Origin of the sequence: Thiothrix subterranea (assembly GCF_016772315.1) — a bacterium.
GTDB lineage: Bacteria > Pseudomonadota > Gammaproteobacteria > Thiotrichales > Thiotrichaceae > Thiothrix > Thiothrix subterranea.
This window is the reverse complement of record NZ_CP053482.1, coordinates 3,078,187-3,135,857: the sequence shown is the minus strand read 5'-3', so window position 1 is coordinate 3,135,857 and position 57,671 is coordinate 3,078,187. Positions and strand designations below refer to the sequence as shown.

Below are 57,671 nucleotides of genomic sequence, written 5' to 3'. Positions count from 1 at the left end.
AATAAAAAACTTTTGAGTAAAAAAAGAAAAAGTGTGTTCGCTATCACATTCTAGCGGCGGTTTTTTACCTATTCTGCACCTACAGGAAACGACACGACGGGAGCTAACACGATGTTTAAAGTCTATATTAACGGGAGTTTTGACTCCACACACGAGACACTCAGCAGTGCTTGCCGCTATGCACGGACGCAAGCCATTCTTGATCAACGCGCCTACGTCACGGTATTTGCAGCAGGTAAAACCACCAAGCCAGGGCTGGATACTGAAAAAGCCATGATGAAAGGTGTACCGGCCTACATTATCACCCCTCATGCGCGTGCTATCACCGAGAACCGTGAAGAACAGCGCAGTGCAGGCATCGGTAATTTGGTCGCGGCCGCCGCCCGCCATTCAGTCGGGATCGCCAGGGGCTTCTAAAAACAACTCAATAAAAATAGGGCTAAACGAGCAGTAGGTTGTTCGTTAAACAGTCTTTGCGTATTCAGCAGATGGGGCTACCTGCTGAATACACAAAGCATCTTCAAGCGGGGCATGTCCCCGCTTTTTCTTTGGGTACGCTTCACCGCTGCAAAACCTCAAACATCATAAATAAAAACAAAAATAAACAAAAAATATTTGATCAACGTTTTTCCTATTGTGTGTTTGCTGTCACATATCGACGCAAACAATTCCCCTATTCTTCATCTCATAGCAACATGAATGGCAGACAGGAGTTTTCACATGTTCAAGGTTTTTCTTGATGGCACTTATCACTCAACACATAAGACTTTTGCGGAAGCCTGTCGTAACGCACGCATCCAAGCTGAGCGCTACCAGAACGCTTACTTCACGGTGTTTGAAGCAGGCAATGATATTGATCGGGCATACCATGCCAGTAGCGACACATTGTGCGGCGTACCGGATTACATTATCTCCCCTAACGATAGCGTAGCGCACGGGGCGATTTCGTTGGCAACGGCGTCATCCCTGTTGCGGATTCGCTTGCCATCACATACCTTTGGGACTTATGAACACCCATTGATATAAGCTTATTTACTCGGTCAAAAAAAACCTTGGGATGATGATCTACCTATTTAAAGGGCTGGTAGTTAGGTCATCAGGAACAATCACGTTCGGGCTTTCTTGGTTGTTCGTTTCAAGGCATAAAAAGAAAAGCGGGGCTTAGCCCCGCTTTTCAATTCCTCCTCACTCAAATCTCATTCAACTTATGACTTAAAAATCGAACGTGTACATAACTTGGAGATTGGTCTGTGAATGCGTAGCGGTAATGTTGGTATTCGTGTTTGTCTGCTCCACTTCCGGCGCATAAACTAATGAAGCAGATACTTTACTCATTTTACCGACACCGTATGTCAAACCACCCGTAACGTGATTTTCAACAATCGCCGGGAATAAGGGATTCAAGTAAGCATCCGGTACGGGGTTATTCGCTAAATTAACGCCACCGCGTACAGTCAAATTCTCATCGACATCATGAGCAACCCCCAGTTTGACCACTGTTTGATCATCCCAGTTCTGCTTCATGGAAATATCGGCGGAAGCACCATCAGCCGTTGTAAAATTTAAATTGAAATCTTTCATGGTATCCGACCAACCAATGCGACTGACATCGGCAGCCACCGTGGTTTTATCGGTCATTTTATAAGCCGCACCAACGGTAGTGGTCGCAGGGAACTGGAAATCCTTGATGGTATATTTACCGGGGATGCTGACATCGGTTGCACCTGTAGCCAGATTAACTAACTTCATACTGCCATCACCGGTAAAATCTTCCATATTGGTCTTAGCCCGATAACTCCCGCCTACCGTAAGTTTTGGATTTACTTTATAAGTAGCACCAAGCTTACCACTGATACCAGCGCCATTGGTTTGACCACTAAAATCATTATCATTGGAAAAATCAAACGCGGCAGCGGTACTTGTCATTGCCGCAGGATCAACCATGGATCCTAAACCTTGCACTAAAGTACCGCTGGCAGAACCCAGAATTTGTTGACCTTGTGAAAAATCAGCGAAGGTTCCCGCTGCGGCGGGGTTAGCGCCCGGCGCGGCGATGGGCATCCCCATCTTCATGTCTAAGCCACCCCAGACATAATCAACCGTCCCACCGACAGACAATTTATCATTCACTTCATACGCGACAGGAAAAATGACAGCACCAACGCCCAGTTCAGAACGTGCTCCACCACCAGCCGCCGCACCTAACGGGGTATCCGCAGCGTATTCAGTACCCATGCCACCCTGTGATAACACCCCGATACCGTAGCTAACTTTACCTTGTTTACGCACATAACCAGCCGCTGGCATTAAGTAGGAATCACCGTCTGACGTACTGGAAACAACCCCACCTGATGTTGGCACTTTCACGCCAACATCGGGACGTAAGTTACCAATGGATACTTCAGCTTTCTGGTCGCCATCTTGCATCATGGTCAATGTAGCAGGATTATTCGCCATCCCAGACGTTCCAACGTCTAATGCAGACGCCGCGCCACCCATACCGGTTGAGATGGGCCCGTACCCCTCCATGACCATACCGTTGGTTGCGAATGCTGATTGAGCGCCTAATGCCAATAACACCGACACGGCAAGGGTAGTTTTTCTGAACATAAATAATCACTCCTCCATTATACTTTTGCGATTTCTCAACTTTTGTTGCGAAATAGTGACAGAGGAGTATTAAGCTGTCAAATGCTTATTATTAAGCAAAACAATAGCTTATTATAATATAATAATATTCAACTTTATAAATGGACACTTATCAATCACCGAGGATAGCGGCAACTCTCAGCGCGTCGTCTTCGGTATCCACCCCCGCCCCCGGAATTTCCGCTGCAATATCAACGTGAATCCGATAGCCATGCGCCAATGCACGCAACTGTTCCAGCTTTTCCAACTGCTCGATTTGCGCGGGCTGCATCCCTGCAAACGCTCTCAAGAAGCCCGCACGGTAGGCGTACATCCCGATATGCCGCAACGCATAATCCTCTAATGCAACGCCTGTATCGCGCTGCAACGGGATCGGCGCACGGCTGAAATACAATGCCATGCCCTGCGCATCGCGCACAACTTTCACAACATTAGGGTTAAGAAATTCCGTTTCGCTGAAAATCGGCGTCGCCAAGGTTGCCATGCTAGCTTGCGGGTATTGCGCCAAATTACGCGCCAATTGATGCAAATTTGCCACAGGCGTGAGCGGCTCATCACCCTGCAAATTCACCACAATAGTGTCATCTGCCCAACCTTGTTGTTGCACCACTTCGGCAAGGCGGTCGCTGCCGGTTTCGTGCGTGCTGGCAGTCATGGCAACTTGTGCCCCAAACGCGCTGCACACGCGCCGGATACGCTCATCATCCGTCGCCACCAACACCGTAGCAAAACCGGCTGCCATTGCCCGCTCGTGTACATGCTGAATCAAAGGCTTACCCGCCAATTCGCGCAACGGTTTGCCCGGCAAGCGAGACGAGGCATACCGCGCCGGAATCACCAACACTGTATTCATTCGTGTAACGCCTCCACTTCTTCTTGGGTCAACGGGCGAGCTTCTTCTTCCAGCATCACCGGAATGCCATCCCGAATCGGGTAAGCCAACCGCGCCGATTTCGACACCAGCTCTTGTTTAGCCTTGTCATAAATCAGCGGCCCTTTGGTGACGGGGCAAGCTAAAATTTCCAGCAATTTCTTATCCATGTTTGAATCCTTGTAAACGGGTGAGCAAAGCGTGAGCAAGCGTCGCATCCAGTACCGCCTCAATCGGCAGATACCATGCGTTTTGCCCAGCGAACTGACGGCATTTTACCGCATCTTTTTCCGTCATGATGATGGGATGTGTGTCGTCAAAGCATAATTCGGTGCCAGTAAAAGCGTGATGGTCGGGGTAAAGGTGGGGAATGACCAGCAATCCCGCCTGTTCCAGCGACTGGAGGAAGCGCTGCGGATTGCCGATGCCAGTAACAACATGCACGGTTTTGCCTGCCCATGCGGTTAACAGTTGCGCCTCCGCTGTTGCCAAATTCACCAAGGTATCGCCACACATGTGCATGGTTTCACCGTTGATGACTACAAAATCGCAGGATTGCAAACGCGAGATAGATTCGCGCAAAGGGCCTGCGGGCAAGCAAAAACCGTTACCAAAGAGCCGTTGCCCATCCACCACACAGATTTCCACGTCACGCCCCATGCGGTAATGTTGCAAACCATCATCAGCGATGATGATGTCGCAAGCGTGATGTTGCAGTAAAGTGGCAATCGCTTGGTTGCGGTCGCTGCCAATCGCAATAGGAACTTGAGTACGTTGCTTAATAAGTGTTGGCTCGTCACCAAGGTCATTCCCTTGACGTTGATACCCCCGACTCACCACCCCCGGCTTAAACCCCGCTTCACGCAGTCGTTTCACCAACCAAATGACCAACGGCGTTTTCCCAGTGCCACCCACCGAAATATTGCCAACGACGATAACCGGCACGGAATGTTTCACTTGCTGGCGTTTATGTTGCCACCGCCGCCAAGCCGCTAAGACGCAAAACAGCCCCGTGAGCGGCAACAGCAGGTACTTACCCAGCCGATCATTGCCATACCAAACGTTTAGCAACCAGCGCTCAAGTTTCATCATGGAATTGCAGCGTGTGCAAACGTGCGTACTGTCCATTCAGCGCCAGCAATTCGCCATGCTTACCGGATTCGATGATTGCCCCGTCTTGCATCACCAAAATGCGGTCAGCATTCTCAATCGTCGACAAACGGTGCGCAATCATGAACGTGGTACGATTACTGAGCAAATTATCCAACGCCGCTTGAATATGGCGCTCGGATTCGGTATCCAACGCCGAAGTCGCTTCATCCAAAATCAACACTGGGGCATTCGAGAGAATCGCCCGCGCAATCGACAAACGTTGACGCTGCCCACCGGATAACATCACCCCATTATCACCAATCAGCGTATCGAAACCCTGCGGCAACTTTTCGATGAATTCCAAGGCGAACGCGGCTTCAGCGGCGGCACGAATTTGCGCATCATCCATGCCGCGCATATCGCCGTAAGCAATATTATTCCGCACGCTATCGTTAAACAGGACCACGTCCTGCCCGACATACGCAATATGACTGCGCAAGTTGTACAAACTCATCTCGGCTAAGCGCACCCCATCCAGCAAGATTTCGCCCTGTTGCACATCGTAAAAACGCGGCAATAAGTTCACCAGCGTGGTTTTTCCACTGCCTGACTTGCCTACCAAGGCAATTTTTTCACCGGGGTTGACGCGCAAATCAATGTCACGTAACACCCACTTGTCGGTGTTCGGGTAACGGAAGGAAACGTTACTAAATAGCACTTCGCCCCGGCATTGGGTGAGCGTTTGCTTGCCGGTATCGGCTTCGGTGGGGCTATCCAACAACTCAAAAATGCCCTCACCCGCCGCAATCGCGGTTTGCAATTGCGCATTCAACTGCGTCAAATTGCGGATGGGGGTGAGCATCAGAATCATCGCCATAATGAAGGAGATAAACGTACCCGGCGATAAGGTTTCCAGCGTCGATTCACGGGTCGCCATGAAGACAATCGCAGCCAGCGCCACCGCCACCATGAATTGCACCAACGGCGTACTGAGCAATTCTGTCACCATGCGTTTCATGTGCAGGTCAATATTTTGTTCATTGGCAGCACCAAAGCGGCGCTCTTCATACGGTTCACCATTGAAAATTCGCACGACTTTGTAGCCACGGATCATTTCATTGGCAATCTGGGTCACATCCCCCACCGAATCCTGCACTTTATGGCTCAAACGGCGCAAACGGCGCGTGGCATACACCACAATCAGCGCAATGACCGGCACAATCACCAAGATACCCAAGGTTAATTGCCAGCTATACACCAACATTAAGCCCAACAAGCTCAAAATAGTGACGGAATCTTGCACCAGCGTCGTCATGCCGCGAATACTGGCATTCGCCACCTGATCAATGTAATAACTGACATAAGCCAATAATTTACCCGACTGGGTATTCTCAAAAAAGCTGACCGGCATCCGCAATAACTGGTTAAACACCTGATTGCGCAAGGTTTTGGTCACTTGCCGCCCAATCATGCCAATGTAATACCCCGACAAAAACATCGCCGCGCCACGCACCAAAAACAGCCCCAGAATACCCACCGGCAACCACATAATGGTATCGGGGTCGCGTTGCATGATTGCCTTGTCCAGCAAAGGTTGCAGCCCCCACGCAAAAAATGGCTGCGTCATCGCGCTGATCACCAAGCCCACCGTTGCCAGCGCCAAATAATGCCAGTAGCCCAGCGAATAGCCAATCAGCCGTCGATAAACCTGCCAGCCCGTCGTGCGTGGTGTTGTCATCCTATTCCTGTGGTTTGCGGGTCGCTTGCGAGGTTGCCATCGAAAAATTGGTCAACCCCAAGCGCCCAGCGATGTCCATTGCCGTCACGACTGCCTGATAATTGACACTCGCATCCGCCGAAATGACCAGTGGCGGGGTATTATTACCCATTTCTTCCAAGGTCATGCTCATGGCTTGAAACAGCGTTTCAGGCTGATTATTCAACACTTCACGCCCATTAATGTAGTAACGCCCTTGCCCGTCGATCAGCAGTTCCAGCTTATCTTCCGAGGAAGCCGCCGCCACATTACTGGCAGTGGGTAACTCAATCTTGAGTTCAGCGTTCTTGTCAAAGGTAGTCGTGACCATGAAAAAAATCAACAGCATGAACACCACATCAATCAACGAGGTCAAATCGACCTTGCTTTCACTGCGTTCACGGGTACGGAATTTCATGCAGGCTTACCCCCGCGTGGCAGCGGTGCGGATGCTGGCGCTGGGCGGGCGACGGCGGGCGCAGGTGCTGGTGTTGCCGCCGCCGGTAATGTTTTGCGGCTGGAGTTAGCAATTTCAATCAAACGCAAGGCTTCACGTTCCATGATCGCCACATAACCGTCAACTTTGGCTTTGAAATAGCGCTCGAATACCAAGCTAGTAATCGCAATCAGCAATCCCACCACGGTTGTCACCAATGCCTCAGAAATCCCCCCTGCCATCTGCTGCGGATTGCCCACACCAGCGGTATTGATTGCGCTAAAAACCCCGATCATCCCCAAAACCGTTCCCAATAAGCCCATCATTGGCGCAATCGTAATGATCGTACCCAAGGCTGGCAGGTAACGTTCTAATTCTTGTACCACGTGCCGCCCGGATTCTTCGACGTTTTCTTTCATAATATGACGCGGCAATTCGCGGCTTTCCAGCCCCGTCGCCAATACGCGCCCCAACAGCGAACCGTTGCGTAGTTCATCGACTTGCACATCCGCCAGCTTAGTAATACCGGCAAGTTTGCGGGCGCGTTCAATATCACTGGAAGGCACAACTTTACTAACGCGCAACGACAAAAAACGCTCAATAATAATCGCTAATGCGATAATCGAACTCAGAATCAGGGGGAACATCATAATCCCGCCAGATTTGATTAACTCAAACATATCTAATCATGCCTCATTTTTTTATGATTCAGCCCACATGGTGTATGATCGGCGACTGTCTTACATAACTATATCAATAAAACCATTACACAGTGTACTGTCGATCATGAGAATAATAACAACTGCCCCTATCAACCTGCCGCCGTTACCGTTGCGCTATCTTTGGCGTTTGGGTGAAGATGACCATCTACGCACAGACTGTAATCAAACGGTCACATTTTGCAGCTATGGTTGCACGCCATCATCAACAATACCGGACACGGAACAGGATGTTATCATGCAGGAAAATGCTGCACCCGACCTGAATAACCCCGATTACTACCTCAATCGTGAACTCAGCCTGCTTGCCTTTAACCGCCGCGTCATGGAACTGGCACAAGACCCGCGAGTGCCGCTGTTGGAACGCCTGCGCTTTCTGTGTATTTCCAGCGCGAATATGGATGAATTTTTTGAAGTCCGGGTCGCCAGCCTCAAACAACAATTGCAATTGGATGTCGCTTCCATTGGTGCAGACGGCTTAACCCCAACGGCAGCTTTGAAGCAAATCACGACCACGGCACACGCGCTGGTTGACTCCCAATACAAACTCCTAAACGAAGCCATCATCCCCGCGCTGCGTCAGGAAGGCATTTACTTTGTGCGCCGTACCCATTGGGATGAACGTCAACTGGCGTGGCTATCGGACTATTTCGACCGCGAACTCATGCCCTTGTTGAGTCCACTGGGGCTAGACCCCGCGCACCCCTTCCCGAATGTCATTAATAAAAGCCTGAATTTCATTATCAGCTTGCAAGGCACGGATGCCTTCGGGCGTGAAATTGACACCGCCATTGTGCAAGCCCCGCGCAGCCTGCCGCGCATTATTCGCCTACCCGAAGGCATGGCTGCCAGCAACGACAGTTTCGTGTTCCTCTCCTCCATCTTGCACGCTTTTATAGATCGGCTGTTCCCCGGCATGGAAGTGTTGGGCTGCTACCAATTCCGCCTCACCCGCAATAGCAATATGTACGTGGATGAGGAAGAAATCGACGATCTGTTGCAAGCGATGCAAGGCGAATTGCCGCAACGCAATTACGGCGCGGTGGTGCGGTTGGAAGTCGCCGACCATTGCCCACCGGACAATATCGAATACCTGATGGAACATTTTCACCTGTGCGAACAGGATGTTTACAACGTCAATGGCCCGGTCAACCTGAATCGTTTAATGGCGATTGCGGATCTGGTGGATCGCCCTGCCCTGCGCTTTCCACCGTTCCGCCCTGCCCCATCGGTAGCTGAGCGCCACCCGGATTTGTTTGAACGCATCAAACACGGCGATGTCTTGGTGCATCACCCTTACCAAAGTTTCCAAACAGTGCTGGACTTCATTGGGCAAGCCGCAAAAGACCCGGATGTGCTGGCGATTAAAATGACGCTGTACCGCACTGGCAAACAATCCGAACTGGTCAAACACTTAATTCGGGCGGCGCGTTTAGGCAAAGAAGTTACGGTCGTGGTCGAACTGCGAGCGCGTTTTGATGAAGAAGCCAACATCGGCCTTGCCAATCAGCTTCAAAATGCCGGAGCGCACGTGGTGTATGGCGTGGTGGGTTACAAAACCCATGCGAAACTGTGCTTGGTGGTGCGGCGCGAAGGCCAGCAATTGCGCAGTTACGCGCACCTTGGCACGGGAAACTATCACCCCGGCACGGCACGCATTTACACCGATTTCGGCCTATTCACCTGCCAACCGGACATGACCGAAGACGTGCATAAAGTTTTCCACATGTTGACCGGCTTGGGGCGAATGCGCGACCTGAAATATTTATTGGAAGCGCCTTTCAACTTACACCAAGTCGTGATGGAAAAAATCCAGCGCGAAACTCAACACGCCTTAACGGGTAAACCGGCATTAATCCGCGCTCGCATGAATGCCTTGATTGAACCGCAAACCATCAGCGCCTTGTATCAAGCCTCGCAAGCAGGCGTGAGAGTGGAACTGGTCGTGCGTGGCGTTTGCTGTTTGCGCCCCGGCATTGCAGGCATTTCCGAAAACATTCATGTGCGCTCGGTCATGGGGCGGTTTTTGGAACACCCACGGGTATTTTATTTCCAGAATGCAGGCGCTGAGGAATTGTATTGTTCCAGTGCGGATTGGATGCCACGCAATTTCTTCCGCCGCGTCGAAGTCGCCTTCCCGATTTTAGACCAAGCCCTGCGCCAACGGATTATTCATGAAGCGTTTGAATGGCATTTACAAGACAATACGCAGGCGTGGGAATTGCAGGCTGATGGCACATACTTGCGCCAACAACCTGAAAATGACGCGGTGGAAAGCATCAATGCGCAACAACAACTGTTGAAGTTGCTGGCGAATGTTTAGTGCTTGAACAGATGCGGCGCTTTGGCTTTGGCAGCTTGCCAACCAGAGCGCCCCGGTTTTCCGGCTGGGAATACCTGCTTAGCCGGAGCGGTAGTTGCGACATTGTTGCCCTTGCGAGGGGTGGTATTGACAGCGGGTAGCGCAATCGCCTGCCCGCTCAAGCCATTGTAAACCGCTAATACTTTGCGCACGTAATGCTGGGTTTCGTTATACGGTGGAATGCCCTTGTATTTATCGACCGCGCCTTCGCCCGCATTGTACGCCGCAACCGCTTTGTATAAATCACCGTCATAACGTTTCATCAGCCAACTTAGGTAGCGCGTGCCACCGTGAATATTTTGGCTGGTATTAAACGCATCATCGACCCCGAAACGTTCGGCAGTCGCAGGGATCAATTGCATCAAACCCTGCGCCCCCTTGGGTGACAAAGCGGTGCTGTTGTAGCAGGATTCGACGGCGATCACGGCTTTCACCATATCCGCGCTAACCCCATATTTTTCCGAATATTTTTGGATAGACTCCAGATGTGCAGCGGCTCTTTGATTGACCGCACTGGCACTGGTGCCACAGCCCGATGCTTGGGCAGTTTGCAGCGCTGCAAACCCCAACAAGGTGACAAAAATAGCACTGTTTAAACGTTTCATGTGTTTTCCCCAAATCAAACCATCACCTAGTATATTAGTAAAAACTAATATTTCAAGTTTCCTTTTTAGGGCAAGGTGATAAGCAAAAGTTCCGTTAATCGCTGATGACACGCATTCTAGTGCGAAGTCTTCCCTCAGGAAGTGATGAACATCACGTATCCTGTTATAGTTTCGCCACTCTAACACGCGGCATGGAATTGGTTGTGACAGCAATAAAAAAATCTGTTTGGCATATTATTTATGGCATTTTTTGTATCATATCTACCACATTGCCAACCTACGCCGCTAACCTGCCCATCGGCATGAATACCAATGAAGTCATGCAAGTCGATTCTAGCGTGCCTTTCGTTAATGTATTCAAAATGGCACTGCCGTTTGCGGAAGCCGATGCCAAGCTTACGCATGGTAACATTGTTTACGACGCCGACGGCTGGCCGCAACAGCTTAATGGGGGGCAAGCGGGTACTAATTTGTTGCATTGGCTGCCTGTGGGTACGTTGCCTGAGGGACATTACACCGTGTTATATGACGGTGAGGGCGAATTAGTCTATGGCGATGATGCCAAGCTAATCAGACGCTTACCCGGCAAAGATATTATTCAGATTGCCGCTGGCGCGGATAAATACCTCAAAGTCACGCTCACCATTCAACAATCCAAACCCGACAATTATTTGCGCAATATCCGCGTGCTCCTGCCGGGCGGCATTTGTGCCAACAATCCATTTCAGCGCGTTAACAGCGCTCAACAGTGTGACAGTGATTACCGTGACTTTGTAACGCATTACGACGACATTGTGTTTAATCCCGATTACCTGAATTTTATGCGTGATTTCAAAACGCTGCGCTTTATGAATATGTCGGGCATTACCCGCAATCCGCTCAGCCAGTGGGAACAAATGCCACGCCTCAGCCAAGCAACCTGGGCAGGGGCAGAAGGCAAACGCGGCGCACCACTGGAAATCATGGTTGCATTAGCCAATCGCCTGAATGCCGATGCATGGTTCAATATTCCCCATGCGGCGGATGATGACCTTGTGCGCCAATACGCTGATTATGTGCAACAAAATCTGCGCCCCCACTTAAAAGCCTACGTGGAATACACCAATGAAGCGTGGAACCCGGCTTTTAGCCAAGCGCATTACACCAAGCAAATGGGGCTGCAACAAAAACTCGACACCGATCCACCGCAAGCCGGACACAAGTATTACGTCAAACGTTCGCTAGAAGTGTTCCGGCTGTGGGAACAAGCCTTCGGTAACACCAAACGCTTGGTGCGGGTGCTGGGCGGTTGGTCGGCCAATCCCCGTTTAAGTGAAATATTGCTCAGTTATAACCAAGCGCACCGCCACATTGATGCGTTTGCCATTGCACCGTATTTCTATGTTCACGAACGTCAGCAAGCCGAAGTGCGCAGTACCGAGGATGTTTTCAAGCTATTAAAAGACGACCGCAACGCTTATTCCATTCAAAACGTGCTAACGATGGTGCAAAAGCAGGCTGATCTCGCCAAACAATATGGCGTGAAATTGATTGCTTACGAGGGCGGGCAACATTTGGTGGATCGTAAGTCACGTTCCATTCGCGATTTCCCCAACCCGCAATACATCGGTGCAAATCGGGCGCAACCAATGGAAGCGTTGTACGTCGAATTTCTGGAGGGCTGGCAAAAGATTACGGGGAATAGCCTGTTTGTGGCGTTTTCAGCACCGCGCACCTATCAGGCTTACGGCAGTTGGGGCGTGAAAGAGCATATTAATCAGGCGGCTGGAGAAACGCCCAAGTATCGGGCGCTGCTCCAAATGTTGCGTTAAATGTCGCGCAACAACTCGTTGATACCCACTTTGCTGCGGGTTTTCGCGTCAACTTTCTTGACGATCACGGCGCAATACAGGCTGTACTTGCCGTCGCTGGATGGCAGGTTGCCAGAAACCACCACCGAACCCGCTGGCACGCGCCCGTACATGACTTCGCCAGTTTCGCGGTCATAAATGCGGGTGCTTTGACCGATGTAAACACCCATTGAAATCACCGCGCCCTCTTCCACAATCACGCCTTCCACCACTTCAGAACGTGCGCCGATGAAGCAGTTATCTTCAATGATCGTCGGGCCTGCTTGCACTGGCTCTAACACGCCGCCGATACCTACGCCGCCGGACAAATGCACGTTCTTGCCGATTTGTGCGCAAGAACCAACCGTTGCCCAGGTATCCACCATCGTGCCGCTATCCACATACGCGCCGATATTGACATAAGACGGCATCAGCACACAGCCGGGAGCAATGTACGAACCACGCCGTGCAATCGCATTTGGCACGACGCGCACCCCACCCGCAGCAAATTCATCCGCGCTCATGCCCGCAAATTTCGATGGCACTTTGTCGTAATAGTTGGTGCAACCGCCATCCATCACTTCGTTATCATTCAAGCGGAATGACAGCAGCACGGCTTTTTTCAGCCACTGGTTTACTTCCCAATTACCCACGCCGTGTTGGGTAGCAATGCGCAATTTACCGGCATTCAGCAATTCCAACGCCTCATTGACGGCATCACGGGTTTGCGCTTCAGCATTGCGCGGGTTGATGTCGGCGCGGCGCTCGAAGGCTTCTTCGATAATGCGTTGCAGTTGGCTTACGTCTGACATTCTTTTCTCCATATTTTTAGGAAATATTCAAAGGGTTTCAACGACGCGCCGGATACGTTCCGCCGCTTCAATACATTCATCCAACGGGGCAACCAAGGCGAGGCGCACTCGCCCCGCTCCCGGATTCATCCCGTTCGCCTCCCGTGACAAATAACTGCCGGGAACAACGTTCACATGCGCTCGTGCAAACAATTCACGGGTAAATATTTTGTCATCCACTGGCGTTTGCGGCCACAAGTAGAAACCTGCCGCTGGTTGGGAAACGTCCAGCACCGACGCGAGTATCGCCATCACCGCCGTGAATTTTTCCCGATACAACGCTCGGTTGGTTTGCACATGGGTTTCATCCGCCCATGCCGCAGCACTCGCCGCCTGAAACGGTGGCGGCATTGCACAGCCATGATAGGTGCGGTACAGCAAAAATTGTTTGAGGATTTCCGCATTGCCTGCCACAAAACCGGAGCGCATCCCCGGCGCATTGGAACGTTTCGACAAGCTATGAAATACCACACAACGCTTCCATGCCGTATTCCCCATCTGCGCAGCGGCCTGCAATAAGCCCGCTGGTGGCTGGGTTTCATCGGCATACAGTTCGGAATAGCATTCGTCCGCAGCGACAATAAAGTTATAGGTTTCCGCGAGTTGCAGCACTAATTGCAGCGTTTCCAACGGCATGACCGCCCCCGTGGGATTACCGGGGCTGCAAATGTAGAGCAATTGGCAACGCTGCCACACCGCTGCGGGTACGGCGGCAAAATCGGGGATGAAACCATTTGCAGCAGTGCAATTCAGAAACACGGCTTCTGCCCCGGCTAGTAACGCCGCACCTTCGTAAATCTGGTAGAAGGGATTGGGCATCACCACCGCTGCATCGCCAGTGCGCGTTACCACGGCTTGCGCGAATGCGAACAGTGCTTCGCGTGTACCATTCACGGGAATGACATGCTGTTCCGCATCCACCGCGCCCGCCGGAAGTTGAAAACGTTGTGTCAGCCAAGCAGCAATGCTGTCGCGCAACGCTGCCGAGCCTTTGGTGAGCGGGTAATTGGCTAAACCACCCAAATTTGCCGCAATCGCTTCATGAATGAAAGCAGGGGTTGGGTGCTTGGGTTCCCCCATTGCCAACGAAACCGCAGGCAAATCAGCGGGGCTGATGCCTTGCAGCAAGGTGCGGATGCGTTCAAACGGGTAAGCTTGCAAGCGGGCAAGATCAGGATTCATGGCGCGTGACTATCCCAAATTGGCTGAAACGCCAGAGTATACCGGAAAACCCAAAAGCGTCACAAACTCCAGCAATCGCGCTATTTTTTCTGCATCTTCGCTTTCAAATCGGCAAACGGGTTATGCGTTGCGGCGGCGGGGCCACTGGTTCCGGCAGAACCGCCACGCTCGGCTTCGATTAACTTTTGATGTTCATTATCGTGGCAATACAAGCACAACAGTTCCCAGTTGCTGCCATCCTGCGGGTTATTGTCGTGGTTGTGATCGCGATGATGCACGGTCAATTCGCGCAAATTGGCGTGCGTGAATTCCCGCGCACAACGCCCGCAAATCCACGGGTACAGCTTCAACGCTTGTTCGCGGTAGCCTTTGGCGCGTTCGTCGGCATTTTTACGTGCATTCAGTACAATTTTGGCGTGGTCGGCCTTCATGGTGGTTCCTCTTGTTAGTGGATGATTGGGCTATTGTATACAAATTTGGGCGGGTAATTCTCGTTTTGCCAACGGCAACATAATGCATGAAATGCTATGGTAAAATTTACACAGACTTGCTATAAACGCAAGTGAGGGCATTTGCTTTAATTTTACGTGGGAATTTTTCCCGCAACCCGATTAGGGACTGGTTTACATGAATTCAATACCGCGTACCGCACTGGACTGTCAGGCTATTAGCGAGGCTTTTCTTGCCTTGCATGAGCGGGATGGCTTTGCCCGTTTACCACCCTCTTCGCTATTACACGATTCGGTGCCGATGTCATTTGTGATGAGTGCTGGGCTGATTCAGGTCGAAAATGATCTGGACGAAATTGTGGCAGAGACCGGTGGCAAGTTTGCGTTTACCCAACCGTGTTTTCGCCACTTTGATATGCAACAAGTCGGGGCTGACCCAACGCGCTTGAGTTTGTTTCACATGTCGGCGGCGTTTCATATTGGCTCGACTGAACGGGAAACGGTGTTGCCGCGTTTGTGGTATTTCCTGACCGAGGTGTTGGGGCTGGAAAAAGAACGGTTGTGGATTACCTATCTGGATGATGCGGAATTTGGGCGGGACGAAGCGAGTTACCAATGCTGGAAAACGTTGGGGATAGCGGAAGAACGGTTGGTGGGGCTGGGGCAGGAACATTGCTTCTGGCGGCAGCGTTCCACTGGGCAGATTGCCAGCGATGGCAAGAAGTGCGGGCCGCATACCGAAGTGTTTTATGAGCGGGATGTGGCTTGCCCGGCTTGTAAGAATCGTGAACAGCCGCTTGGGAATTGTCGGTGTGGGCGGTTTGTGGAGATTTCTAACTCATTGTTTATCGAGAACTATATTGATGACAATGGGAAATTGATTGCGGCGGGGACAGTGTTTGCGGAATGTGTGTTGGGGCTGGAGCGTACTGAAATGGTGTTGCGGGGATTGCCGAGTGTTTACCATGTGCGGCGGTTTGATCAGTGGCGCGAACAAATCTGTATGGGTATTTCCTGTCCTGATCTATCCCAGCAACAAGCACTCAATATCACCCTCGACCATCTGTCAGCCTTTGTGAAGCTCACTAAGGATGGTGCACCTGCACCGGGACAAGGTGGGCGTAAATACATCATGCGTAAGTTGGCACGGGAAGCAATGAATCAGTTGCTGCAATGCAAACTGGATGTGCTTTCTCTAATGAATGCCTTGATGGAAGATCAGGATCAGAAATCCCTTGCCCTACTGCAAGAAGAATATGTACGTTTCAACAGACACGTACAACTTGTCAATAAAAACACACGGTACGTGAGTCATGACTACAGATAATCAAGATAAGCAACAGCAGGATAATGATACTTTGTGGGATATTGTTTCCGATATTGTTGATCAACTTCAGTTTGCCACTGAAACAGCCAAATCTTCTGCGGAGCTTATTCAGAAACTCTTAACCGTTGATCAATTCCCCGGTATCAGCAAGGAAGAGTTGTCGATTGTTTATTGCGAGTATGGCACACAAGACTACAGATTGATTGTCGATGCTGGGAATCAGGTTAATAGCACTAGCAGTTCATCGGGTATTTTTGATGTTACCAATTCAGCCATTCGGGATGTCGCTATCAAATTTCTGAAACCAGAAGACTACCCTTGGTTTAAGACCAAAGCTGACTGTAGCAATGCAGGTTTCGACGGCTTTGGCACTGTAATGATTGTACCCATGCGCTTAGGACGTTATCGGCGATTAGGGGTATTCATCATTCACAGCAAAGAAGAACATGCTTACAGCACACGTATTCAGCGCATTATGGATGTGCTAAGTGATCGGCTTGCGGCTTTGATACGTTCACTGCGCCGACACTTACGAGATGAACTGACCTATAAACTGCGAAATGAACTCTTGGGACGTTTAGCATCCCGTCAGCGAATGTTCGAGAGTGAGGGTGAAATACTCAAACAAGTTTTGGAACACCTGAAGATTTGGTATGACTATGACCGCATCTATTTTCTCATGAAAAATCCGTTGGATATTGAAACCTACTATCAGGCAATCGACGAAAATGGAGAGGTTCACCCCAATTTCCGAGCAACAAAAGTACTCGAACAAGCAGTATTGCTTCAGATTATGGGAGGAGAAGACAATCTCAACAGATTAAAGATGCTTCCCTCTGATATTCCCAATGAAGGGATGGATGCGCTGCATGGAATCATCATTGATGATACGGCTAAATTATCGGGTTTTCTTGCAGAGTGTAAATCTTGGTTGGGTGTGACAATGCATCACCCGGATGGTTATGTGTTTGGACATATCATCCTACACGACACCGAAATGCCTTACGCTTACGATAAGGACGATCTGCGGTTCATGGATGCCATCGCTGACTTCATGGGATTTTTGTTGGCAGAATACCGTTCCAAGCAGAAAAAAGCAGTGATACAGAAAATTTCATCACTGCCTTTGACTAAACCAAAAGCACTTTATGAAACAGTAGCTGCGTATCTGCATCGCCTTTATGGGGTAGAACATTTCCAGATAAGAGCCATTGAGTCCTCATCAATGGAATGGAAAATAGTCTGGTCTATAAATGAAGATGAAAACACTTCGCGTCACTCTCTCGAAAATGATACTCACAATATAATTGACAAATTTGCAAACGAAAATAGAGTTCGGGAAAATTATGGGAACGAACCGTTAAAACTTTCTATTGGGAAGAAAAACTATCTTGTCACTCCCATGCGTGCAGGAACACTAGAAGAAAATTGGCGTGTTATCGGGGCATTCGTTATACCGGCTAATAATCCCGGTAGGATAGCCTCAAACGTAATTGACGAAGTTTCCGACGCTCTAGGTAATCGTCTAAGCAGCCATCATAGCCAACAACGTTATGAAGAGCTGACGGCGTTTGTTAATAAGGTTAATAGCCTGTCATCAGCTAATTTGACACAAGAACAAGTTCTAAAAATCGCTCATGAATACATCAAAAAGGTGATGTTCTCAGAAAATGTGTATATCGCCTTATATGATGAAGTGGAAGATAATATCTCCTTCCCGTTAATTTACCAGAATGGTAAGGTGTGGGCGGAGATGCATAACCAGAAACGGAAAATTGACCCAACTAAGCTAGGTCGAACAGAAGTCATTATCCGCGACAAAAAGCCTTTGTTCATAAAAACCAAAGCTGACTCCCTTGCTTGGTATGCCAAGCCAAATCATAAGGAACATGCAGGTAAGCCACTAGCTTCTTGGATCGGTGTACCTATCTTTACTGCCGCTAAGGGAAAAGAACAAAAGGTTCGTGGGGTGATTGCTACCTACCATGATGAGCTTGATCATGTTTACTCGATTCGGGATGTATTCTTTCTGCAAAACATGGCTGGTGCTGTGTCTGGATTGTTTCGGCTGTTGGAATTAAAGGAAGTTAATCAGCACTTGGAGGAGGAAATAGCCAACAACACTGCGTTAAACCGACAAATTGCTAATCAACAAGAAATCATTTCAAGTTACTTGGAACGTAACCGGCTTAAAGACTCAACACAAAAAACGATTACAGATATAAACTTAATATTCAGACGCCTTGATTTTTTCGCAAAAGACATCGAGCGTTACCAAACGCCGAAAAGCATAGAAAAGCTTCTGTCCTTGGTCGAGCAAGGCAAACAAAGCATTCAGAATTATCAACAATCCATAAAAATAAATACAACAGAATGCGAGGAAGTTTACCTTCCTGAATTAATCCACAATATCATTTATAATGAAGTGATTCCAGAAAATTTGCGCATTAAGATAGATGCTGGCTCACTTGAATATTACCAACTAAAAAGTAAAATTGACTATAAGGCAATAACACAAAGTTTATATATTATAATATCCTATATAATATCAGAGGCATACAATAAAAAAGATGGCATCTCATTAATAATTAGCTTTAGCATTGAAGGCAAAGATATTGTGATTGATATTTTTTCCGAGAATATTGACTTGATAGATGCTAATGGCTTTCATATAACACGAGTTCGACAATTGTTAGCTGAACGTCTTGGCTCTATACTCATAATAGATAAAGAGATTAGTACCGCAAGAATTATCTTAAAAAATCAACAGCCAGATAAAAAAGCATTACTAATTATTGATAGCGAGCTTTGGCGCGATACATTAAATGACCTGTTAACAACAAACAGCCTTAAGTGTGAAGTTTTTAATGAAACCAATAATTATAATGATTTTTCTGAATTTTTATTAGTCATGATTGATGAGACTTCTTATAAACGACTAAATCAAGAAATGTGCAAAAATGATACACCGACAATTATTGCAATTTTAATTGATGATGAAAAAAACTACTATCCATATCCAAACTGTTTAAAACGACTATATAAAACCGATGAAAGCATACAGGAACGCTTTACCAATTTACTAACCGAATGGGGAGTTAGATAATGCGGGAAGAGACAATTTCCCTAGTGTTTATTGAAAATGACAATACTATTCTCTTTTATAAAGAAATCAATATCATTTTCCACTCTTTTATCAAAGGAATTCTTGAAAAGGAATTGGAAAAAACTGCAACAGACGTGAGTTATGGTGGATTTATTATTGTTGCCAGATTCATGCATAGTCATAAAATTTTAGATAAAATATTTTCTAGTGATGCTTTGTTAAATAACATCAGAGGAGAAATTGCTGAAATACGTGGTAGAAATATTGCTTTGAGTGACAGTAATATAAATGATGAAGAGTATATCTACGAAGCAGATTGCTTCATTGGAGGCAATAGAAAGCTACAATCTTCACAAGAAAACGTAAAAGGAAGAGTAATAATTACGGATCAGATTTTTTTCGCGAGATCAAAAAAAATAATAAATCAAGAGGCAAAAAACAAAGACATTTTTTACCTAGATGTATATATAAATTGCACGGAGTTTATAGGGCGTTTATATAAAGAAAATATGGGGCATGTTATTATAAATAAGAAAGATCAAGATTTATCATGCTATTCTGAAGTCATTGATGCAATGCCGATGGTCAAAGTATGTAATGTCCCTTTTGTAAAGACAATAACCAAAATAACATATAAAGAAATAGCAAACAGTCGCGATTCCAATCGTTATATACCAGAAGAAAAATATTATTATATGAGAAAATTTATGTCGGATGGAGAAGTTGAGCTAGCTAGCGACTCCATTCCAATATGGCTTAATGCTTTCCTTTACTCTCCGGTAATGTGTTTTTCTTATGGAGAAGACAAGAATATTCATGAAACTCTTGATGAAATAAATTACAGCCTACTAAAATACTTACCTTTTTCTAATTTTTATAAAGACAAAAGAGACAGTCATGCATTTAGAAGATTAAAAGATATCATAGATGTTATTAAGCTAGCTGACGTGGTAGTTGCCGTCATTAATAGGAAATATCTTGAGTCATTTCATGCGATGGATGAGATTTTTGATCTTTACGAAAAACATAAGACAGAATATGATAAATATCAATATATTGGACTTATACCATATATCATGGATGATGCTCGTGAAGTTATTTTTGATGGCAAGAATCTTGAGAATATAAAAAATACATGGAATTTACATTGTGGATCACATAGCCTAAACAGCACACAAAAAGACAAAGCATTAAAGATTAAAGACAACTTTGATGAAATCATTCAATTTTTCAGAGATGTATACAATCACTTGCCGGAAGAAAAACATCGAGAAAATGGTTATAGAGTACTAGCATGGGCAATATATAGGCATCTGGTTGATCATGTAGAGTGCGATGTCTATGACGACATAAGATGTTATGATGACTTCCCAAAAATAACTACGTGAATTTTTACCAAGAATTTAAATTTATTAATATTCCTGATGGATTTTGATCTTTTCCATCTTAAGACTTTCCACTTTACTCCACCGCCTCCGGCCAAAACTCCGCATCCAACATCTGCCCATAAGTCCACGGACATTCCGCCGGAAACACCTTACGCGGCAATCCCGTTTCACCCTCAGCATCATCCAACGCCAAATCATACGCCCGCCCGATAATCTTCTCCAATTCCGGTTTCAACCCCGGATTATCTTCCATGTGAAACGCAATCTCTTTACGCTGTGTTTTGATCGTCTTTTCCCAACTGCGCCGCCCGATATAATGCGGCTGGTGCTGCCATTTCAACAAGTGCATCATCAATACCCGTAAACGGCTCAACAATTCCCGACGTTCACGCGCATTCATAATTTGCAGTTCCTCAACTAAATGCTCACGATCAAGCTGATCAAAATCACCGGCTTGCAATAACTTAGCCTGTTCCAATGTCCAGCCATAAAAATCGGTTTCATATGCAATTGCACCCATGATTTAACCCTCTTAAACCCACCATTTCGCCAGCGCCACCAATGCCAACATCCCCAAATAAAAAGGCCACACTGCCCACGACAATAACGCATCCCAAAAAGTAGTCGGCAACGCCCCCGTCGCCTTAACCCGATACAACTCACTCAACGGCAAATTACCCTGATGCAAAGCATCCAAAAACTGGCTATACGCCCCCCGAAATTGTTTTTCGAGCGCAAGGTAATACGCATCCAAAAACCAGAACAAAATCACCGGAACAATCACCAACGATGCAGCATCAATCAGCCCCTTTTCCGCCACCAGCACCAGAATCGCCGACACCAAGCCCAATGCCCACTTCTTGCACTCGGCACTATTCGCCGCCATCCGATTAATAATGCCTTGGTACATGTCGATATGTTTCATCACCGCCGGGGAGTCCGGCTGCAATCGTGTTTGTGTATTTTCCAACATCGTTTGTCTCCTACCGTTTTGACAATAATAGCAGACTTGCCCACACCTTGACGCTGTCTGACATACCCAACAAAAATCAAGTCAATGTCCCCAACACCCCACCACCCTGCACATACCCCAACAACTCGGCGTAACGCGGCGCAGTTTGCCGGTACGCCGCCACAAACGCCTCTGCCAGAAACGCATGTTGCCCCCGCTCATAAAACGCCAACAACCCAAACATGTAATCCCGCTTGCGCAAATCGGTAAACGAAAACGGCGCAAGGCAGTTTTTCAACAACGGGATATTCATCGCCAGCCGTGAAGTGCGCTTATTGCCATCCTGAAACGGTTGCAGATACGGGATAAACGTCATGCTGAAAAACGCCTGTTCGTAAGGGTCAGCAATAGCACTCCCCTTACGGCAAAATTCCTCAAACGCCTCGTTGAGCAGGTACGGATTATCGGGCGGCAAATAACGGCTATCAGAAAACCGTACAACCCAGCTACGCAATCTGCCAATCGCAGCAGTTTCTGCAATCAATCCATCAGCAATCAGCGAGTGTAAGTCAGACAAATCCCACCGGGAAAGGTGCATATCACCCGCATGGGTCGTTAGGTGATTGATCGCTGCTTTATGGTTCAGCACGATACGCAATTGCGTTTCATCCAACCCATCGGGGCGTTCGCCAAATTCCAGCAAGGTCTTGGTATCAAGCCATGAAATCGGTACATTTTCCAGATTGGAGGAGGCATGTGCCAAATCAATCAATAAGGTAGCAATCAAACGGGTGTAGTTTTTGCCTAGTTCCGGTTTGCCACTACCCGCAATATTGCCTACTTGCATCAGTTCGGCACGTTGTGTGGCACTTAACAAAAACGTCTGATTCGGTTGATAATCATCCAGTAATTTAGGGTTGTATGAAACTGGCAGGCGCTGTTGGGGCGGGCGACTCAAATCCCAACGCAAGTAAACCGCCGATGATGGATTCAAGCGATAGGTACGGGCGCGGGTTGGAGCATCAGGCAGCAATAAACCAATACCGACCATCACCGTCAGATCACGGAACAAGGTAGTACGCCCCACTTCAATATGGGGCAACAAATCCCCAACATTCAAGGTGACACTAGGATTTTGTAAAAATACGCCAAGAATAGTTTGTTGCCGTTCGGTTAGCATCGGAAAGACCTCTGGTAGCTCACACGTCACATTGTTGCAAACATTGATTCATGGCTGCAACAATCTCTGCAACAATGCAGCATAATCAAACAACACACTCGACAACTGACTACGGGTCATTTACAATCTTCACAAACAACTGACCAGCAGTCATTTACATGCAAATCCGTGCCACCAACCCCGAAGACAAGGAACTGCGCCGCGAAGCTATCCTTGATACTGCCGAACAGCTTTGGCTCACCCACCCTGAACGCATGTGCAATGTCGCTGACATCGCCACCGCCGCAGGGCTTGCTAAAGGCACGGTCTACCTGTATTTCCGCAGCAAGGAAGAGCTATTCCTTGGCATTCACGAGCGCCATAATGCTACATTTTTTAGCCGTTTAAAAGCACGCGCCCAACAATCGCCTCCGATGACCATAGACGATTTGTTCAGCATTCAACGGCAATTTCTGCTGGATTTCCCCGCCTTTCTACCGGTTGCTACGTTGTGCCATGGCTTGTTGGAACGCCAAATTCCACTTGATATTGCGTTTGCCTTTGAACAGCGCACCTTCACCCAATTAGCCGAAGTCGTCACCGCACTGCGCGACCATTTCCCACAAGCCACGCAAGCCCTCATGCTGCAAAGCTATGCGTTATTGATCGGTTTATGGCAGTTGCTGCGCCCGACACCCCTGAAAGAACTGATGAAAGAGCGCTCACTGCTATGCGCTTGCACCGACGATTACTTACAAATGCTCGAATCCGCCCTGACATCCCTTTGGCGCGGCGCACTCACCCCGGAGATTCATTGATGAAACCCACGCTATTATGGTCAAGCATTGCACTTCTCCTTACACTGAATGCCTGTCAAGAGCCAGAAACCACCGCCAGCGTCATCCGCCCCGCCCAAGTTTGGACGGTCACTGACACGCATACCGCTAACACCCTAACCTTTTCTGGCGAAACCCAAGCACGCCTAGAAGCCGATCTCGCTTTCCGTGTCGGTGGCAAAGTCATCAAACGCCACGTCGACCCCGGCGATACCGTCAAAGCTGGGCAAGTCCTCGCCAGCCTCGACACCGCTGACGTCGCACTGAATCTCAGCAGCACCCGCGCCAATCTCGCCGCCGCAGAAGCCGATCTCACCAATGCCCAAGCCGAATTAACCCGTATCCGCGAATTGCACCGCCAGCAATTCATCGGACAATCTGCGTTAGATAACGCCCAAGCCGCCCACGATGCCGCCCAAGCGCGAGTCACCGCCGCCCAAGCCCAACTCAAACTCAGCGGCAATCAAGCAGGCTACACCGAACTCGTCGCGGACAAAGACGGCATTATCACCCAAGTCCACACCGAAGCGGGGCAAGTCGTTGCGGCTGGCACGCCCGTGGTTCACATTGCTTACGCAGGCGAGCGCGAAGTCCACATCCGTGTCGGTGAAACCACCGCACAAACCTTGCAAACCGGCACACTGACTGACATTACCCTGTGGTCACAGCCGGATAAAGTCCTGCAAGGCAAAGTACGCGAAATTTCCCCCGCCGCCGATGCCACCCGCAGTTTTCTGGTCAAAATCAGCCTGCTGAATCCCCCCGATGGCTTGCGTTTAGGTGTCACCGCCGATGTCAAGCTGCCCATCAGCGCCACGCAAGCCGCACGTTGGTTGCCCGCATCAGCACTGTTTCAGCAAGCGCAACAAACAGCGGTGTGGGTCGTCGGCGCGGATAATCAGGTCACATTACGCCCCATCACCGTGCTGGCGTATCAGCATGACGGTATTAGCATTAGCGACCTACCCGTCGGCACAAAAGTGATTGCGGCTGGGGTTCACAAACTCAATGCTGGGCAAGTGATCAACCCGATTCCTTACGATGGGGCAGGCTCATGAGCAGTTTCAACCTCTCGGCTTGGGCGTTACGCCACCGCAACTTTGTTTTATACCTAATGGTACTCACCTTAGGGCTGGGTGTTTTCGGCTACACCAAACTGGGGCAATCGGAAGACCCGCCTTTCACTTTTAAAGTCATGCTGGTGCAAGCCTATTGGTCAGGCGCAACCGCACAGGAAATCGAGTCACAAGTCACTGAACGCATCGAAAAAGTCATTCTTGAAACCGCGCATGTCGATATTGTGCGCAGCTTTTCCCGCCCCGGCGAAACCAATATCTTCGTTATCGCCAAAGATGATGCGCCTTCTGCCGCCATGCCCGATATGTTTTACGACATTCGCAAACGGGTGAATGACATGCGCCATACCTTGCCACAAGGCGTGGTGGGGCCACTGTTCAACGACGAATTCGGGGAAACTTACGGCAATATTTTTGCCCTGACCGGCGACGGTTTCAGCTTTGCGCAATTGCGTGACGCAGCGGATGGCATTCGCAAAGAACTGCTATTGGTCAAAGACGTGGCAAAAATCCTCAGCATTGGCGAACAAGAAGAGCGCGTCACCATCACCCTTGCCAACAGCAAACTGGCAAACCTCGGCTTTAGCGTGCAACAACTGGTCGATGTGCTGCAAGCGCAAAACGCCATCGCTGCCGTTGGCGCTTACAATACCGCTACCGACCGCATTTATGTGCGCCCAGCCGGTACGTTCAGCGACCTTGAAGACATTCGCAACTTACCGATCACGATTGGCAATCGCACTCTGCGCTTGCATGAAGTCGCCGACGTCACACGCGGCTATGCCGACCCGCCCCATTCCACCTTCCGCTATCAAGGGCAAGAAGCCTTGGGGATTGGGATTTCCATGCGCAAAGGCGGCGACATTATTGCGCTGGGGAAATCGCTGGATGCGGCACTGGTACGCATCGAAAGCCAATTGCCGGTCGGCATGGAATTACACCGCGTCAACGACCAGCCCACGGCGGTGAAACGCTCCATCAATGAATTCCTCAAAGTCGTGGCGGAAGCGGTGATTATCGTGCTCGCCGTCAGCTTTTTGAGCTTGGGAATGCGAGCTGGGGCAGTCGTGGCTCTTTCGATTCCGTTGGTATTGGCAGCCACGTTTTTCGTCATGCACTTATTCGGGATTGGTTTACACAAAATTTCACTGGGGTCGCTGGTACTCGCGCTGGGTTTGCTGGTGGATGATGCGATTATCGCCATCGAAGTCATGCTGGTGAAAATGGAAGAAGGCTGGGATCGGGTCAGAGCCGCCAGCTTTGCCTACACCACCACCGCGTTTCCAATGTTGACGGGGACGTTAGTCACTGCCGCCGGGTTCTTGCCGATTGCCACCGCGCAATCCTCCGTGGGGGAATACACCCGCTCGATTTTTGAAGTGGTCACAATTGCTTTGGTGATTTCGTGGTTTGTCGCGGTGATCGTGATTCCGTATTTGGGGTATAAGTTGTTGCCAGAAAGACAACACCAGCATCACGAATCCAAACTTGCCACGCGCTTCTATCGCGGATTTCGCGGCTTGATCAAAGCCTGCGTCGCTTACCCATTAATCGTTATTGTGCTGACAGTGGCGACCTTTGCCGGGTCAATTTTCATGTTTCAGTTCGTACAGCAGCAGTTTTTCCCAGACTCCACCCGCATGGAATTGGTGGTGGATTTAAAACTGCCCGAAGGTTCTTCACTGCAAGCCACCGAAGCCGAAACCCGCAAGCTGGAGCAATACCTCGACACCCAACAAGAACACATCGAAAACTTTGCCGCGTATGTCGGCAATGGCGCACCGCGTTTCTATCTGCCGTTGGATCAACAACTGCCCTCCCCCAGTTTTGCGCAATTCGTGATTACCACCAAAAGCATCGCCGACCGCGAAGCCTTGCGCAGCAAACTCATTGACCTGTTGGACAATAGCCCCACGTTTGGCTTGGCTCGTGGGCGGGTGATTCGTTTGGAAAATGGCCCGCCGGTTGGCTACCCCGTGCAATTCCGTGTATCGGGTGACGATTTGTGGCAATTGCGCGAACTCGGCGAACAAGTCGCCACCGTCATGCGTGCCAATCCGCACTTGGTGAATGTGCATCTCGACTGGAACGAGCGCAGCAAAGCGATTCGCCTGAAACTCGATACCGCCAAAGCCATCAGCCTTGGGGTAACGCAATCCGCGCTCTCGCAATTGCTGCAAAGCACCTTGAGCGGCACACCGATTGGCGAATTCCGCGAGCAAGATCAAACCATCCCGATTCTGTTGCGCGGAACGGAAGGCGAACGTGATTTGCTCTCGCGCCTTGCGGGGCTGAATGTACCCACCAACACCGGCAATACCGTTCCTCTATCGCAACTGGCAACCATCGACTACGTGCAGGAAGAAGGCATTCTCTGGCATCGAAATCGCACCCGTACCATAATGGTGCGCGGCGATATTTACAGCAAGATTCAAGCACCCACCGTGACCACGGAAGTTGAAGCGCGTTTGGGTGAAATTCGTGCCAACTTGCCACTGGGCTACAAGCTGGAAATCGGCGGCGCGGTGGAAGAAAGTGCCAAAGGCAATGAATCCATCGGCGCAGGTTTCCCGCTTTTCATCGTGGTAGTGCTCACGCTGCTGATGATTCAATTACAAAGTTTCCAGCGCGTTATTATGGTGGTGTTGACGGCACCGTTTGGCTTGATTGGGGTCACGCTGTTTTTGCTGCTGTTTGATCGCCCGTTCGGGTTTGTTGCCATGCTGGGAACGATTGCGCTTTCCGGCATGATTATGCGCAACTCGGTGATTTTACTGGATCAAATCGAGCGCAATATTGACGCGGGGTTTGTGCCGCGTGAAGCCGTAATTGAAGCGGCGGTAGTGCGTTTCCGCCCCATTATGCTCACCGCCCTCGCCGCGATTTTGGCGATGATTCCCTTGTCGGAAAGCGTTTTCTTTGGGCCAATGGCGATTGCGATTATGGGCGGCTTATTGGTGGCGACAGTGCTAACGCTGCTGTTTTTACCGGCGCTGTATACGGTGTGGTTCAAACTGAGCAAAGGCAAAGCGGCGTTTAATGAAACCGTTCAACCGAGCGTGAGTGGATAAAGATCATCACACGCCAATGCCGCCCGGCAAGCGGACAAACTGCGCCCATCCGGTAACACTCGATGCGGCGCAAGATCCAGCAAGGGTAGCACCACAAACGAGCGTTCACCGATACCGGGATGAGGAATTCGCAAATCAGGCGTATCAATCATCGCATCGCCGTACAGCAATAAATCGAGATCAAGGGTACGCGGTCCCCAACGCAAGGCCGCATTCCGTACCCGCCCGTGCGCCCGTTCCACTGCGAATAAGGTTTGCAATAAAGCGTGGGCAGGAAGCTGCGTCAGTACACCCGCGACCGCATTCACATAATCCGGTTGATCTTGCGGCCCCATCGGTTTGCTGGTGTAAAAGCGCGATACGCCCCGCAATTCCACGCCTTCTGCGCCCGCCAAGTGTTTCAGTGCCGAGTGCAAATTCGCCACCGGATTACCCAGATTGCTGCCTAAACCAATGTAGCAAAGCACTGGCGTCATGAAGCGGATTTGATCACAGCGTTAGGTTTGCGGCGTTTTTTACGGCGGCGCAAACTGCCTTTGATTGCCGCGCCTTTGCACATGGCTTCGCGCTCTTCGTGCGTAGCGCTCTGGAACGCCGTCCACCATTCCGCATCATCATCGACTGGCTCACCGGCTTCAGCGCGTAAGCACATGAAATCATACGCCGCCCGAAAACGCGGATTGGTAAGCAAGGTCGTAGCACGGCGAATATCACGGTAACGGAAACGCGACTGCAATAACCAAATTTCGCGGGTAATATTGCTGTAACGGCGCGGCACGGCGGTAAAATCCACCTGATCGTGCAAGGCATCGCCGGACGCCTGCGTCATTGCCTGAAGTTCCGGCATTCCGCGTGCCTGCAATTCTTCAGCCACCACCGAAACTTCATGCCACAACAATACCGCGTACAAAAACGCGGGCATTACCGATTTGCCTTCTGCCAAGCGCTGATCGGTATTCTGTAGCGACAACGTAATCATGCGCTCGAAATTGCCGGTGTCGTCGTCTTCAAGGCTTTCGTAAGTCAGCGGCAATAAGTATTCCAGCAAATTGTATTCACGCAATAACCGGAAAGTGTTCCAACCACAACCGCTGTGCAGCAGCTTAATGATTTCATCGAACAAACGCGCCGAAGACACGCCTTCCAGCAAAATCCCCATCGGACGTACACACGCCAAGGTGGCGGGTTCAATTTCAAAATTCAATTTTGCCGCAAACCGCACCGCCCGCAACAACCGTACCGGGTCTTCACGAAAGCGCTGTTCGGGGTTGCCCAGCAAACGGATTTTGCCGTTACGCAAATCATCCAAGCCGCCGACAAAATCCAGCAACTCATCGCTAATCGGGTCGTAAAACAACGCATTGATGGTGAAATCACGCCGCCACACGTCCTCTTCCAACGTACCATAGACATTATCGTGAATAATGCGCCCGGCATCGTTAACCTTACCGCCATCCTCACTGTCATCGTGGGGTGCGCGGAACGTCGCCACTTCCAAATAATCGCGCCCATAATAAATGTGCGCTAACCGAAAACGTCGCCCAATCAAACGGCAGGAATTGAACAAACGCCGAATCTCTTCAGGGTGCGCACTGGTCGCAATATCAAAATCTTTCGGGACTAAGCCGAGCAATAAATCTCGGACACAACCGCCCACTAAATAGGCTTCGTAACCCGCTTTTTGCAAACGCCGAATCACATCTTTGGCACGCCCGCACACTTTATCAGCGGGGATATGATGCACGGCGGGCGGCACATGCACCGCGTTGTCTGGAGTCAGCATTGCGACTGACCTTTAAAATTCCGTTTTACCCACACGTTTACTCAAGCTCCTGCCATAAAAGTGGCAATAATACTACTACGAAGCGCCAATACACACCCTATCCGCAATTTTTTTACAAGACCTTAGAACAGGGTTTTTGCCATGACAATGCCATCTTCACGCCCAAATTCGGTCTGGTAATAGCCTTTCCGCAGCCCGACCTCATTAAAACCCGCATTCAAATACAAGTGAATCGCCGCAAAGTTTGACTGACGCACTTCCAAAAAACAGGTTTCGGCATTGAATGTACCCGCAATATGTTCCAGCGTTTTCAGCAAACCACTGCCCAAACCTTGACCTTGCTGCTCAGGCGCAATGCAAATATTCAGCAAATGCATTTCATCCAGCACAAACATCAGCATGGCATAGCCTTGCAACCGCCCATCTTGCTCATATAACCAACCGGAATAGCCGTGTTTTAAGCAATCGCTGAAAATAGCGCGTGTCCAAGGGAAGGGATACGCCCGCAACTCCAGCGCCATGACCGCATCCAAATCGTTCAAGGTCATGGGGCGTAGCGGTAAAAAATCCGGTTCAATGGGTTGGAGCATGACGGGCGAAGACCTCGCGGGCAAACAGTAAATCCTGCCAAGCTTTACGCTTATCAGAGGGTTGGCGCAATAAATACGCGGGGTGATACGTGACCACGACCGGCGTACCGCTAACCGGCGCACGGTGTTCTTGCCCGCGCAAACGCGCCAAGGGTGCGGTGGTTTGCAACAGGTTTTGCGCAGCAATGCGCCCGACCACCAGAATCAATGAAGGGTTCACCAACGCAATTTGGCGCTCTAAGTAACCTCGGCAATTGGCGGATTCGTCGGCTTGCGGGTCGCGGTTATTCGGTGGGCGGCATTTAAGCACATTGGCGATATAGACGGTTTCACGCGGCATCCCGATCGCCAGCAACATATTGTTGAGCAATTGACCGGCTTTGCCCACGAACGGCTCGCCTTGGCGGTCTTCTTCCGCACCGGGGGCTTCGCCGATGATCATCCAAGCAGCTTGTTGATTGCCAGCGCCGAACACGGTTTGGGTGCGGGTTTTGCTGAGGGCGCAACGGGTGCAGGACTGGACTGCGGTGCGGAGGTCTTGCCAGCTCATGTGGGAACAATCAAGAGAAACCCCTCCCAACCTCCCCTTATCAGGGGAGGAGAAAGAATCTATCTCCCTCGCTCCCTTCCCTGATAAGGGGAGGGTTGGGGAGGGGTTTTCTTCTGGGAGCAATGGAATAGATTGGGTTTTCGGCATCCACACCGGAATTCCCATGGCCTGCATGTAGCGATGGCGTACCTGCAAATCCACCCGCGCTTATACTCCCTGATGGTGCTGGGGGTGTTCGCGCAGCGCTTGGCTGGCGAGTTTGTTCCACGCATCCACATAGGCTTTGGCGGAAGCGATGACAATATCGGTATCCGCACCGTGACCGTGGATAATGCGTCCACCTTTATCCAAGCGTACCGTGACTTCGCCTTGCGCATCCGTGCCGCTGGTGATGTTGTTGACGGAATACAGCGCCAGCGTCGCGGTTTCCCCGACAATGCTTTCGATGGCTTTGTAGACCGCATCGACGGGGCCACCACCGATAGCCGTGGCAGTCTGTTCTTTGCCGTGGGCTTTTAGGGTAACGCTGGCGTTTGGTGCTTCGCCGGTCGTGGAGCAAACATTCAACGCAATCAATTCATACGCCATCAATTCTTGAGCAGAACGCGCATCCATCATTAACACCATCAAGTCTTCGTCGAAGATGTCGTGTTTGCGATCAGCCAAATCTTTGAAGCGTGAGAAAGCGGTGTTGAGTTCTTCTTCAGATTTCAACACGATATTGAGTTCTTGCAAGCGGGTTTTGAAAGCATTACGCCCGGAATGCTTGCCCAACACGATTTTATTGTCTGACCAACCCACGTCTTGCGCCCGCATGATTTCGTAGGTTTCGCGGTGTTTTAATACGCCGTCTTGGTGAATGCCGGATTCGTGCGCAAACGCATTCGCGCCCACAATGGCTTTGTTCGGCTGTACCGGAAAGCCGGTGACGCTGGAAACCAAGCGCGACGTCGGCACAATATGTGTGGTTTCAATCCGGGTTTCGACCGGGAATACGTCGGGGCGCACCCGAATCGCCATGACCACTTCTTCCAAGGAAGCGTTCCCGGCGCGTTCGCCTAAACCGTTGATAGTACATTCCACCTGACGTGCGCCTTGCATCACCGCCGCCAAGGAATTGCCCACCGCCAAACCGAGGTCGTTGTGGCAATGTACCGAAAAGATTGCTTGGTCAGCGTTCGGAATATGCGCAATCAAACGCCCGACCATATCGCCAAACACCGAGGGAATCTGATAGCCCACCGTGTCGGGAATATTGATGGTACGCGCCCCCGCATTAATCGCGGCTTCGATTACGCGGCAAAGGAAATCGAACTCGGAGCGCCCCGCATCTTCACACGAAAATTCCACGTCATCGGTGTAATTGCGGGCGCGTTTCACCGCAAAGATTGCCTGTTCAACCACCTGATCGGGAGTCATGCGCAATTTGTTCTGCATGTGGATCGGTGAAGTGGCAATAAAAGTGTGGATACGCCCGGAATTCGCGGGCTTAATCGCTTCCGCCGCGCGGTCAATATCCTTTTCCAAAGCACGCGCCAAACCGCAAATGGTGCTGTCTTTGACAAGGCTGGCAATCGCTTTCACCGCCTCGAAGTCGCCGGGGCTGGCAATTGGGAAACCGCCTTCGATTACATCCACGCGCATTTTTTCCAACATCAACGCAATGCGAATTTTCTCTTCTTGCGTCATGGATGCGCCGGGGCTTTGTTCGCCGTCACGTAAGGTGGTATCAAAAATAATCAAACGGTCTTTGGACATGTTCCTGCTCCTAAACACGGCTGCGCACTGGTTTATTTAGCAACCGAAGTATCAATCTGAAAGTGGAGGTAATAATAGCGCGTGTTGCCGCGCTGGGCGTAAGAATTTACGCCGCTTTAAGCATCAACGCCTTTTTTACGCCGCTGAAACTTCCGCCAGCGCCGCCACACCCAAAACAGCGGCCCTGACAACGCATACAATAAAAACACCCCAAACAACACTTTAGGCGGATCAATCGTCGTCAATGCAAACACCAGCACCACCGCCAACACCACCACGAATGGCACACGATTACGCAGGTCAAAATCTTTGAAACTGTAAAAACTGATATTGCTCACCATCAGCAGCCCCACCGCTAAAGTCAATATCAAAGCCGGAATTTGCACATTACGCCCCATCACATCGAGGTCATGGAACACCCAAACCATGCCCACCATCACCGCAGCCGCAGCCGGGCTTGGCAAGCCCACAAAGAAACGCTTGTCGACTTTACCGATTTGCGTATTAAACCGCGCCAACCGCAATGCCGCACACGCCACGTAAACAAATGCGGCTAACCAACCGGCTTTGCCCCATGCAGCACCTGAGGTTTGCAAATGCACCAACGCCCATTGATACATCACCAAACCCGGCGCTACCCCGAAGGAAATCAGATCCGCCAGACTGTCGTATTGCGCCCCAAATTCCGTCTGGGTATTGGTCATACGCGCCACGCGCCCATCCAACCCATCCAAAATCATGGCGATGAATACCGCGATGGCGGCAGCTTCAAATTTACCCTGCATGGCGGCGACAACCGCGTAAAAACCACCGAACATTGCGCCGGTGGTTAACAAATTGGGCAGTAAATAAATACCCCTGCTGGGTGGTGCTTTAGCGTTTGGTTGTTGCTCTTCCACTGAATATTTCCGTTTAGCTACTTATAGATGCATAGTAGCCAGCATTGTGCCACAGTGGAATGCGTTTCTGTTACCACAACCTTCCAGTACACTAATGCGAATAAACGTGTACAATCCCAAGTCTAGGCGAACACGCTTGCATTGTTTTGATTTGCATCAAAAAATATGAATTTAGATGGCAGGAGAGGCCATCTCACCAAAACCAACCAATCCTTGGAACATCATCACCGCTTTGGATGACGCATGAAGACAGTTGCTTTACACAGTGCTAAAAAATCCGCCATTGCTTGCCATAATTGCAGTTTAAGTGAACTCTGCTTACCCCGTGGCCTGAACCGTGACGAGTTGGAGCTACTCGAAAACGCTATCAACAAAACCGTCAAAATCAAGAAAAAAGATTATTTATTTCACCGCGATGATCAGCAGCAATCCATTTATGCAGTGAAGGCCGGGGCGATCAAAACCTCGTTGTCGACCCCCGATGGCGAAGAACAGATTCTCGGTTTTTACTTACCCGGTGACTTGCTAGGCTTTGATGCCTTTGCTCGTGACCGCCACACCTGTGACGCGCAAGCCTTGGATGACACGCTGGTGTGTGAACTCAGTATGGATAATTTTCAGGAATTATGCGGCAAATTGCCCATTATGCGCGGGCAAATGATGCGCCAAATCGGTTCAGAGCTAGAACGCGAACAAATGCTTCTGCTGACGCTGGGGCAAATGCGTACCGAAGAACGCCTTGCCACCTTCCTTTCCAGTTTATCGGAACGCAATAAAGAACGTGGTTTTTCCAGCAACGAATTTAACTTACCGATGGCGCGTCACGACCTTGCCAACTACCTTGGCATGGCGGTGGAAACCCTGAGTCGCATGTTCTCGCGCTTGCAGGAAGAAAATATCATCGCCGTGCAACACCGCTTGGTCAAAATTGCCGACATGAACCGGCTCAAACAACTTGCGCACCATACCTGCCGACCCGCAGGCGATGTACTGTAACGCCGGTTGACTAACGCGGGCAGCGGGCTTAAATCACCCGCGAGAAACGTTGCTGCACGCTGTGTTTACGCATACTGGCATCAAACACCATGCAAATGTTGCGGATCAAAAACCGCCCGCGTGGGGTAACGTCGATGCCAGTTGTTGTCCATTGCAGCAAATTATCGCCAACCATTGGTTGCAATAATGCCAGTTCACGGCTGAAATAATCTGCAAACGTCAGGCTAAACAGCCGTTCCACTTGGTTAAAATTCAAGGTGAAGTGGCACGCCAGTTGTTGGATAATATAACGCCGCAATACATCATCATCATCCAAGGTTAGCCCTTTGATCACCGGTAAACGCCCCGCATCCAATGCCGCGTAATACTCTTCCAAGGTTTTGGCATTCTGGCTGTAGGATTCCGCGACACTGCTGATCGAACTCACCCCCATTGCCACCAAATCGCAATCGGCGTGCGTGGTATAGCCTTGGAAATTGCGGTGCAAAGTGCCTTGGCGCTGTGCGATTGCCAGCTCATCATCCGGCTTGGCGAAATGATCCATCCCAATGTATTCATAACCCGCCGCAGTCAAATGTTCAACCGCGAGTTGCATGATTTGTAACTTGGTTTCGGGTGAAGGTAAATCCGCCTCATTAATGCGCCGTTGCGGTTTGAACAACGTCGGCATGTGCGCATAATTAAACACCGAAATACGATCCGGCGACATTTCAATGATGGTATCCAAGGTCTGGCGGAAACTTTCCATCGTTTGAAATGGCAAGCCGTAAATCAAATCCACGCTAATCGACTTTGCCCCCTGCGCTCGACAAGCTTCGATAATCGACAAGGTTTGCGCAATCGGCTGAATCCGGTTGACTGCAATTTGCACCCGCTCATCCACATCCTGCACGCCCAAACTGAAACGGTTGAAACCGATTTCGCGCAATACGCCAATGGTTTCTGGCGTCACCGAACGCGGATCAATCTCGATGGAATAATCGCCTTCGTCCGTAATGTGCAGGGAAAAATGTTCGCGGGTTTTTTCCATCAACGCCCGCATTTCTGCATGGCTGAGGAATGTCGGCGTGCCACCGCCCCAATGCAATTGCTCGACAGTACGATCACGGTCATACAACTTGGCTTGCATCTCGATTTCACGGAACAAGTATTGCAAGTAAGTTTCCGCCTTCGAGTGATCTTTGGTCACAATCTTATTGCAGGCACAATAGAAGCATACCGTGTCACAAAATGGCACATGGAAATATAAAGACAATGGCAACGGAATCGGGTCTTCGTTGCTCATGTAAGCGTGCGCTTTGTACTCATCTTCAGTAAAAGGCCCGAATGCAACCGCCGTCGGATAAGACGTATAGCGCGGCCCCGCCGTGTCATAGCGACGTATCAAATCTGCATCAAATTGAATCGCACTCATACCAACCTCTTCTTTTAACCCAAAGCTAAGCAGTGCACATAATCGCTGTATCAGCCCTGCTCTGACAAGCACTTGAAACGAAACATTAAACTTAATTGACCTGTATCAAGAAATTGAAATTGGACAGATTGTAAACCACATAGAAAACGGGTGTAATGATTCTCGAAGGTTGCTGATGTCGATGTTTCGTTACCTCCTCTGAATCGGCGATCTTCAACGCTCTACATACCCTAAAGCACTTAGGCTCTCCTTCGGGAGAGCCTTTTTTTGCTGCAATTATCTGGCAAACACCCGCCTCTATCCTTCCGGTACTTTCCATCAAGCGCTATCTATCACACCATCCGACTCATACACATGAGAGAGAAGTTGCCTAATGACACACAACACGCAAAAAATTCGGGTCATCCACATTATCACCCGCTTAAACACTGACAATACCGACGGTGCGGCGATGATGTTATACAAACTCATGGCGCATACTGACCGCCATCGCTTTGAGCCGATAGTGATTTCACTCGATGGCGAAGCCGAACTCAGTAACCGCATCCGCGCACACGGCATTGATGTTTATTCACTGGATATGCACCACAATATCACCGCTGGTTGGCAAATTTTCAAACTGACACAACTGTTACGCAATTTGCAACCGGACATTATTCAAGGCTGGATGTACCACGGCAATCTCGCGGCATCACTGGCAAACTTATCCCTAGGCAACCACCATGCCGTGCTGTGGAACATTCACCACGCCCTGCCCGCACTCAATAAAGAAGCACGCACCACCCGCTGGGTCATCGAACTTGCCGCCAAACGTTCCAGCACTCCTGAACATATTATTTACAACACTTACCTGAGCGCTGATCAACACACCGCGCTTGGCTACGATGATCAGCGCAGTCTGGTGATTCCTAACGGCTTTGATACACAACTGTTTGCCCCCAATCACTACCAACGCAACGCCATGCGCCACAGCTTGGGTATTCCGGCGGATGCTTTCGTGATTGGTTTGTTTGCGCATTACCATCCGGTAAAAAATCATGCCTTGTTTCTGGAAGCAGCTCGCTTATTGTTGCCACACCAACCCAATGTCCACTTTATCTTGGCAGGGCGCGGGGTAACGGAAAACAACCCTAAATTGCAGTATTTACTGAATAAAATGCCCACCAAACAGAATCTGCACTTACTCGGTGGACGCAAAGATATTCCACACCTCATGAATGCATTGGATTTGTACACCCTAACCTCCAGCTATGGCGAAGGTTTCCCCGAAAGTGTTGCGGAAGCAATGGCCTGTGGCATCCCTTGCGTCACCACCGACGTCAGTGATCTCGCCAGAATCATCGGCAACACCGGACAATGCTTGCCAGTACAGGACACCACCCCCTCAGCACTGGCGTTTGCGTGGCTGGAATGGATGAATGCGGGGGATGCATGGCGGCAGGAAGTGGGTTCACGCGCCATGCAACGCATTCAACAGGGTTACAATATTCAAACGATTACCGACCAGTACCAGAAAACCTATCAACGTTTAGTTGAAGATCAACAGATGAGCCGAATGACGCTGGTCACACACCTTCCATAAAGAATTTTTCGTCGAACATCTCGATGAAACGCTTTGCCTGCGGGGTGAAAAACTTACCCCGCCGCACAATCAAGCCATAACTGCGCGACGGAAAATAGTCATTGAGCGGAACCGCTACGATTTTCTCGTGACCCGTCAGGCAAACTTCGGTCACGATTGAAATGCCCAAGCCCATTTCCACGTAGCGTTTGACGATTTCCCAGCCGCCCGCTTCCATTGCTACTGAATACGGCACTTCATGTTGGCGAAATACCGTATCCACCATCCGCCAAGTACTCATATTGCGCGGCGGCAAAATCAAACCATAGGGGCTAATATCATCCAGCGTCACTTTACGCTTTAACTCAGCCAAAGGATGGTGTTCCGGGGTAATCAGAATCGAACCGAACGCGGCAAACGGTTTGTAAACAATCGTTTCAGGAATTTGCAATAACGGGCCAACGGCTAAATCCACTTGATCTTCGAGCAGCTTTTTCATGCCGCTTTGCCCTTCGACATTGTGCAAGTTGATACGAATACCGGGGTAAGCGGCGCAAAAGCGCTCCAAATATTTCGGCAAAACATACAACGCGGTAGACTGTCCCACCGCAATATTCAACTCGCCCTGCTCCATTTTACCGAGACTGGCGGCAAAGGTTTCTTTGAGGGAATCAATCCCGGCGGCAATCGGCTGTACCAATTGGTAGAGAATCCGGCCTTCTGGGGTTAAACGCACACTAGGCCCACGCCGCTCCAGCAATTTTTCGCCCATTTCACGTTCAAGCGCTTGAATTTGTAGCGAAACCGTCGGCTGACTGATATGCAACTGATCCGCTGCATGGGTGATATTTTCCTTTTGCGCCACCACGCAAAAAGTCCGCAATAGCTTGTAGCGCGTTTGCTTGTAGTAGTGCATTGCCACGGTTATTTACCCTCCTCCATTATGTCATTATTGTGCAATACAATAGTAATAATTGAAACAATTGATTTTTTACAATGCATTATTTTCGGTATCTTACGCGGCAGCTAAGCACCCATTACGAGTGCTTATCTATGCTAACTGTGGTGCTTGCGGCGTTCGCTATAGAACGCCGCTCTTTTTATCCCCCGCCCCCTATGAAACAATAGCCTTTCAACCTACACCAACCAAAATATCAAGATCCAAACTTCCAACTTCGATTGACGGAGATCGCGCAATGGCAGATTACATTCTTTGGTTTGATCAATTGGGGATGCACGATGTTAACATCGTCGGCGGCAAAAACGCCTCCCTTGGGGAAATGATCAGTAACTTGGCAAATGTGGGCGTTAGCGTCCCGAACGGTTTTGCCACAACCACACACGCTTACCAAGATTTTATCCGCGCTGACGGTCTCGCTGACCGCATCAACGCGCTCCTGAACTCCCTCGACGTAGACGACATCCACGCCCTCACCAATGCCGGTAAAACCATCCGTGGTTGGGTCATGGACACGCCATTACCCGAAAAATTGCTGGAAACCGTGCGCGAAGCCTACGACACACTCGCAGCGGGTTCAGGCGATACTGCTTCTTTCGCAGTGCGTTCTTCCGCCACGGCTGAAGACTTACCGGATGCATCCTTCGCCGGTCAGCAAGAAACCTTCCTCAACGTGCGCGGGCTAGATAACGTTATCGCCGCCATCAAGGAGGTGTTCGCCTCTCTCTATAATGACCGTGCGATTGCCTACCGCGTCCACCAGCATTTTGAACATGACAAAGTGTTCTTGTCCGCTGGCGTACAAAAAATGGTACGCAGCGACATCGGCGCAAGCGGCGTATTGTTCACCCTCGACACCGAATCCGGTTTCCGTGATGCAGTATTCGTGACTGGCGCGTATGGTTTAGGCGAAACCGTGGTACAAGGCGCGGTCAACCCCGACGAATTCTATGTCTACAAACCCAATATTGAAGCCGGTCGCCCTGCGATTTTGTCACGCCGTTTGGGTAGCAAAGCGATTGAAATGGTGTACGCAGCCTCGGCTGGCGACGCACACAATAAAGCGACATTGACCCGCGAAGTCGATGCGGAACGCCGTGAACGTTTCTGCCTGAGCGAAGAACAGGTTGAATCCCTCGCTCGCCAAGCCATGATCATCGAAAAGCACTACCAGCGCCCGATGGACATTGAATGGGCATTAGATGGTGGCGACGGCAAGCTCTACATCGTGCAAGCCCGCCCTGAAACCGTCGAAAGCCGCGCTTCCGCCACTATCATCGAACGCTATCAGCTCAAAGAAAAAGGCACGGTGGTTGCTGAAGGTCGCGCCATTGGTCAAAAAATCGGTCAAGGCCCTGCGCGTATCATTATGAGCATTAGCCAGATGGACGAAGTGAAAGAAGGCGATGTACTGGTAACAGACATGACCGACCCTGACTGGGAACCGATCATGAAACGCGCTTCCGCCATCGTCACCAATCGCGGCGGACGTACCTGCCACGCGGCAATCATTGCGCGTGAAATGGGCATCCCCGCCGTCGTAGGCTGTGGCGATGCCACCCAGCGCATCAATGCTGGCGACGAAATCACCGTTTCCTGTGCAGAAGGCGACACCGGTTTCATCTACAGCGGCTTGCTGCCGTTTGAAATACGTACCGCTGACACCGGCAACCTGCCTGATTTGTCCGTCAAAATCATGATGAACGTGGGCAATCCTTCCCGCGCCTTCGCTTTCTCGCGCCTGCCGAATGCGGGTGTGGGCTTGGCACGCTTGGAATTCATCATCAACAACACCATCGGCATCCACCCGAAAGCCTTGCTGGAATTCGACAACCTGCCTGCGGATCTGAAAGCCAAAATCGGCGCGAAGATTGCCGGATACGCCAGCCCGGTCAACTTCTACGTGGAAAAACTGGTCGAAGGCATCGCCACCCTCGCCGCTGCCTACGCCCCCAACAAGGTCATCGTGCGCATGTCCGACTTCAAGTCGAACGAATACGCCAACCTGATGGCAGGCGACCGTTACGAGCCGCACGAAGAAAACCCGATGATCGGCTACCGTGGCGTTTCGCGCTATTTGTCTGCCAATTTCCGCGATTGCTTCGAGCTGGAATGCCGTGCGCTGCGCAAAGTCCGCAATGAAATGGGCTTAACCAACGTTGAGATCATGATTCCGTTCTGCCGCACCTTGGAAGAAGCGCAGCAAGTCACCGAATTGCTGGCAACCCAAGGCATTCAGCGTGGCGAAAACGGTTTGCGCCTGATCATGATGTGCGAAATTCCCTCCAACGCGATATTGGCAGAAGAATTCCTCGAATACTTCGACGGCTTCTCCATCGGCTCGAACGACATGACGCAGTTGACGCTGGGGCTTGACCGCGATTCCGGCTTGATTGCGCACCTGTTTGATGAGCGCAACCCTGCGGTGAAAAAGCTGTTGAAAATGGCGATTGATGCTTGCCACAAGCACGGTAAATACATCGGCATTTGCGGGCAAGGGCCTTCGGATTACCCCGATTTCGCGGTGTGGTTGCACGAGCAAGGTATCAGCAGCTTGTCGTTGAACCCGGATACCGTGGTGGATACGTGGTTGCACCTTGCCAGTCTGGATGGTAAATAATGAGCAGTCGGCGGACAGTATTTTACCTATCTGACCGCACGGGGATTACCGTCGAAACGCTGGGTCACAGCTTGCTGACCCAGTTCGACGGCATCCAATGGCGCAAAGTTAGCATCCCGTTTCTCGACTCCGAGGCAAAAGCACGGGAAGCTGCTGAACAAATCAACCTGATGGCGCAACTGGATGGTTGCCGCCCACTGGTGTTTAGCACCCTGATCAACCCTGATGTGCGTCAGCATATCGAAACCGCCGATTGCGCCATTTACGACTTTTTTGACAACTTTATCGGCTCGATGGAAAAAGAACTGGGGCAACCCTCTTCCCATGCGATCGGGCGTTCGCACGGCTTGCACAACGATGCGTCGTATTCCAAACGGATTTCCGCGATTAATTTTGCGCAAGCCAATGACGATGGCATCAGTGCCAAAAACTTTGCTGAAGCCGAGATTATTCTGATCGGGGTATCGCGTTCGGGCAAAACCCCGACGTGTTTGTATCTGGCGATGCAGTACGGCATTTACGCGGCGAACTATCCGCTGACGGAAGAAGACATGGATGCGCCGGGCTTACCCAAAATCCTGCACCCCTTCCGCAATAAATTGTTCGGTTTGACGATTACCGCACAGCAATTGCAGCGTATTCGCCAAGAGCGCAAACCGAATAGCCGTTATGCGTCGCTGAGCCAATGCCAGCAAGAACTGCAATGGCAGGAAAGTTTGTATCGTCGCGAAAAAATCCCCTTCATTGAGACAACGGCAACTTCGATTGAGGAAATTGCCACGACTATTTTGAACCGCAGCGGGTTGAAACGGCAGTTGTACGGGGAATAAGTCCAGTGCGACAATACGCACTTTTTCCCCTGCCCCGGACATACCATGACAGCTCAAATCATTGATGGCAAAAAGATTGCCGCCGAAGTCCGCACCGAAGTCAAACAAGGTGTGGATACCCGCCTGCAACACGGCAAACGCCGCCCCGGTCTTGCCGTCATCCTGATCGGTTCCGACCCTGCCTCGCAAGTCTACGTCAGCCACAAACGCAAAGCCTGCGATGAAGTCGGCATACTGTCGCGCTCGTATGACCTGCCCCCGCAAACTACCCAGCACGAATTGGTCGAGTTAATTAACGAGCTTAACCACGACCCCTTGATTGACGGCATTCTGGTGCAACTGCCACTGCCTGCGCATCTGGATGCCTCACTGATCATTGAGCAAATCAACCCCAGCAAAGACGTGGATGGTTTTCACCCTACCAATGTCGGCAGATTGACGTTACGCATTCCCAGTCTGCGCCCCTGCACACCTTATGGTGTCATGCGCTTACTGGATAGCACAGGTGAAGTTTACAAAGGTCGTCATGCCGTCATCGTCGGCGCATCCAATATCGTCGGTCGCCCAATGGCGCTGGAATTGTTGCTGGCGGGTGCAACCGTCACTGTCACCCACCGTTTCAGCGGCAGCATGACTCCCGACTTGGTGCGCCAAGCCGACATCGTGGTGGCAGCCGCAGGCAAACCGGGACTGGTCAAAGGCGATTGGATCAAACCGGGCGCAACCGTGATTGATGTCGGTATCAACCGGCTGGAAAGCGGCAAACTGGCAGGCGATGTGGAATTTGCAGCAGCGGCTGAACGTGCTGCGTGGATTACGCCTGTGCCGGGTGGCGTGGGGCCAATGACGGTTGCCATGCTGATGAAAAATACACTGGAAGCGTGCGCGAAACATTCGTTTTGATGAACAGGGGCGTATGCAATACGCCCCTACATCTCGCAATGGGTTATTTTGTGTCGGCTTGTTCTAGGAGCTTTTTGACGGTTTCGGCATCCAATGCGCCGGATTCTTGCAAGCGACGAATCACGGGGGCTGGCAAGCAAACCACTTCAGATTCTTTGAAATCTACACCGCCGGAAACACCGCCGCATTTCTGGCGTTTAGCATCACCGGATTGGGTTTTGGCTTCATCGAAGGACATTTTAGCAGCATCTATCCAGCCATTTTGCCCTGCCCAACGTACCCGCTCCATGGCGAATGCACCGGCTTCTGCACGCTGACCTAGCTTGACGATATTGGTACCGTTGTGGGGAATCTCCACCGCAATCGCATCATCACCGTGATCCACATACATCATCAGGCTTTCACCCGCCGACAGATCCTTCACCGCGTAAACCGGAATGGATTTGAATAATCCACCTTTTGCCGACTCAGGATAGCCGCAACAATCTTTATCTTGTATGGCAGGGTCAACCAAGCACTGGCGGCGGGCATTCGCCGCTTCGGTCGCTTTGGGATCTTCCTCTAGCGCATCGGATAATACCCAGCCGGTTTGGTCATCCCAGCTCACCTTTTCCCACACCTTGTCGCCGATGGTCATTTGCGCATTACGCCGCGCAATCCACGTAGCATTATGGGGCAGGTTGACGATGACCTCTTTACCCGGCTCTTTGTACATTTTCAATACATTACCCGCATCCAAGCTATGGACACGGTAAATCAGGGAATTATCGGCAGGCATCGGCAATGCCGCCACACTCAACAGCGGCACGGCTAACAGCATCAAGCCACCCAGCAACGGCAAGGACATTTTTTTGAAAACACTCTTTTTGTTCATAATCAATCTCCGACGCATTCCCGACTGACAACGGGCGCATCATCTCGCAAGTTGAATAGCACAGCAGATGTTGGGGATAAAACAAACTGCCAGCTCGATCAAAAACAACCCAGCCATAGGCTTGATTAATCTTTGATAAACATAGATTTACGTTACATGATTATGATCTTACAGTTGCAAACAAGTCACAACCTTGACGGACGAAATATCTATTTATTCTGCTTATAGGTTATAAGCATTGCATCACCGTAACTAAAGAAGCGATATTCCTGACGAACGGCATGTTGGTAGGCTTGCTTGATGTTTTCATACCCAGCAAACGCCGATACCAACATCAGCAGGGTAGATTCGGGCAGGTGGAAATTCGTGATCATCACATCCACCACGCGGAAGGAATAACCGGGCGTAATGAATAGGCGCGTATCCCCCTGAAACGGTTTTAACGTGCCATCGCGGGCAGCACTTTCGAGGCTGCGCACCGACGTTGTGCCGACTGCCACCACCCGCCCGCCGCGTTCACGGCAAGCCGCCACCGCGTCACACACCGCTTGGGAAACGTCAGCATATTCAGCGTGCATCACATGCTGTGACAAATCCTGCACCCGCACTGGCTGGAATGTACCCGCCCCCACGTGCAACGTAACCGCAGCGGTTTGCACCCCTTTTTGCCGCAACGCTGCCAGTAGCGGCTGATCAAAATGCAAACCAGCCGTTGGTGCAGCTACCGCCCCCGGTTGTTGCGCAAAGACCGTTTGGTAACGCTCCCGATCGGCTGGCGTATCCGCCCGTTCGATGTAAGGTGGCAGGGGAATATGCCCGTATTGCTCCAGCAAGTTCAGTGCCGAATCCGTATGCAAAAACTGCACCTCAAACAAATCGTCTTGCCGCCCGGTGACTTGCGCATCAATCGCCTGCTCCAAACGCAAGCGTGTGCCGGGCTTGGGTGCTTTGCTGGCACGAATATGGGCAAGCGCGGTGTGTTCGCCGGTAATACGTTCCACCAGCACCTCAACTTTGCCGCCCGTGGCCTTTTCGCCATGCAAACGGGCAGGAATCACGCGGGTATTGTTGAACACCAGCAAGTCTTCGGGCTGGATCAAATCGAGCACATCGGTAAACTGACCGTCACGGCATTCACCGCTGGCGCTGTTCAAAATCAGTAGCCGACTGGCTGTCCGTTCCGTTAACGGTTCGGAGGCAATCAGCGCTGGAGGGAGGTCATAATGGAAGTCACTTAATTTCATGGGTGCAGAGTCTAACATTTTGTAAAAAATGTTTCGACAAATCGAAAAGCTTATGTATAATCACCGCCTTCACATCTTAGCCGGGATGGCGGAATTGGTAGACGCAGCGGATTCAAAATCCGCCGATGGTAACATTGTGCGAGTTCGAGTCTCGCTCTCGGCACCACTTATTTTGAACCAAACATAAGTGAGAACATCTAACCCGCCAGTAGCGGGTTTTTTTGTGCCTGCCGCCTCCTGAATCTTCAACAATGAGGCTTGAATCACCATGTCACACCACGCCAAAGACCTACTCGCCCTCGCGAAAGCCGTTATCGACACCGAAATTGCCGCCCTCACCGCCCTGCCCTCACGCTTAGACGATGAATTTCTACACGCCTGCGAAGCCATCCTCGCCTGCCAAGGGCGCGTCATCGTCACCGGTATGGGCAAATCCGGTCACATCGGCAACAAAATTGCCGCCACGCTTGCCAGCACCGGCACGCCCGCGTTTTTCCTGCACCCCGGCGAAGCCAGCCACGGCGACCTTGGCATGATCGTCAACGGTGATGTAATCATTGCGCTCTCCAATTCCGGTACGAGTGCTGAAATTCTCGCGATTCTGCCGGTCATTCGCCGCCTTGACGTGCGCATTATCGCCATGACCGGCAACCCACATTCGCCGATGGCAGAAGCCGCCGATTTCCACATCAATATCGGGGTCGACAAAGAAGCCTGCCCCTTAGGGCTTGCACCCACCTCCAGTACCACCGCCACCTTGGTCATGGGCGATGCGCTCGCGGTAGCCTTGTTGGAAGCACGCGGCTTTACGGCGAATGATTTCGCTCGCTCCCACCCCGGCGGACGTTTGGGCAAACGCCTGCTGGTGCATGTGCATGACATTATGCATACCGGCGCAAACATTCCCCAAGTTCGACCGGATGCCAGTTTGCAACAAGCGATTCTGGAAATGACCCGCAAAAAACTCGGCATGACCGCCATCACCACGGATACAGGTGAATTATTGGGCATTTTCACCGACGGCGATTTGCGGCGCTCGTTTGAAAAAGGGCAACGTTTGCACGAACAACCGATTTCCGCGCTGATGACCACGCCGTTTCGCAGCATTGATGCACACAGCCTCGCGGTCGAAGCACTCAATTTGATGCAGGAACACGCGATCACCGTGCTACCAGTCGTGCAGGATGAGGCGGTTATCGGTATCATCCACATGCATGATCTTTTACGCGCAGGAATTGCTTGATGATAGCCACTTTTGACAATTTATCCGCCGACGTGCTGGCACGCGCTCGCAACACCCAACTGGTGATTTTCGATATTGACGGGGTATTGACCGACGGCAGTTTGTTTTACGGCGATGACGGGCAAGAATACAAAGCCTTTCATTCCAAAGACGGGCACGGCATCCGCATGTTGCTGGAAAGCGGGCTGGAAATGGCACTGATTACCGGTCGGCAGTCCGAACTGGTGTTACACCGTGCCGATAATCTGAAAATTCCGCGCAACCGTATCTGGCAAGGCTACCGCGACAAGCGCCCCGCTTTCACGGATTTGCTGGAAAAAACCGGGCTGAAACCGGAAAACATTGCGTATGTCGGCGATGATGTGGTCGATTTGCCGGTCATGGCGCAAGTTGGCTTGGCTATCGCGGTGGGTGATGCACATTATTACGTCAAGCAGCACGCGCATTGGGTCACACAAACGCATGGCGGGCGTGGCGCTGGGCGCGAAGTGTGCGAAATGCTATTACATGCCCACGGCAAATTGCATAGCAAACTCGCCAGCTATTTGACATGAAACACTTGCTGACGCTGAGCGCGGTATTGCTGTTGATCCTGCTGATTACCCAGTTGGAGAATTATTTGGGCAAAACCGACTTCAGCCGCCTGACCCCGCAAAAAGATCAGATTGACTATTACCTGTCGGATTTTTCGATTATGGCGGTGGCAGCCGATGGTACAGTCAGCTACGAAATGGCGGGGCGGCATTTGTCGCATTGGCAAGGCAAACGCCAAAGCCGCATTATTGCGCCGGAAGTGAATACCAGCCAAGGGTTCAAGTTGCATACAGACCACTTGTTGTACGATCAAGTCACACGGGAAATCACCACCGATGCCGACGTGTTCATTAATGCGCCCAACGGCACGATGCAATCCACCGGGCTTACCGCTAAACTCGATGATAATTTACTGAGATTTGATTCCAATGTGCGCTCAACCTACCAAGTTAAATAAATGGCTGCTGTGCTTGCTGCTGGCAGGCATGACGTCCAGCGCTTACGCCCTCAAAACGGACGTAGCAGCGCCGGTACAAATTGAAGCCGATTCAGCGGTCTTCGACAAACTCGCCGGTACTGCCAGCTACGATGGCAATGTTTCCATCATTCAAGGCAGTTTAGAAATTCGCGCTGCCCACATTGAAATCAACGCGCCCAATAATGAAATTATCAGCATCATTGCCACCGGCACACCGGTTAGCCTCAAGCAAAAAATGGACAATGGCAAACTCGCCAGCGGCAAAGCGCGTGAAATGCAGTATTTGGTGAAAGAAAAACGCCTGATCCTCAACGGTGACGCGGAGTTGCTTCAAGACCAAGACCGTTTCACCAGCAACCATATTGAGTATTTGACCGATACAGGCCAACTCAAAGCCGGTGGCAAAGGCAAAACCGGGCGCGTCTCCGCTGTGTTTTACCCCACCAATAAAACTGCCGAATGAATACCCTAGCAGCGCGTAACCTGCAAAAAAGTTACAAAAAACGTCAAATCCTCAAAGGCGTGGATTTGCACGTCAATAATGCCGAAGTCGTCGGTTTATTGGGGCCGAATGGCGCGGGCAAAACCACTTGCTTCTACATGATCGTCGGTTTGGTCGGCGTGGATGCGGGGCAAGTCTTGCTCAACGACAAAGACATTACCGCTCAAGCCATGCACGAACGCGCTCGCGAAGGCATCGGCTATCTGGCGCAGGAAGCCAGCATTTTCCGCAAACTGACAGTGGCACAAAACATTATGGCGGTCTTGGAATTGCGCAAAGACCTCGATCGCCGCCAACGCCAAGACAAAGTGGATAGCCTGTTGGAAGAATTTCAGCTCACCCATTTACGCGATAGCCAAGGGATTAGCCTGTCTGGTGGGGAACGTCGCCGTGCAGAAATCGCACGAGCACTGGCGAGTGACCCGTCTTTCATTTTATTGGATGAACCGTTTGCCGGGGTTGACCCGATTTCGGTGTTAGACATTCAAACCATTATCCGCCACCTCGTTACCCGTGACATTGGGGTGCTGATCACTGACCACAATGTGCGCGAAACGCTGGGCATTTGCCACCGTGCTTACATTCTCAGTGAAGGTAAAATTTTGGTGGAAGGTTCGCCCGCTGCCATCTTGCAAGACGAACAAGCGCGGCGCGTTTACCTCGGTGAAAACTTCAAGCTGTAAGTTCGGGCTAGTCAGGCGGCATTCACCCTGACTATCGCATCTTTGCACCGACAAACGATTAGGGTAGTATGAAAGCGTAGAACCTTAGGATTCATGGCTTATCGGCACAAGGAACAACAAGAACAATGCTCAGACAGGGATTCGATCTCAAACTTGGTCAGACACTTTCAATGACGCCGCAATTGCAGCAGGCCATCCGCTTATTGCAGTTGTCATCATTGGAGTTACAGAACGAAATCCAGCAAGCGCTGGAAGAAAACCCCTTGCTGCAATTGGCTGAGGATACCGACGACTCGCGCCCTGAACCTGAGATCGAACTTGCCCCCACGGCCGACAGCAGCAGTGACAATAAACCGGATAACACGACTACCGTCGATGCACCCGATGACGCCTCCCCATTCGACCAAGACATTCCCGATGAGTTGCACATGGATGCCGAATGGGAAGATGTCTACGACACCCGCAGCAGCAACAGTGATGGCGCTGGCGACAACAGCGGTTTCCTAGAAAATCAGGGTGATACCGCCGACAGTGGCTTGCAGGAACATCTCTTGTGGCAAATCCGCATGAGCAATCTCACCAGCATCGACAAACAAATTGCCACGGTGATTATTAGCTCGCTGGACGATGCGGGCTATTTGTGCGATCCGCTGGAAGATATTCTGGAATCATTCGATCAAGATCTGCTCATCGACCTCGATGATATTGAAGTCGTACTCAAATTCATCCAACAGCTCGACCCCTTAGGCGTAGGCGCACGCAACTTACGCGAATGCCTGCTGATTCAACTCGCGCACTTACCCGAAAGCCGCCTGCTGTTCAAAGCGCGTCATTTGGTTGAAAAACACCTGGACTTGATGGAACGACGCGACTATAAAGAAATCAGTAAGCGCTTGAAAATAGAACAGGGTGAATTAGAGGAAATCCTCTTATTACTACGCAGCTTACAACCGCGACCGGGTAGTGCTTATTCCGCAACGGCGGCTGATTACATCGTGCCGGATGCGTATGTCCGTAAGATCAAAGGAGACTGGGTGGTTTCACTCAATGCGCAAGTCACACCGAATCTGCAAGTTAATCAGTATTATGCAGACATGCTGGGTCAAGTGAAAAATGAACGTGACTCCACCTACTTTAAGTCTAACTTGCAACAAGCCCGCTGGCTCATCCGCAGTGTGGAAAGCCGCAACTCCACTTTGCTGGGAGTGGCGAAAGCAATAGTTGAACGGCAAAGCGCTTTCATGCAATATGGAGAACAGGCGATGAAGCCACTCATTCTCCGGGACATTGCAGAAGAGCTAGAAATGCACGAATCCACCATCTCCCGCGTCACCACCAACAAATACCTGTATACCCCACGCGGTATCTTTGAATTCAAATACTTCTTTTCCAGCCAAGTCGACACCGATACCGGGTCTAGCTGTTCCTCCACCGCGATTCGCGCCATGCTTAAAAAATTAATCAACGAGGAAAATCAAGGTTCGCCGTTGAGTGACAATCAATTGACTGCTTTGCTAAATCAGCAAGGCATTAATGTAGCGCGGCGCACCGTCGCCAAGTACCGTGAAGCCATGTCGATTCCGTCATCCCATGACCGGAAAGCATTGCTTCCGACCTAAGCCATGCACCCATAATGGGGTGTGGTTTTTTCCATGACCTGAACAAGGAGCTTGCATTATGCAATTAGAAATCACTGGTCATCATCTTGAAGTGACAGAGTCAATGAGTAACTATATACGCGAAAAGGCTGAACGCCTGAAGCGCCACTTCGACCAGGTAATGAAAATACATTTCATCCTAGAAGTCGAAAAACAACGTCACAAGGCAGAAGCGACCTTCCACGTGAACGGTAATCACTTGTTTGCCGATGCCTATGCGGATGATATGTACGCAGCGATTGATGCTCTGACGGACAAACTCGACAGACAAATTGTCAAGCACAAGGAAAAAGTGAAAGACCATCATCGTCAAGAAGCCGCGCAATTGGTAGCCGCGACTGAAACAACGGACTGATCATACATGGACATAACTACCCTGCTTTCTCCCACCCGGATTGCCTGCAAGCCTGACGTTTCTAGCAAGAAACGCGCCTTTGAACAATTGGCGACGATGCTTGCCGCCGATCAAGCAAGTTTGGAAGCTGAGGCGATTTTCGACGCCCTGACCAATCGGGAGAAACTGGGTAGTACCGCTATCGGCAATGGCGTCGCCATTCCCCATGCGTGTATGTCCATCCAGCAACCTTGTGGGGCTTTGTTGTTACTGGAAGATGGCGTTAAAATGGATACACCGGACAAAAAACCCGTGCAGTTATTCATGGCGATCCTCGTGCCAGCCAACCAAGCCCCTGATTACTCGGAACTGATCACGCAATTGACCAGTACCCTGATGCAAAAATCCCTGATCGAGCAAATTTGTTGTCATCACGACACGCAAACCGTGCTGGATCACTTTCTTGAACTCTTCGATCCACCTAAACACCCGTTTGTGGGTGCAATGGCAGCCTAATTCCATGCACTTAGTCATTATCAGCGGCATGTCCGGCGCGGGCAAAAGCTACGCGCTGCACACGCTTGAAGACAACGGTTACTACTGTATCGACAACCTGCCCTCGCAATTGCTAGAAGCCTTGCTGGGAACACCGCAAATCGCCAAACAGCCGTATCTGGCGGTAGGCATTGATATTCGTGGCGGTCGTGACAGTTTGCTGGATACCCCTGCCATTATCAAACGGGTACGCCAACGGGTTCCCAGCACCCAAGTGGTGTATTTGTATGCCGAACAAGAAGTGTTGCGCAAACGTTACAATGAAACACGCCGCCGCCACCCGTTAACCAGCGAAACCCAAGAACTCGACAAGGCGATTGCGCTGGAAGCCGCACTGCTAGAACCGCTCGCCATGGATGCGGATTTACGGTTGGATACCTCGCACATCGGCGTGTATGAATTAGGGCGAATGCTGAAAGCCCGTATCTCGCAAACTGAACAGCAACATTTATCCCTGATGATTCAATCCTTCGGTTTCAAACACAATCCGCCGACGGATTCGGACTTCTTATTTGATGTACGTTGCCTGCCCAACCCGTATTGGGAACCCGATTTGCGCTTACTCACCGGGCGCGATACCGGCATTATAGAATGGCTGGAACAACACAACGACGTGCAACGCATGTACACCGATATTCGTGATTTCCTCGGCAACTGGCTGCCCAGCCTCGACAGCAATTGCCAACGCGCTTATTTAACCGTTTCCATCGGCTGCACTGGCGGACGGCATCGCTCGGTCTATCTGGCTGAGCGCCTTTATCAGCATTTTCGTCAAATCATGGGGGAAAATGTTATCTTACGCCACCGTGAACTCAACTACGTGCGTTAAGACCCCCTCACTGGAGACCCACAATGTTACGATTTTTCGGCTTTGCGGATGGCAAATTAGTCGAGCATAAGCTCGGCGACAAACTCTTGGATTACGCGATTTCCAACACTGGCTGGATTGATGCGCAAGACACCTCGGATGAAGAACGCGACCGTTTAGAAATCCTGCTGCACACCGAATTACCGGAATCGGATGATGTTGAGGAAATCGAATCGTCTGCCCGCTATTTCACCGACAACAGCGGCATCCACGTGCATTCGCTGTTCGTCACCCAAAGTGAAGGCCGCATGGAAACCACCACGGTCGCGTTCATTTTACAAGCCGATCGCTTGATCACGGTACGCGAACAGGAACTTGCTGATTTTCGCCTGCTCAGAATGCGCGCGCGGCGTGGGCAAGTGGAAGTGCGCACCCCGCGCCATTTGCTGCTAACCATGTTTGAACAAAAAGTGGAAAATCTCGCGGATACTATCGAAGATTTGCACTTGGAGCTCGAAGTCATCAGCCACAAAGTGCTGGAAGAAACCACCACCGATTTAGAAAGTGCCATCGACGACTTGGCGGCATTGGAAGACAGCAACGGCAAAGTGCGCCTGTGTTTGATGGATACCCAACGCTCAATTGCCTTCCTGCAACGCCAATTGCGCGATACCCAAGCAGGGCAAGAAATTATCCCCGAAATCATTCGCGACATTGACACCTTGATGTCGCATACCACGTTTCTGTTCGACAAAATCAACTTTTTGATGGGAACCACGCAAGGTTTCATCAATATCGAACAGAATAAAATCATTAAAATGTTTTCGATTGCAGCGGTGGTATTTTTACCGCCAACACTGGTGGCCAGCTTGTACGGGATGAATTTCCGCGTCATGCCGGAGTTAGATTGGGTGTTTGGCTACCCCATGGCGATTGGTTTAATGATTCTGGCGGGGGTAACACCTTACTGGTTCTTCAAGCGTAAGGGCTGGATGTAGGAGCGAAAGATTTTTCGCCCCTATCGTAGAGGACAATGTTTTACTTGCCGACACGCTCACGCACGGACTGCGCCAATAAATGCACCGTCATTGCGTAATAATTGCTGCGGTTGTAGCGGGTAATCACATGGAAGTTTTTGTAACCGATCCACGGTTCCTTATAACCATTCGGCACGGTACTCAATGCCAATAAATGCACCGTACCCGCTGAACCCCTGCCGTATTGCGGGGTAACACCGATGCGCTGCAAATCTGACATGGAATACTTCACCTTAAAACCATCCGGCACATTGGCGTACTGGTTAGAGGTTACTTGTGCGGGTACAGCGACTTCACCACCGGGCTGCCAACCGTTTTTCGCAAAGTAATTCGCCACACTGCCAATCGCATCCACCGGATTCCATAAATCACGCACGCCGTCGCCATCAAAGTCCACTGCGAAAGCATGGAAGCTGCTCGGCATGAATTGCCCATAACCCATAGCCCCCGCAAACGAGCCTTTCGGCGCGAGTGGATCCATGCGTTCACTGCGGGTCATCAGCATGTAGTTTTTCAATTCATCAAAGAAAAATTGGCTACGGCGTTGATTCACAATAGCGGAGGTCGCCAATGCATCAATCACCCGATGTTTGCCCATAATGCGCCCCCAGCGGGTTTCCACGCCCATGATGCCGATAATGTATTCAGCGGGAACGCCGTATTGCTGTTGCGCCCGTTGCAAATGCGCCGAATGCTGCTGCCAGAATTCCGCCCCGCGTTGCACATTCGCAGCGGTCACGAAACGGTCACGGTAAGCGTGCCAACCTTTCGGGCTGCCGGGGTCTGAACTCGACCCCGCCCAGAGGCGGGCAACATCATCGCGGTTACGGACTTGTGAAAATACCCCATACAAATACGGGCGTTCAAACCCGTGATTATTCACCATTTTTTCGATGAAATTCAGTAATTGCGCATTTCCAGCAAAATCACCGCCCAAACTGGCTGCGGCATAATTGCCGACACCTTTGCCGCCATAGCTGAGAACTTGTGCTTGATCTGCTGGCGCTTTTATCGACGCTTGCCCTTGTTTACTCACCTGCTGAGCACTGTTGTTATCCGCAGTCTCGGATTTTTCCGGTGTTGAGCTACACGCCCCTAAACTCAATACCAGCGCTGTTGCTGCCCCATAAGCCAACAGGTTTTTCGGCAAATACATTCAAGCCTCCAATTATCATTTAATGTTATTTAACTTAAAAAATTGGCTGATAGCTTAACACAGTTGGGGCATTATTTAAATGGCATGATATTACCCACATCATCCGCTGGAACCATATTACCGGCCTCTTCTGCAAACGGCGGTACTTGGTTGGCAATCGCGTCGCCCACGGTTACGGGGTCAGGCATACTGATCGAAGGAAACCGTATACCACCCGGCATTCTGCCCATGTCGTAAGGCGCATTAATCATTTTATCGAAAGCATCGCCGGTAAAATCGGTGTAAAAATCAGGCCAGATATACCGAGTATCGCCCCACGGCTTGACTTCCTTTTTCTGCTGGACGGGCGGGCGTTGCGGGTAAGGCATCATGCGTTGGGCGGCGTAAGGGTTGTATTGCTGCACATACGGGTTGTAAGCGCGGTAAGCCTGTTGTTGCTGCGCATACGGGTAATAACCGTAAGGATAGGCAGAATAGCCGTAATTGTTATAATTGTAGTTAGTTGGGTAGCTATTGTAAGGGTAAGCGGCTACGGCTGGCTGCTGTTGCACCGGCGGCATGGCTTGCGGTACTGCGGTTCTAGGAGGTGGCCCCGGCTGACCAACATTAGCGGCGGTGGGCGGCGGCTGTACCGACGGCGTACTCGCTGTTGCTGTTGCGGGCGTTGGAAACGTTAGGGTACTAGCGGGAGCTGCTTGGGGTGCGGCGGCTGGTGGCTCTTGCGCCTGCACCTGACTTGCTGCTAAACAAGCGGCTGATAGCATGATGCCTTGTAGTCTTTTCATGAGTGTGATACCTGAGAGGATGAATCATGAGAAGAATACCAGACCTCCCCCATAAAATCGCGACCACACACGAAAAGAAAGGATGTAATATGACCGCCAAACTCGACCCGATTGCCGCCAGCCACGCCCTGCACGCCGATATGCAACAATGGCGGCGCGATATTCACCAACACCCCGAAATCGCTTACGAAGAATTTCGCACCAGCGCCCAAGTTGCCGCGCGTTTACAGGCACTAGGTTTGGAAGTTCACACCGGTATTGGTGAAACCGGTGTCGTCGGTGTGCTACACGGCAAACAGCCCGGCGCTAAACACATTGGTTTACGCGCCGATATGGATGCGCTGCCACTGACCGAATTGAATACCTTCGCCCATGCCTCCTGCCATCACGGTAAAATGCACGGTTGCGGGCATGACGGCCACACCACCATGTTGCTAGGGGCTGCCACGATTTTGGCGCAACACCCGGATTTTGCGGGAACGGTGTATTTCATCTTTCAACCCGCAGAAGAAAGCAATGCCGGGGCAAAACGCATGATTGAGGCGGGCTTATTCGAGCGCTTCCCTATTACCGAAGTGTACGGAATGCATAATTGGCCGGGGATTCCCACAGGGCAGTTTGCCGTGCATTCCGGTGCAGTCATGGCATCGACAGACAGTTTTGACATTGAAATCCAAGCGCAAGGTGGTCATGCCGCGATGCCGGATACGGTCATCGACCCAGTATTGGTTGCGGGGCATATTATCACGGCAACGCAAAGTATCGTGGCACGAAACCTGAAACCCACCAGCGGCGGCGTGATTAGTATTACCAAAATGCAAGGCGGCAGTGCTTACAATGTGATCCCTGAAACCGTGAGTTTGCACGGCACTATTCGCAGCCTTGATCCGCAAGATCGCGCCTTACTGAAACAACGCTTGCAACACTTGGTGGAACACACCGCGCAAGCGTTTGCTGCCAGTGCCAGTGTGCGTTTTATGGAAGGCTACCCCGCCACTATCAACCATTCCAGCAATGCCGAAGCGTGTTATCAGGTCACAACCGCGTTAGTGGGCGAGGCATGTGTGCAATGGAACCCACCACCGAGCATGGGCGCGGAAGATTTCGCCTACATGCTGCAACACCGCCCCGGTGCATACATCTGGATCGGCAATGGCGACGCGACCGAAAGCCGCGCCTTACACAATCCGTATTACGATTTCAACGACAATATCTTGCCGCTAGGGGCAAGTTACTGGGTGCGTTTGGTGCAACACTTGTGTCGTTAAGGTTGCACCAGCAACGGCTTGTATTTGCCAGTCCCGGTGCGCAGGGTCTGGCGAATCGCTTTCAAAAGTGGGCGATATTTGCCGTCGCCAGAAACACACTGATCAATGGAACCGCCACCTGCCCCCGGTGGTAAGCATTCACGCCCTAACTCCCACAGCATCACCCCACCCAAACCTTTTTCTTTGACGTACTTAACCTTTTCCGACACCGAACGCGCATCGTTGTAGGAAATGAACATGTCAGCATCTGAACCGGCTTTATTAATACTCAAGTAGGGCATTTTGGCTTTATCGTCCCAACGGTAATACTCCGGTTTGTAGCTGCAATCGTTACTTGCCCCCTTGACACATTGATAACCGGGCTTCATCAATTGCGAATAACGGCCACGATCAATCTTGTCGCCACCCGAAGATTCCCACGTACCCGGCAAAGCAGTCCAAGTTTGCATCGGAGCGGTCACACCATCAGTCGTAGAAGTTACTTTCCCCCAATCCAACCGCGTATTTCACCGCTAATACCCAACCCCAATTTACTGGGCAATACCCCAGCACTGATGAATTGCTGAAGCGCTCGGTCCGCTGACATTACCGATCTCGCAGGGTTGGTTGGATATTTATTGCCGCCGTCGTATAACGCACCGTCGTGCCAAGTAACCCCGTCATTGGCAATCGCTAAGTCATAAGCCATGACATTGATTTGATCCAGTTTATCTTGCAGTTTTGCCAACAGCTTACGTAAATCACCAGTGCTGTTATCGACCACCACTTCAATACCGGTCGCAATCGCTAATAACGGGCGTTCCACCAACATACCGGGATTGTTGGTTTTATTAAGCGTCTTCATTTGGGCTTGTAATTCGGTGATGAACGCTTCGTAATTCGGGTTATTGCCGGAGCTGTCTGCTGTGACAGGCTCTAGGTCAATATCAAGCCCATCGTAACCCGGGCCAGTGCCGTTTTTAAGTACATCAATGAGTTGAGTTACCAACGTTTGCCGCTTTGCGGCATCGGCTAATACCGGCGCATACCCGCCAAAATTCACAACGCTAAACAAAACCTTGACGTTTTTAGCATGAGCCTGCTCAATCAATGCAGTGCGCCGACTTTGGCTACTAAGACCCCAACCGCCATAATTCATGTCCAATGAACCATTACTGTTAAGACCTGCCGCGTGGTGAATCACATGAGTCAAAGTATCCCAGTCTTCATCGTTAAGAATGCCAATGGTTCCATCGCTGCGATGCCATTCGCCCGTAACGTAACCCGTCACCCACGGCTTGGTAATTTTTTCACCCGCCTGAACAGCGTGCGATGCCACCAACGTCATCACGGTTAATAGCCATGTAGCGACTACCCCGTTAGCATTAGCCATTGTCATTTTCATGGCGTATTCTCCCGAATGTTTCAGCCCTAAAGCCTTTATATTAGCTTACTATCCTTAATCATAAAACCAATGAATAAATGTTATCCGTTTAACATGAAAAATAATGAAATTTCCACTGAACTACTTAACATGGGTTCACTCTAATTCTACACCAGAGTTTGGGGACACATGGCAACAGCCAAAAATACAATTTTTACCAAGGAGCTATACATGAAAACTGTTATTTATTCACTGGGGACTTTAGCACTAGCAGCCGCACTGACGGCTTGCGGCACACCGATGAACAATGCGCAAATCGGTTCTGCAACCGGCGCTGTTTTAGGCGGTGTAGCAGGCAACCAAATGGGTCAAGGCCAAGGTAAAACGGCTGCCACTATCGTAGGAACCATGGTCGGCAGCGTTGTCGGTGGTCAGGTTGGCGCACAGCAAGACCGTTACTACCAACAACCGCAGCAACCAGCACCGTATTACAATCGGGGCTACTAAGCCTCGCACAGACTCGCCGCCGCACACCATTGGCGGCGAATCTTTCTCTCAAAACATCAGAACA

The 57,671-nt window shown here is 50.5% G+C and carries 55 protein-coding genes and 1 tRNA gene; 28 read left to right on the top strand and 28 right to left on the bottom strand.

Going from position 1 to position 57,671, the window contains the following annotated elements; translation table 11 throughout:
* The first annotated feature begins 111 nt into the window (after nt 1-111).
* Together HMY34_RS15515 and HMY34_RS15510 are read left to right on the top strand one after the other, a co-directional pair.
* A complete protein-coding gene (locus HMY34_RS15515; RefSeq protein WP_202716350.1) occupies nt 112-417 on the top strand; it encodes a hypothetical protein in 306 nt (101 codons plus the stop codon).
* Between the two features lie 303 nt (nt 418-720).
* Nucleotides 721-1,026 carry a hypothetical protein gene (locus tag HMY34_RS15510; RefSeq protein ID WP_202716349.1) on the top strand — a complete coding sequence of 102 codons (306 nt, stop codon included), beginning with the start codon at nt 721-723 and terminating at the stop codon, nt 1,024-1,026.
* 186 nt (nt 1,027-1,212) lie between these two features.
* Here HMY34_RS15510 and HMY34_RS15505 read toward each other — a convergent pair whose 3' ends face one another.
* From HMY34_RS15505 to HMY34_RS15475, 7 genes are all read right to left on the bottom strand, one after another.
* Complete coding sequence (locus HMY34_RS15505; protein ID WP_202716348.1) at nt 1,213-2,610, bottom strand: OmpP1/FadL family transporter; 1,398 nt, start codon at nt 2,608-2,610, stop codon at nt 1,213-1,215.
* A gap of 151 nt (nt 2,611-2,761) precedes the next feature.
* The gene (kdsB, locus tag HMY34_RS15500) at nt 2,762-3,502 is read right to left on the bottom strand and encodes a 3-deoxy-manno-octulosonate cytidylyltransferase (protein ID WP_202716347.1); all 741 of its coding nucleotides are present in this window, start codon (nt 3,500-3,502) and stop codon (nt 2,762-2,764) included.
* The gene (locus HMY34_RS15495; protein WP_202716346.1) at nt 3,499-3,690 is read right to left on the bottom strand and encodes a Trm112 family protein; all 192 of its coding nucleotides are present in this window, start codon (nt 3,688-3,690) and stop codon (nt 3,499-3,501) included. The genes kdsB and HMY34_RS15495 overlap by 4 nt, the downstream gene beginning before the upstream one ends.
* Entirely contained in the window at nt 3,683-4,612 is a 930-nt protein-coding gene (gene lpxK, locus HMY34_RS15490) for a tetraacyldisaccharide 4'-kinase (RefSeq protein ID WP_228287883.1), read from the bottom strand. Before lpxK ends, HMY34_RS15495 begins: the two co-directional genes overlap by 8 nt.
* The gene (gene msbA, locus HMY34_RS15485; RefSeq protein WP_202716345.1) at nt 4,599-6,350 is read right to left on the bottom strand and encodes a lipid A export permease/ATP-binding protein MsbA; all 1,752 of its coding nucleotides are present in this window, start codon (nt 6,348-6,350) and stop codon (nt 4,599-4,601) included. Before msbA ends, lpxK begins: the two co-directional genes overlap by 14 nt.
* A 1-nt stretch (nt 6,351) precedes the next feature.
* Nucleotides 6,352-6,786 (bottom strand): ExbD/TolR family protein, encoded by a 435-nt coding sequence (locus tag HMY34_RS15480; RefSeq protein ID WP_202716344.1) that lies wholly within the window; start codon nt 6,784-6,786, stop codon nt 6,352-6,354.
* Nucleotides 6,783-7,484, bottom strand: a complete 702-nt coding sequence (locus HMY34_RS15475; RefSeq protein ID WP_202716343.1) for a MotA/TolQ/ExbB proton channel family protein — start codon at nt 7,482-7,484, stop codon at nt 6,783-6,785. The genes HMY34_RS15480 and HMY34_RS15475 overlap by 4 nt, the downstream gene beginning before the upstream one ends.
* Before the next feature lie 277 nt (nt 7,485-7,761).
* Here HMY34_RS15475 and ppk1 point away from each other — a divergent pair, with 277 nt between their 5' ends.
* Nucleotides 7,762-9,846 carry a polyphosphate kinase 1 gene (ppk1, locus tag HMY34_RS15470; RefSeq protein ID WP_202716342.1) on the top strand — a complete coding sequence of 695 codons (2,085 nt, stop codon included), beginning with the start codon at nt 7,762-7,764 and terminating at the stop codon, nt 9,844-9,846.
* On the opposite strand, the gene HMY34_RS15465 is transcribed toward ppk1, so the two are convergent.
* Nucleotides 9,843-10,490 (bottom strand): lytic transglycosylase domain-containing protein, encoded by a 648-nt coding sequence (locus HMY34_RS15465; RefSeq protein WP_202716341.1) that lies wholly within the window; start codon nt 10,488-10,490, stop codon nt 9,843-9,845. The two genes, ppk1 and HMY34_RS15465, sit on opposite strands and share 4 nt — an antisense overlap.
* 203 nt (nt 10,491-10,693) lie before the next feature.
* Here HMY34_RS15465 and HMY34_RS15460 point away from each other — a divergent pair, with 203 nt between their 5' ends.
* Nucleotides 10,694-12,301, top strand: a complete 1,608-nt coding sequence (locus HMY34_RS15460; protein WP_202716340.1) for a hypothetical protein — start codon at nt 10,694-10,696, stop codon at nt 12,299-12,301.
* Here the strand turns inward: HMY34_RS15460 and dapD are convergent.
* The 3 genes from dapD to HMY34_RS15445 form a co-directional block, all read right to left on the bottom strand.
* Nucleotides 12,298-13,131, bottom strand: a complete 834-nt coding sequence (gene dapD / locus HMY34_RS15455) for a 2,3,4,5-tetrahydropyridine-2,6-dicarboxylate N-succinyltransferase (RefSeq protein WP_202716339.1) — start codon at nt 13,129-13,131, stop codon at nt 12,298-12,300. The two genes, HMY34_RS15460 and dapD, sit on opposite strands and share 4 nt — an antisense overlap.
* Before the next feature lie 27 nt (nt 13,132-13,158).
* Nucleotides 13,159-14,352, bottom strand: coding sequence for a succinyldiaminopimelate transaminase (gene dapC, locus HMY34_RS15450; RefSeq protein ID WP_202716338.1), 1,194 nt, complete (start codon nt 14,350-14,352; stop codon nt 13,159-13,161).
* Nucleotides 14,353-14,432: 80 nt separating this feature from the next.
* Nucleotides 14,433-14,783, bottom strand: a complete 351-nt coding sequence (locus HMY34_RS15445; protein ID WP_202716337.1) for a YajD family HNH nuclease — start codon at nt 14,781-14,783, stop codon at nt 14,433-14,435.
* A gap of 196 nt (nt 14,784-14,979) precedes the next feature.
* Between HMY34_RS15445 and HMY34_RS15440 the strand changes: the two genes are divergently transcribed.
* From HMY34_RS15440 to HMY34_RS15430, 3 genes are read left to right on the top strand one after another with little or no spacing between them, the layout of a single operon-like run.
* On the top strand, nt 14,980-16,128 hold the full coding sequence (locus tag HMY34_RS15440) for an alanine--tRNA ligase-related protein (RefSeq protein WP_202716336.1): 1,149 nt from the start codon (nt 14,980-14,982) through the stop codon (nt 16,126-16,128).
* Entirely contained in the window at nt 16,115-19,234 is a 3,120-nt protein-coding gene (locus HMY34_RS15435; protein WP_202716335.1) for a GAF domain-containing protein, read from the top strand. The genes HMY34_RS15440 and HMY34_RS15435 overlap by 14 nt, the downstream gene beginning before the upstream one ends.
* On the top strand, nt 19,234-20,622 hold the full coding sequence (locus HMY34_RS15430) for a hypothetical protein (protein ID WP_202716334.1): 1,389 nt from the start codon (nt 19,234-19,236) through the stop codon (nt 20,620-20,622). Before HMY34_RS15435 ends, HMY34_RS15430 begins: the two co-directional genes overlap by 1 nt.
* A gap of 73 nt (nt 20,623-20,695) precedes the next feature.
* On the opposite strand, the gene HMY34_RS15425 is transcribed toward HMY34_RS15430, so the two are convergent.
* The 3 genes from HMY34_RS15425 to HMY34_RS15415 all read right to left on the bottom strand — a co-directional run bounded on the left by HMY34_RS15425 (nt 20,696) and on the right by HMY34_RS15415 (nt 22,754).
* Nucleotides 20,696-21,142: a DUF29 domain-containing protein gene (locus HMY34_RS15425; protein WP_202716333.1), complete on the bottom strand. Its 447-nt coding sequence runs from the start codon at nt 21,140-21,142 to the stop codon at nt 20,696-20,698.
* Nucleotides 21,143-21,154: 12 nt separating this feature from the next.
* A complete protein-coding gene (locus HMY34_RS15420) occupies nt 21,155-21,595 on the bottom strand; it encodes a hypothetical protein (protein ID WP_202716332.1) in 441 nt (146 codons plus the stop codon).
* Nucleotides 21,596-21,671: 76 nt separating this feature from the next.
* Nucleotides 21,672-22,754: a Fic family protein gene (locus tag HMY34_RS15415; RefSeq protein WP_202716331.1), complete on the bottom strand. Its 1,083-nt coding sequence runs from the start codon at nt 22,752-22,754 to the stop codon at nt 21,672-21,674.
* Nucleotides 22,755-22,912: 158 nt separating this feature from the next.
* Here HMY34_RS15415 and HMY34_RS15410 point away from each other — a divergent pair, with 158 nt between their 5' ends.
* Genes HMY34_RS15410 through HMY34_RS15400 form a run of 3 tightly spaced genes read left to right on the top strand, consistent with a single transcriptional unit; the run spans nt 22,913 to nt 27,716 of the window.
* Nucleotides 22,913-23,551 (top strand): TetR/AcrR family transcriptional regulator, encoded by a 639-nt coding sequence (locus HMY34_RS15410; RefSeq protein ID WP_202716330.1) that lies wholly within the window; start codon nt 22,913-22,915, stop codon nt 23,549-23,551.
* The gene (locus HMY34_RS15405; protein ID WP_202716329.1) at nt 23,551-24,627 is read left to right on the top strand and encodes an efflux RND transporter periplasmic adaptor subunit; all 1,077 of its coding nucleotides are present in this window, start codon (nt 23,551-23,553) and stop codon (nt 24,625-24,627) included. Before HMY34_RS15410 ends, HMY34_RS15405 begins: the two co-directional genes overlap by 1 nt.
* On the top strand, nt 24,624-27,716 hold the full coding sequence (locus HMY34_RS15400; protein ID WP_202716328.1) for an efflux RND transporter permease subunit: 3,093 nt from the start codon (nt 24,624-24,626) through the stop codon (nt 27,714-27,716). Before HMY34_RS15405 ends, HMY34_RS15400 begins: the two co-directional genes overlap by 4 nt.
* Here HMY34_RS15400 and folK read toward each other — a convergent pair.
* The 6 genes from folK to pssA form a co-directional block, all read right to left on the bottom strand.
* Entirely contained in the window at nt 27,695-28,192 is a 498-nt protein-coding gene (folK, locus tag HMY34_RS15395) for a 2-amino-4-hydroxy-6-hydroxymethyldihydropteridine diphosphokinase (RefSeq protein ID WP_202716327.1), read from the bottom strand. The two genes, HMY34_RS15400 and folK, sit on opposite strands and share 22 nt — an antisense overlap.
* Nucleotides 28,189-29,499, bottom strand: a complete 1,311-nt coding sequence (pcnB, locus tag HMY34_RS15390) for a polynucleotide adenylyltransferase PcnB (protein ID WP_202716326.1) — start codon at nt 29,497-29,499, stop codon at nt 28,189-28,191. Before pcnB ends, folK begins: the two co-directional genes overlap by 4 nt.
* Nucleotides 29,500-29,621: 122 nt before the next feature.
* On the bottom strand, nt 29,622-30,089 hold the full coding sequence (gene rimI / locus HMY34_RS15385) for a ribosomal protein S18-alanine N-acetyltransferase (protein ID WP_202716325.1): 468 nt from the start codon (nt 30,087-30,089) through the stop codon (nt 29,622-29,624).
* Nucleotides 30,073-30,639, bottom strand: coding sequence for a uracil-DNA glycosylase (locus HMY34_RS15380; protein ID WP_228287882.1), 567 nt, complete (start codon nt 30,637-30,639; stop codon nt 30,073-30,075). The genes rimI and HMY34_RS15380 overlap by 17 nt, the downstream gene beginning before the upstream one ends.
* A gap of 207 nt (nt 30,640-30,846) precedes the next feature.
* Nucleotides 30,847-32,397: a 2-isopropylmalate synthase gene (locus HMY34_RS15375; RefSeq protein ID WP_202716324.1), complete on the bottom strand. Its 1,551-nt coding sequence runs from the start codon at nt 32,395-32,397 to the stop codon at nt 30,847-30,849.
* A gap of 116 nt (nt 32,398-32,513) precedes the next feature.
* Nucleotides 32,514-33,296 carry a CDP-diacylglycerol--serine O-phosphatidyltransferase gene (gene pssA / locus HMY34_RS15370; RefSeq protein WP_202716323.1) on the bottom strand — a complete coding sequence of 261 codons (783 nt, stop codon included), beginning with the start codon at nt 33,294-33,296 and terminating at the stop codon, nt 32,514-32,516.
* Between the two features lie 243 nt (nt 33,297-33,539).
* Between pssA and fnr the strand changes: the two genes are divergently transcribed.
* The gene (gene fnr, locus HMY34_RS15365; protein WP_202716322.1) at nt 33,540-34,292 is read left to right on the top strand and encodes a fumarate/nitrate reduction transcriptional regulator Fnr; all 753 of its coding nucleotides are present in this window, start codon (nt 33,540-33,542) and stop codon (nt 34,290-34,292) included.
* A gap of 28 nt (nt 34,293-34,320) precedes the next feature.
* On the opposite strand, the gene hemN is transcribed toward fnr, so the two are convergent.
* Entirely contained in the window at nt 34,321-35,706 is a 1,386-nt protein-coding gene (hemN, locus tag HMY34_RS15360) for an oxygen-independent coproporphyrinogen III oxidase (protein WP_202716321.1), read from the bottom strand.
* Between the two features lie 373 nt (nt 35,707-36,079).
* Between hemN and HMY34_RS15355 the strand changes: the two genes are divergently transcribed.
* A complete protein-coding gene (locus HMY34_RS15355; RefSeq protein ID WP_202716320.1) occupies nt 36,080-37,288 on the top strand; it encodes a glycosyltransferase in 1,209 nt (402 codons plus the stop codon).
* Here HMY34_RS15355 and HMY34_RS15350 read toward each other — a convergent pair.
* Complete coding sequence (locus HMY34_RS15350) at nt 37,272-38,183, bottom strand: LysR family transcriptional regulator (RefSeq protein WP_228288058.1); 912 nt, start codon at nt 38,181-38,183, stop codon at nt 37,272-37,274. The genes HMY34_RS15355 and HMY34_RS15350 overlap by 17 nt on opposite strands.
* Before the next feature lie 280 nt (nt 38,184-38,463).
* Between HMY34_RS15350 and ppsA the strand changes: the two genes are divergently transcribed.
* The 3 genes from ppsA to folD are packed head-to-tail and all read left to right on the top strand — an operon-like array spanning nt 38,464 to nt 42,578.
* Nucleotides 38,464-40,845, top strand: coding sequence for a phosphoenolpyruvate synthase (gene ppsA / locus HMY34_RS15345; protein WP_202716318.1), 2,382 nt, complete (start codon nt 38,464-38,466; stop codon nt 40,843-40,845).
* Complete coding sequence (ppsR, locus tag HMY34_RS15340) at nt 40,845-41,675, top strand: posphoenolpyruvate synthetase regulatory kinase/phosphorylase PpsR (RefSeq protein ID WP_202716317.1); 831 nt, start codon at nt 40,845-40,847, stop codon at nt 41,673-41,675. Before ppsA ends, ppsR begins: the two co-directional genes overlap by 1 nt.
* A 45-nt stretch (nt 41,676-41,720) precedes the next feature.
* Complete coding sequence (folD, locus tag HMY34_RS15335) at nt 41,721-42,578, top strand: bifunctional methylenetetrahydrofolate dehydrogenase/methenyltetrahydrofolate cyclohydrolase FolD (RefSeq protein ID WP_202716316.1); 858 nt, start codon at nt 41,721-41,723, stop codon at nt 42,576-42,578.
* Between the two features lie 43 nt (nt 42,579-42,621).
* On the opposite strand, the gene HMY34_RS15330 is transcribed toward folD, so the two are convergent.
* A complete protein-coding gene (locus HMY34_RS15330) occupies nt 42,622-43,452 on the bottom strand; it encodes a hypothetical protein (protein ID WP_202716315.1) in 831 nt (276 codons plus the stop codon).
* Between the two features lie 209 nt (nt 43,453-43,661).
* On the bottom strand, nt 43,662-44,696 hold the full coding sequence (gene queA / locus HMY34_RS15325; RefSeq protein WP_202716314.1) for a tRNA preQ1(34) S-adenosylmethionine ribosyltransferase-isomerase QueA: 1,035 nt from the start codon (nt 44,694-44,696) through the stop codon (nt 43,662-43,664).
* Between the two features lie 79 nt (nt 44,697-44,775).
* Here queA and HMY34_RS15320 point away from each other — a divergent pair.
* From HMY34_RS15320 to corA, 11 genes are all read left to right on the top strand, one after another.
* Nucleotides 44,776-44,862: transfer RNA gene (locus HMY34_RS15320), tRNA-Leu, on the top strand.
* Nucleotides 44,863-44,964: 102 nt separating this feature from the next.
* The gene (locus HMY34_RS15315; protein WP_202716313.1) at nt 44,965-45,939 is read left to right on the top strand and encodes a KpsF/GutQ family sugar-phosphate isomerase; all 975 of its coding nucleotides are present in this window, start codon (nt 44,965-44,967) and stop codon (nt 45,937-45,939) included.
* Nucleotides 45,939-46,493, top strand: coding sequence for a 3-deoxy-manno-octulosonate-8-phosphatase KdsC (gene kdsC, locus HMY34_RS15310; RefSeq protein WP_202716312.1), 555 nt, complete (start codon nt 45,939-45,941; stop codon nt 46,491-46,493). The genes HMY34_RS15315 and kdsC overlap by 1 nt, the downstream gene beginning before the upstream one ends.
* Entirely contained in the window at nt 46,490-46,930 is a 441-nt protein-coding gene (lptC, locus tag HMY34_RS15305; protein ID WP_202716311.1) for an LPS export ABC transporter periplasmic protein LptC, read from the top strand. Before kdsC ends, lptC begins: the two co-directional genes overlap by 4 nt.
* Complete coding sequence (lptA, locus tag HMY34_RS15300) at nt 46,902-47,414, top strand: lipopolysaccharide transport periplasmic protein LptA (RefSeq protein WP_202716310.1); 513 nt, start codon at nt 46,902-46,904, stop codon at nt 47,412-47,414. Before lptC ends, lptA begins: the two co-directional genes overlap by 29 nt.
* On the top strand, nt 47,411-48,136 hold the full coding sequence (lptB, locus tag HMY34_RS15295) for an LPS export ABC transporter ATP-binding protein (RefSeq protein WP_202716309.1): 726 nt from the start codon (nt 47,411-47,413) through the stop codon (nt 48,134-48,136). The genes lptA and lptB overlap by 4 nt, the downstream gene beginning before the upstream one ends.
* Before the next feature lie 125 nt (nt 48,137-48,261).
* Complete coding sequence (locus HMY34_RS15290; protein WP_202716308.1) at nt 48,262-49,755, top strand: RNA polymerase factor sigma-54; 1,494 nt, start codon at nt 48,262-48,264, stop codon at nt 49,753-49,755.
* A gap of 58 nt (nt 49,756-49,813) precedes the next feature.
* Nucleotides 49,814-50,149 carry a ribosome hibernation-promoting factor, HPF/YfiA family gene (gene hpf / locus HMY34_RS15285; RefSeq protein WP_202716307.1) on the top strand — a complete coding sequence of 112 codons (336 nt, stop codon included), beginning with the start codon at nt 49,814-49,816 and terminating at the stop codon, nt 50,147-50,149.
* A 6-nt stretch (nt 50,150-50,155) separates the two neighbouring features.
* Nucleotides 50,156-50,644, top strand: coding sequence for a PTS sugar transporter subunit IIA (locus tag HMY34_RS15280; protein ID WP_202716306.1), 489 nt, complete (start codon nt 50,156-50,158; stop codon nt 50,642-50,644).
* A complete protein-coding gene (gene rapZ, locus HMY34_RS15275; RefSeq protein ID WP_228287881.1) occupies nt 50,592-51,512 on the top strand; it encodes an RNase adapter RapZ in 921 nt (306 codons plus the stop codon). Before HMY34_RS15280 ends, rapZ begins: the two co-directional genes overlap by 53 nt.
* 23 nt (nt 51,513-51,535) lie before the next feature.
* Nucleotides 51,536-52,489, top strand: a complete 954-nt coding sequence (gene corA / locus HMY34_RS15270; RefSeq protein WP_202716305.1) for a magnesium/cobalt transporter CorA — start codon at nt 51,536-51,538, stop codon at nt 52,487-52,489.
* A 40-nt stretch (nt 52,490-52,529) separates the two neighbouring features.
* Here corA and mltB read toward each other — a convergent pair whose 3' ends face one another.
* Together mltB and HMY34_RS15260 are read right to left on the bottom strand one after the other, a co-directional pair.
* On the bottom strand, nt 52,530-53,684 hold the full coding sequence (gene mltB / locus HMY34_RS15265; RefSeq protein WP_202716304.1) for a lytic murein transglycosylase B: 1,155 nt from the start codon (nt 53,682-53,684) through the stop codon (nt 52,530-52,532).
* A gap of 71 nt (nt 53,685-53,755) precedes the next feature.
* Nucleotides 53,756-54,469 carry a hypothetical protein gene (locus tag HMY34_RS15260; protein WP_202716303.1) on the bottom strand — a complete coding sequence of 238 codons (714 nt, stop codon included), beginning with the start codon at nt 54,467-54,469 and terminating at the stop codon, nt 53,756-53,758.
* Between the two features lie 89 nt (nt 54,470-54,558).
* On the opposite strand from HMY34_RS15260, the gene HMY34_RS15255 reads away from it, so the two are divergent.
* The gene (locus HMY34_RS15255; RefSeq protein WP_202716302.1) at nt 54,559-55,737 is read left to right on the top strand and encodes a M20 aminoacylase family protein; all 1,179 of its coding nucleotides are present in this window, start codon (nt 54,559-54,561) and stop codon (nt 55,735-55,737) included.
* Here the strand turns inward: HMY34_RS15255 and HMY34_RS20400 are convergent.
* Both HMY34_RS20400 and HMY34_RS20395 read right to left on the bottom strand, forming a co-directional pair.
* Nucleotides 55,734-56,186 (bottom strand): glycosyl hydrolase family 18 protein, encoded by a 453-nt coding sequence (locus HMY34_RS20400; RefSeq protein WP_202716301.1) that lies wholly within the window; start codon nt 56,184-56,186, stop codon nt 55,734-55,736. The two genes, HMY34_RS15255 and HMY34_RS20400, sit on opposite strands and share 4 nt — an antisense overlap.
* A gap of 29 nt (nt 56,187-56,215) precedes the next feature.
* On the bottom strand, nt 56,216-57,121 hold the full coding sequence (locus HMY34_RS20395) for a glycosyl hydrolase family 18 protein (protein ID WP_202716300.1): 906 nt from the start codon (nt 57,119-57,121) through the stop codon (nt 56,216-56,218).
* 210 nt (nt 57,122-57,331) lie between these two features.
* On the opposite strand from HMY34_RS20395, the gene HMY34_RS15240 reads away from it, so the two are divergent.
* Complete coding sequence (locus HMY34_RS15240) at nt 57,332-57,607, top strand: glycine zipper 2TM domain-containing protein (RefSeq protein ID WP_202716299.1); 276 nt, start codon at nt 57,332-57,334, stop codon at nt 57,605-57,607.
* Nucleotides 57,608-57,671: the final 64 nt, after the last annotated feature.

Coding starts and splice junctions, on each gene's coding strand:
- HMY34_RS15465 (WP_202716341.1), bottom strand. CDS start 10,490: ATGAAACGTTTAAACAGTGCTATTTTTGTCACCTTGTTGGGGTTTGCA.
- HMY34_RS15440 (WP_202716336.1), top strand. CDS start 14,980: ATGAATTCAATACCGCGTACCGCACTGGACTGTCAGGCTATTAGCGAG.
- HMY34_RS15515 (WP_202716350.1), top strand. CDS start 112: ATGTTTAAAGTCTATATTAACGGGAGTTTTGACTCCACACACGAGACA.
- dapD (WP_202716339.1), bottom strand. CDS start 13,131: ATGTCAGACGTAAGCCAACTGCAACGCATTATCGAAGAAGCCTTCGAG.
- HMY34_RS15380 (WP_228287882.1), bottom strand. CDS start 30,639: ATGAGCTGGCAAGACCTCCGCACCGCAGTCCAGTCCTGCACCCGTTGC.
- HMY34_RS20395 (WP_202716300.1), bottom strand. CDS start 57,121: ATGAAAATGACAATGGCTAATGCTAACGGGGTAGTCGCTACATGGCTA.
- queA (WP_202716314.1), bottom strand. CDS start 44,696: ATGAAATTAAGTGACTTCCATTATGACCTCCCTCCAGCGCTGATTGCC.
- corA (WP_202716305.1), top strand. CDS start 51,536: ATGTTACGATTTTTCGGCTTTGCGGATGGCAAATTAGTCGAGCATAAG.
- hemN (WP_202716321.1), bottom strand. CDS start 35,706: ATGAGTGCGATTCAATTTGATGCAGATTTGATACGTCGCTATGACACG.
- HMY34_RS15480 (WP_202716344.1), bottom strand. CDS start 6,786: ATGAAATTCCGTACCCGTGAACGCAGTGAAAGCAAGGTCGATTTGACC.
- HMY34_RS15240 (WP_202716299.1), top strand. CDS start 57,332: ATGAAAACTGTTATTTATTCACTGGGGACTTTAGCACTAGCAGCCGCA.
- HMY34_RS15505 (WP_202716348.1), bottom strand. CDS start 2,610: ATGTTCAGAAAAACTACCCTTGCCGTGTCGGTGTTATTGGCATTAGGC.
- HMY34_RS15255 (WP_202716302.1), top strand. CDS start 54,559: ATGACCGCCAAACTCGACCCGATTGCCGCCAGCCACGCCCTGCACGCC.
- lptA (WP_202716310.1), top strand. CDS start 46,902: ATGTGCGCTCAACCTACCAAGTTAAATAAATGGCTGCTGTGCTTGCTG.
- hpf (WP_202716307.1), top strand. CDS start 49,814: ATGCAATTAGAAATCACTGGTCATCATCTTGAAGTGACAGAGTCAATG.
- HMY34_RS15415 (WP_202716331.1), bottom strand. CDS start 22,754: ATGCTAACCGAACGGCAACAAACTATTCTTGGCGTATTTTTACAAAAT.
- HMY34_RS15445 (WP_202716337.1), bottom strand. CDS start 14,783: ATGAAGGCCGACCACGCCAAAATTGTACTGAATGCACGTAAAAATGCC.
- lptC (WP_202716311.1), top strand. CDS start 46,490: ATGAAACACTTGCTGACGCTGAGCGCGGTATTGCTGTTGATCCTGCTG.
- HMY34_RS15510 (WP_202716349.1), top strand. CDS start 721: ATGTTCAAGGTTTTTCTTGATGGCACTTATCACTCAACACATAAGACT.
- kdsB (WP_202716347.1), bottom strand. CDS start 3,502: ATGAATACAGTGTTGGTGATTCCGGCGCGGTATGCCTCGTCTCGCTTG.
- HMY34_RS20400 (WP_202716301.1), bottom strand. CDS start 56,186: ATGCAAACTTGGACTGCTTTGCCGGGTACGTGGGAATCTTCGGGTGGC.
- folK (WP_202716327.1), bottom strand. CDS start 28,192: ATGACGCCAGTGCTTTGCTACATTGGTTTAGGCAGCAATCTGGGTAAT.
- HMY34_RS15375 (WP_202716324.1), bottom strand. CDS start 32,397: ATGTCCAAAGACCGTTTGATTATTTTTGATACCACCTTACGTGACGGC.
- ppsR (WP_202716317.1), top strand. CDS start 40,845: ATGAGCAGTCGGCGGACAGTATTTTACCTATCTGACCGCACGGGGATT.
- mltB (WP_202716304.1), bottom strand. CDS start 53,684: ATGTATTTGCCGAAAAACCTGTTGGCTTATGGGGCAGCAACAGCGCTG.
- HMY34_RS15410 (WP_202716330.1), top strand. CDS start 22,913: ATGCAAATCCGTGCCACCAACCCCGAAGACAAGGAACTGCGCCGCGAA.
- kdsC (WP_202716312.1), top strand. CDS start 45,939: ATGATAGCCACTTTTGACAATTTATCCGCCGACGTGCTGGCACGCGCT.
- HMY34_RS15495 (WP_202716346.1), bottom strand. CDS start 3,690: ATGGATAAGAAATTGCTGGAAATTTTAGCTTGCCCCGTCACCAAAGGG.
- dapC (WP_202716338.1), bottom strand. CDS start 14,352: ATGAATCCTGATCTTGCCCGCTTGCAAGCTTACCCGTTTGAACGCATC.
- fnr (WP_202716322.1), top strand. CDS start 33,540: ATGAAGACAGTTGCTTTACACAGTGCTAAAAAATCCGCCATTGCTTGC.
- HMY34_RS15355 (WP_202716320.1), top strand. CDS start 36,080: ATGACACACAACACGCAAAAAATTCGGGTCATCCACATTATCACCCGC.
- rimI (WP_202716325.1), bottom strand. CDS start 30,089: ATGCTCCAACCCATTGAACCGGATTTTTTACCGCTACGCCCCATGACC.
- ppsA (WP_202716318.1), top strand. CDS start 38,464: ATGGCAGATTACATTCTTTGGTTTGATCAATTGGGGATGCACGATGTT.
- HMY34_RS15425 (WP_202716333.1), bottom strand. CDS start 21,142: ATGGGTGCAATTGCATATGAAACCGATTTTTATGGCTGGACATTGGAA.
- msbA (WP_202716345.1), bottom strand. CDS start 6,350: ATGACAACACCACGCACGACGGGCTGGCAGGTTTATCGACGGCTGATT.
- HMY34_RS15435 (WP_202716335.1), top strand. CDS start 16,115: ATGACTACAGATAATCAAGATAAGCAACAGCAGGATAATGATACTTTG.
- HMY34_RS15290 (WP_202716308.1), top strand. CDS start 48,262: ATGCTCAGACAGGGATTCGATCTCAAACTTGGTCAGACACTTTCAATG.
- HMY34_RS15400 (WP_202716328.1), top strand. CDS start 24,624: ATGAGCAGTTTCAACCTCTCGGCTTGGGCGTTACGCCACCGCAACTTT.
- HMY34_RS15330 (WP_202716315.1), bottom strand. CDS start 43,452: ATGAACAAAAAGAGTGTTTTCAAAAAAATGTCCTTGCCGTTGCTGGGT.
- HMY34_RS15350 (WP_228288058.1), bottom strand. CDS start 38,183: ATGCACTACTACAAGCAAACGCGCTACAAGCTATTGCGGACTTTTTGC.
- HMY34_RS15475 (WP_202716343.1), bottom strand. CDS start 7,484: ATGTTTGAGTTAATCAAATCTGGCGGGATTATGATGTTCCCCCTGATT.
- HMY34_RS15420 (WP_202716332.1), bottom strand. CDS start 21,595: ATGTTGGAAAATACACAAACACGATTGCAGCCGGACTCCCCGGCGGTG.
- lptB (WP_202716309.1), top strand. CDS start 47,411: ATGAATACCCTAGCAGCGCGTAACCTGCAAAAAAGTTACAAAAAACGT.
- HMY34_RS15315 (WP_202716313.1), top strand. CDS start 44,965: ATGTCACACCACGCCAAAGACCTACTCGCCCTCGCGAAAGCCGTTATC.
- ppk1 (WP_202716342.1), top strand. CDS start 7,762: ATGCAGGAAAATGCTGCACCCGACCTGAATAACCCCGATTACTACCTC.
- lpxK (WP_228287883.1), bottom strand. CDS start 4,612: ATGATGAAACTTGAGCGCTGGTTGCTAAACGTTTGGTATGGCAATGAT.
- HMY34_RS15430 (WP_202716334.1), top strand. CDS start 19,234: ATGCGGGAAGAGACAATTTCCCTAGTGTTTATTGAAAATGACAATACT.
- HMY34_RS15405 (WP_202716329.1), top strand. CDS start 23,551: ATGAAACCCACGCTATTATGGTCAAGCATTGCACTTCTCCTTACACTG.
- folD (WP_202716316.1), top strand. CDS start 41,721: ATGACAGCTCAAATCATTGATGGCAAAAAGATTGCCGCCGAAGTCCGC.
- HMY34_RS15260 (WP_202716303.1), bottom strand. CDS start 54,469: ATGAAAAGACTACAAGGCATCATGCTATCAGCCGCTTGTTTAGCAGCA.
- pcnB (WP_202716326.1), bottom strand. CDS start 29,499: ATGCTGACTCCAGACAACGCGGTGCATGTGCCGCCCGCCGTGCATCAT.
- HMY34_RS15280 (WP_202716306.1), top strand. CDS start 50,156: ATGGACATAACTACCCTGCTTTCTCCCACCCGGATTGCCTGCAAGCCT.